Below are 56,779 nucleotides of genomic sequence, written 5' to 3'. Positions count from 1 at the left end.
CTGGGCGCGGCGCCAAGGACGGAGGCGAGCTCGGCGCGGGCCTGCGCGGCACGTTCCTCGTACTCGGACTGGGTCGGCTGGCTCTCCGCAAGCTCTTCGACGAGCTGGCGGATGGTGGTCTTGTTCTCGGCCGCGAGGACGGCCAGGCGATCGCGCGTGGCGGCGCTCACCTTGATGCTCGTTTCATCTGCCATATCCCGACTCTACTGCGAGTAGAGGTCTGGCGGGGGTGTCCGACGGTTTGCGGACTGAGCACTTCAGAGCGCATGGGTTGCGTTGGCACTGGTCACGGCAGGGTGATGGAAGGACTCTGGAGGGGTGTCCAGGAGGAACATCCGTCGGTGCGGCCAGTGCGGCATCGAGTTGCCCGAGGGCAGCAGGCGGTCGCGCCGCTACTGCTCGACGGCCTGCCCCACAAGGGCATGGAGGCTGATGAGGGCCCGGCGCGCGCAGATCGACGCCCGGGGCGAGGCGATGCGGGCCCTGCTGGAGGGCCGGCCGCACCCGTGGCCCCGATTCCGCTGCCCGGAGTGCGGCGCGCGCTGGTTCGCCAGTGACACTCCGTTCGGCATCCGGAAGCGATCGGACAGCCGCTACTGCTCGCCCAGGTGCCGTACGAGGGCGTGGCGCCGGAGGCGTTCGTGTTCAGAAGACGTCACCGTGTGACGCCTTCCTGTGACGCTATCGGCCGCAGCAGTCGGCCGCGATCACCATGCGCTGGGTGCTGTCCGGTCTCACGAGATCTTGCCGTTGTCTCATCTGATCTTGATGGATTCGCGGCTGGTCTCGGGTGACGCTGTCGGTGACGGGGCCTCATGCATCTGTTGTCTCAATTGTTGTTGCCGCTCAACTCGGTAAATCTCGGCTGATCTTGTTCCTGATCAGGTTGGGGCGCGTCATCAGGCAAGATGATGACCCGTGGAACCCGAGATATTGGCGGCGCTTATCGGTGCCCCAGCGGTCGTCGTCACCGCCATCGCCGCTTGGTCGGCGGGCCGGGCAAGCGGCCGAGGAGCCCATCGCGGGCCGGTCGACGCTGTCCGTCGCGCTGCGCAGCGCGACGCCTACTCTGCCCTGCTGGCAGCTGCCCGCCGCCTCGAACAGGCCGTCGACGCGTCCAATGCCGTCCTGCCGGACAGGCGCCCGGTCGTGGACGATGAGGAGGCCAGGGAGGCGGCGAGGGCTCTGCAGGATGCAGCCGACCTGGTCTTTCTCGAAGGCCCTGACACCCTGACCGGTCCCACCGAACTCCTACTCTCCGCCGGAAAGCATCTCTACGCGGCCAGCCTGGTATGGGGCAATCCTCTTGGGCCGCCGGCACAGGACGACGTAGAGCTCGTCGGGCAATACCGGGAGGCGGTTGCCGATTTCGTCACCGAAGCCCGACGTCATTTGAACGGCCACACTGCACCTGACGCGTGAGCCTCGATGAGGCCAGGGGCAGTCCCGGGCCTCCTCAGCGTGCCGGACCTGGATACACGCGCAACCGACAACCTGAGCTGAGACAACCCCGCCAGTTTGCTTCCCACCGACAACATCCAGTGAGACGAGGCCCCCTGCTCATCTCACTCCGTTATCGGCCTTGGACCAATAGAACCGTGGTTATCGGTGAGAACTATCATGGTGCCGGGATGCGCCCTGCTTGATGGGGGCTTCAAGAAACCATCGGTTCTTGGACGCAGGCGTCTAGGCCAACTGGCCGGGGCAGGAATCGATTGACAGCGTCCAACAAGGGTGTTCAACAACCGGCTCAAGCCGCGCTCCGCTGCAGTTCGCTACGAAGTCGGGCCATCACGCGAAGACCCGCGGTCTAGCGACGTCTGGCCAAGCGTCTCAGGACCGCGGTAATCACCCACGAGGCCAGCCAAAGGACGATGAGCCAACCGTTGACTTTCTGAAGTGCGTGCAGCCACGGTTCGTCTTGGGTCCGCGAAACAAACTTGCTTAGAACTGATCCGATGAGCACCAGCGAAAGGGCCACCACCCCTAGTTCTACGGTGATCTGTGGCCACAGTCCGATGGGTGGCTCAGGGCCGGTGAATCTCTTCACGACTACGTTGCTCAGGTTGGGTTGGGGGCAGGTCACGCGAGGTGCCTGCCCGTCAACCAATAGGGAAAGTGAGATCAGCTGACGGCCTCTGACCAGGCAACTATCAATGCGGAGAGTCTTGTCATCCCAAGAAACGTGGGGTGTCTGAGCGTTCGTTGGCTCCACGCGTACGGGTTCCAAGAGGGCGGAGACACGGGCGCCCACATCGAACTCCAAGGGCATATTGCGGTCGAAGTCGGAGGCGTCGATGTCCCGCCTTCCCCTTGTGACCAGCTGCACGTCGACGTGGTGCGGGTATTCGAGATCATCTACGGTTCCGTCCTCGCGGACGACGGACACAACTACGCGCTCGCGGACGGCGGGCGAGTTCAGCAGCGGGGTCACGGTCGGCATGCCAAAGAAGAGGCGTGTCTTCCTGGTGAGCCAGATGGCGAGTACGCCGAGGATTACGCCGATGGCAGTAAGGAGAAATGCCCATCCCGGCAGTTCATAGAAACGAGCACCTAGATCCATAACCTGATGAAAACATGCCATACCACGCAGACCTGGTAGGTCACTCGCTGCGTCTGGTCATGGGACGCTTACGTGTCTGGCCAGGCTGTTCGGGCGCTCCGGTGGGTGCCCTCGCGGCTTTTCCGCTACAGCACGCCGATCAGGGCGTTGTCCTCCCACTGGTCGACGATATCGAGGTATCCGGCGAGCACCTTGGAGTGCGGTGCCCATCCGCCCTGCTTGCTTGGCGATGACGATCTGGTCGTGTCCCTTCAGCGGGAGGAGGTGGCGTGTCCGCGGCGGGGCGAGTGTCCGGTGAAGCGGATGTCGATGCCGGCGCGGGCGCCGGCGCGGGTGATGACGTCGCCGACGGATTCCGGCTGCAGTCCGCCGACAGGGACCGCCGCCACCGCGTCGCGGTCACTCACCGGGCTCGGTCTCCGGCCGGAGGGGCTGGCGGTCGGTGCAACCGCGTCCGTCGGTCACGGGGGTGACCTTGAGGCCGACGGGCCGTCATCCCCACAGGTTGGTTGAGTCCCATTCCCGGTTCGCCTGGTTGATGAGGCGGGCCATTGACTCCGGGGCGGGTTGCCAGTCGCGGGAGAGGCCCGGGGCATCGGCAGCAAGCCGGGTCAGTGCCCGCTCCCACGACAGCACGTCGGGGTCGTTGAGGAGTTGTTCGGCGCGGCGGCTCGTGATGCGGCAGCGCAGGTGGTGGGCAAGGTCGGGACGCACGTCGGGGCAGTCGCCGCTGTCGTCGCCGGGCCACGGCAGCCAAGTCCGCCGGTAGACCCACCCTTCGCAGAACACGCAGTGGGCGAGCTGGATGGCGTGAAGAGGCGCCCTCACCGCGACGGGCAGGGGCAGCGGCCGGTATACGGCGAGGGTGCCGCGGTGCCGGCAGTCGGGGTTACGCCAGGTGCTCGGCCCGGCGCCCATGCGCCGGAACACTTCATCCAGGGGCAGAGCCGGCCGTTCGGTCACCGCCAGAGGATCCTCGTACCAGGGCAAGCTCGCCCGAAGCCACCAGACGATCCGGCTGTTCCACAGCCGCCGACGCAGTCGGTTCATCGCCTGTGAGGGGCGCAGGAGTTGATCTCGCCCATCTTTGCAGCCCCTTCCCCGTGGTTTGTGCGTCTACCGTACCGGCCGGGCCCACGTCCCCCTTCTGCCTGTGGAGGACCACGGCGGCGATGCCAGGCCGCCAGGCGTCACGGCCCCTGGGTGGCCTCCGAGTTCGCGGGCGCACCGGTTAGGGGTATTGGACCCAACAGGTCTGACCAGTGCAGACCAGCCCATGTCCCTGAAACCGCCACTTCGCGGCAGGTCGCCGGTCACGCGGCCCGAGTGGGGCGTACGGTCTGGACCGGCATCCCGACCCGCAGCCTCCGCTCGTCCTTCCCGGACGCCTCCGCCGGCTCTTCGCAGGGCGTCCACCCTCGCAGGGCGAGGAACTCGGCCGCTCCGGCGTCGAGGCGGGCCATCACCCACAGCTCGGCACCGGGCAGTTCCTCACGAGGCCGGCCGATGATGGCCTGGATGGTTGAGGTGTCCACCGGGGCCAGGAGCTGGCCGCCGAACCAGTCGGCGAGCGAGACCATCGTTGTGGTGCGCCCTGCGCGTACCACCGTGGCGCGCGTCTTGCGGTGCCTAGGGCCCATACCGCCCCCTTGATCGTGCTTTGCGTGTGGGGGGTGAACGGATCATCACTCACGAGGTCGGCTCCTGGCCATACCTGGGTGCAGGCGGTTCTACGACGCGGGACTGGGCTGGTGCTCCCCGTGGTCCTTCGTCCACGCCCGGATCACGCGCACGTGGCCGTCGGTGGTCTCCTCGGTCAGGCGGATCAGCACGCCGTCCAGGCTCCCGTGGCTGCCCACCCAGTCGCGGTACCGGCCAAGGGCGATCTCTCCGTCGACCCACGCCCCCTCGACGGCCGGGCCGTCCGCCTGGAACTGCATCGTGACGTGGAAGGTGCTCACGGGTCCCATCCTCGCCCACGCCTGAGAGGCGAACCGACTGCAGCCCTCGCCCGGACGCCATGCCGGTTAGGGGCGTTGGGTCTAACAGATCTAACCGGTGTCGACCAGGCCTCGGCACTCTGGACCCCGGACGCCAGTTGCGCTACCAGAGAATCGATCAGGACCGCGCGGCCTTCGCTGCTCGCACGCTCGCCTCCAGCGCAGTCATGAGGTCCACGGCCGGCAGTTCCTTCGCGGGAGGCTGGGCGAGCTCGGCACCGCTGACCTTCGCTGCGACCAGTTGCTCGAGGGCGTGTCCGTACTCGTCGTGCAGCTCGTGCTTGTCGATGCCGGTCAGCTCCCGGATCAGCACCTCGGCGAGCTCCAGCTCCCGCTCCGTGACGGGCGCCGACGGGGCGAGGTCCGCCGGTTCACGCAACTCGTCCGCCCAAAGCAAGGTCTGGACGATCAGAACGCCGTGGCGCGGGCGGAGTACGGCCAGCCGCTCCCGGCTTCGGATGGCGAGCTTGGCCACGCCGACCATGCCGGTTCGGGCGAGGGCTTCCACGAGCAGGGCGTAGGGCCGCTCGGCGCCTGGGCCATGAGGGCCGGCGAAGTACGGCTTGGCGTAGGTGATGGGGTCGACGTCCTCGGCGCAGACGAAGCCGAGGATCTCGATCACGCGCTTCGTCGGCAGCGGCAGACAGGCCAGGTCCTCCTCGGTGAGCGGCACCACGATGCCGTCGCCCGTCGCGGCGCCGCGGCCGACTTCCTCATACGAGATCTCGCGGCCCTCGGCGCGGCAGAAGCGGCGGTGCTCCACGCGACTGCCGTCTGCGGTGTGGATCTCATGGAGGCGTACGGGGTGCTCCTCGGTGGCCGCGTACAGCTGGACGGGCAGCGCGACGATCCCGACCTGGATCAGGCCTGACCAGATGGCCCTCATGCCTCCAGAGTCGGCCGCCGTCAGTCCAGACGCATCCCAGGACACGGACTTCCCGCGCCTCGCTTGTTCGATTTTCCGTTCGATATGGTCGAGCGGTGCGGAGGAGGCGGACATGAGCGAGGAGCCGCAGGCGTCCAGGGTGGCGAGCGTGATGCACGTGCGCTGTCCCATGGGGCTGCCGGAGCCGGTGTTCCGGCAGGTCATGGAGCTGCTGTGCGACGTGTCGCCGGTGGTGCAGGTGATCCCACCCCGGGCGGCCCTGGTCGAGCTGCGGGGGGCGCTGCGCTTCTTCGGCACGGGGCCGCGGCAGATCGCGGAGGTCGTACGGCTGCGGTCGATCGCGCTGCTCGGAGTGGATCTGCGGATCGGGACCGGGGCGTCATGGGCGGTCGCGGCGACCGCGTCGGGCCAGGTGCCCGAGCCGGGTGGCGTCCTGTCCGTCGCCACGGAGGAGACCGAGAGCTTCTTGGCGCCGCTGCCCATCGAAGCGCTGCACGGGATCGGGGCGCGGCAGGCGGCTGCGCTGCGCGGGTACGGCCTGTACACGGTGGGAGCGCTCGCGGCCGTGCCAGCGGCGACGGTGCAGCGGATCCTCGGCGGCCGCGCGGGCCGTGCGGCCTCGGACCGGGCCCGGGGCTGGGATCCGCGGCCGGTCACCCCGCGGGCGCTGCCGGCATCCGCCAGCGTGCGCCGGCGCTTCACACAGCAGGTCCTGGACGGCGCGCCGGTCCGGGCGAGCCTGCTGGAGCTCGTCGTCCGGCTCGGCGATCTGCTCCGTCGCCGGGACCAGGCGGCGCGCGCGGTGACGCTGCAGCTGACGTTCGCGAGCGGCGCGGCTCCGTGGGAGAAGACGCGCCGCCTGCGCGAGCCGTCCGCGCACGATGAGGACCTGCGGACCGCGGCCTACCAGCTGTTGGACGCCGCGGGTCTGCAGCGGGCCCGCCTGGTCGGGATGGCGCTGCGCGGCGAGGACCTTCTTGCCTCTGATCAGGTGGCGGAGCAGATCTCGCTCGACCGGGTCCGCGAGGCCCGGCTTCGGGCGGAAGTTGCCGTGGACCGGGCCAACATGCGGTTCGGGGCGGGGACCGTCGGCCCGGCCGCGCTGCTCGGCAAGGCCTCGTGAACGGGGGCGGAGGCCGCGATGCGCACACCCCGGGAGCAACTCCTGCCGCACTACCCGTACGTCGAGGCTGTAGAGCGCGCACTCACCGAGCACGGCATCGCGCCCACCCGGTGATGGGCGTACACGGCGGCCTATCCGGGCCCGAGCGAGATGCGAATGTGCGCGCTGCTGGACTGGGGGTCGAGCCGCAACCCACGTGCCACCGGGCTGTCGTGGCGCTGGGGCGATGACACCGGTTGGCGCTGCGCGTACACCGATGCCGGAGGGCGCCGTCTGCCCGGCACGGTCCGCGCCCTGGTGGGGTAGGTGTACGCACAGCCGATGGAGCTCGTCGACGCCGCCCACGCCCTGGTACATGGGTCCTTCCCGACGTCGGACGGGTCTCCGGAGTGGGGCGGGGCGGCGGTGAGGGAAGCCGGTGGAGGCCTTCCGCAGAGGTCCGGGAGTCAGTTCAGTTGGGTGCAGACCGCTGGCGTGAGGTACTTCTTCGCCACCCAGCCGCTCGTACCGGCCCGAAGGCCGCTACGGGCCTTCTCGGTGAGCGTTACCCGGTACCAGCCGTTCGTGGCCTTGTCGGCGTCCACCGCATCGGTCTTGTTCAGAAGCCCGAGTGAGGCGTAGTGGGCCCCGGGCCCCTTGCGCAGGTGGACCGTCGTGGTCGGGTAGTAGCCGCACGAGTTGAAGTCGCGCGCGGCCACCGTCACCGCGGCGGCTGTAGCGCCGACACCGGGCAGGGCAAGAGCCGCCACCGCCACAGTCAAGATCATCATTCGTCGCATGAACGGCCCACCGACGCCCGTACGGCGCCGCGTCGGTCAGCCCCCGCGATTCCCCCCGACGTGCGAATCGCGCGCCAGAAGCCCCGGACGGCGGCCACGCTCCCCTCACCTATTGGGCCCATTGGACCTATCGGATCTAATGCGGGTCGGCCTGCAGGATCCCTGAAGGAAGCGGCGCGGTGAACGCCTCGGTATCCATGGCGTCCGGGATCTGGTCGGCAGGGCAAGGGATCGGCAGGGCCAGCATGCCCTCGTGCTCCTGATCGTCGCCGAGGACGTCGTCGGTGGGCCAGACACCGAAGGGGCCGCGCTCGCCGGGGCCGGTTGCGCCGAGCAGCAGCGCGCCGCCCTTGAGCCGATGGTGATTGGGCAACACGCGCGGGGTCCTCCTGATCGACGTCGCTGTAGGCGGCCATGGTGGCGGTGGCGGTCGCTCCACCGGGCCGCAACCCGCGGTTCTGGCTCGAAGAAGGTCACGGCAAGACCAGTCTGTACACGCGCGCGTGGAGCGGTCTCACGAGTTCCACGAATGTTCCTCTTCGCAGGTCAGCGTGGCGCGGGAGCGTCTCACGACGGCCAGGCGAAGGCCCTGCTCACCCAGTGGCGACGGAGTCGGGTTGGGGGCGTTAGGTCCAATAGGTCTAAAGCGGCGTGAGGTGCACCGTGCGGTCCAGGGCGCGCAGCAGCTCGGGGTCCCATCCGGCGCGCGGGACGTCCAGGGCGGCCAGAGAGGCGGAGCCGAGCGCGGCGAGCTGTACTTGGTGCTCGACGCCCAGGCGCCATGCCTCGCGCAGCACGTTGCGAGCCTCGTCGCGGGCCCCGCGGCCGAGGGTGGCAAGGGACTCGTCGTTGGGCAGGGCGGCCAGTTGGCGCGCGGCCTTTCTCAGCCGTTCCAGGAGTTCGGCGGCGCGCTCGGCATCCGGGGCGGGGGGCACGAGCGTTGCCTCTGGCGCGGCGACACCGCGGCGCAGCTGCTCCATGCGCACCGGTAGCGGCTCCCAGCCCGGCTGGCCGGCGAGGTCGATGTTCACCTTGGTCACGGTGTTGGTGTAGCTGCGAGCGACGCCGCGCGGCTGCAGCGCGGTGCCGGCGGGCCGGTACACCGGCTCGGCACCCTCAGCGACGACGCCGCCATGGTTGCCGCGCACCGACACCCAGAGCCAGTCTGCACCGCCGGAGACCTCGGCCATCAGCAGGCGGCGGACCTGGAGCCAGCGCTGCAGCGCGGCCCGGGTGGCGCGGCGCAGCGGGTAGACCTCGATGACAGGCGGGGTGTCGGGGCGTCGGTTCTGCGGCCGCCTCGTGACGCGGACCTCCTGCAGGGACGGCGAGAGGTCCTCCAGGCGTAGCGCGCACAGCTCTCCAACGCGGGCGCCGGTGTCGAGCACCACCGAGGCCATCGCGAGCATCCGCACCCACAGCGGGTAGCCGCTGGTGAGCAGACCACCCTCGACGGTCCAGCCGGTGCGGCGGCCGATGTGGTCGGAGAGGGTCTGCAGGCTGTCGCGGAGCCGCTCGCGGCGGGCGACGTCGACGGGCTGCTTGCGGGGCAGCTCCTCCAACTGCCGCAGGTGGACGACCTCCAGGCCGAGCTCGCGCTGCAGCAACGCCATGACACCGGAGCGCACCATGGCCGTCGCCTCTGAAGTGGGCCGCTTCTCGCCGCGGTCGCGCAGTTCGCCGGCGAGCGCCAGGCCCTCGTACGCCTTGAGCGAGTCCCGGTCGAAGACGTCCGCCAGGTCGTCGGCGACACCTCGCGGGTGCTCGGGATGCTGGAGAGCGCGGACCAGCTCGCGGGCGTGGGCGCGGATCTGCCGCGCGCGGGCCTCGGAGGGCGCGGCCTCGCACACGGCCTCGACCGCCTCCTTCAGCTCGGGCAGTTCCTCCAGGACGTCGGGCTTCTTCATCACGTCTGGCACGGTAACCATCCCCGGCCAGCTGGACAGCCGGAACGAGGAATTAGACCCATTAGAACCAACAGGCCCAACTGTCGCTGACGTGGCACGACCGCGGACAGGTCAGACGAGGCGCAGTAGCGCAGTCACCATGGCGATCATCGTCTCGACCTCGGCCCGGGTGTAGGAGAAGTGCCTGGTGACGGCGTCCGCGTGCACGGCCCCGCTGGTCTGGTCTTCCAGCCCCGCCCGGATCCATGCCCAGCGCTCATCCTGCAAGCGCTGCTCCTTCGGCTTCTTGCCGGGCCAGGACCAGCCGCTGTGGTCCTTGATGTATTCCAGGGCGCGGCGGGCCTCGAGCAGAGAGCCGTCGATGTCATCGTCTCTGAGCCGTCGCTGCGCCTCCCGGAGGTGGCCGACGGCTTCCTGGTGGGGCTCGTTGTCGGCGGGGAAGGGGATCGAGAGCTCGAAGGCCAGGGAGCGTCCGAGCCCTTCGAGCTGTTGGCGCCAGCGGCTCTCGGCGACGTCGATGTTCAGCGTGGCCGGCGAGCAACCGGGATAGCCGGCTGCCTGGGGCAGGACGGCACGGACGTCGAGCGCCAGTTGCAGGTCGTCCCCGGTCCGATGGTCTTCCAGGGCCAGGAGTTGGGCGCTGGTGAGGAGGTACTGCAGGTGGGGGCGGACGATAGCGCCCGGGGTGAAGGCGAGGGCGCGCGTCGCGGTCCCCAGCCATGCCTTCTGCGCCGCGCCGAAGCGTGCGTACAGGTCCGCTTCAAGGATCACGGCGCGGCCTCCGGCCCCCGTGCTCGGGAGCTTGAGCTCCAGCTGCAGGCGCAGGCTGTGAGTGCCCATCGCCTTCTCGATCGAGAGGCTGTTCTCCCGTGCGGTGACAGCAATCGTTCCGATCTCGCTGTCGAAGCGCAGCTCGTCCATCATCTGCCGGCCCTCCCCTTCGGCGGTGCGCGTATGCGCCGATTGTCAGCCCACCGTCGCGGTCGGCTCGGCGATTTTCGGCCCCATCCGGACAGCGTCACCACCCGACTCAGGAATTAGACCCGTTGGAGCCAACAGGCCCAACCTTCTCTGACGTGTGTGAACGGGACCGGCAGGGGGCCGCCCTCTGTCAGTTGCCCCGAGCGTCCGGCTCCTGGGGAGGGAAGTGCCTTTCGAGGATCTCGGCCCACTTATCGAGGGTGAGAAAGCCTCCGCCGCATCCAGCCTGTGCCGCCACGAGGTCGGTGAGTGCGGCGACGAAGGGGGCGGCCGGGCTGTCGGCGGCGACGTCGGTAGCGGCGGCCGCGAGACGGTCATGGGCGGCGGGGAAAGCCTTCTCCGCCCAGGCGTCGCGCTCCTTCATGCGCCGGGCGGAGTCCTCTCCGAGGATCTGCTCCACCACGTACTGGGGGCAGTCCTGCGTATGCCACAGCTCGGTGAACACCCCGTCCTTTATCCACGACTGGCGGACCCAGCCAGTGTCGGGATCCGCCTGGCAGTCAGAGCATTCGATACGGCGGTGCTCTATCGGCTGGTCGTCGTCGTTCACGGTGCGGAAGTTCCTTCACTGAGCTGCGACAAGCCGCAGAGGAGCCGGTCCATGGGACGGCGCGAGCAAGCCGTCGCCGCGGGGATCACAGTCTCAACCCGGAACGGCTCGGCGAGAAGACCCCTGGCCACTCCTCTTCGCGGAGCGTGCCCGCTCGGCCCCGAGTAAGGGATAGACCTGTTAGAACCAACAGCCCCAACGGGCGCTGACGTGCCTCTCGCGTATCGCGCTTGCGCGCGTAGGGCGGTCCAGAGAGTCCAGAAACCCCGTCGCCGGTGCGTGGCTCGCGCACCTGTAACGCACGAACGGCCCCACCGCTGGTGGGACCGCTCGCGGGACTGCGCGGGTCAGCCGACGGGCGGGCCCGTCTTAAGCCGCTGGTTGGGGCGCGGCGGGTACCGCAGGCCGCCGTTGTGCTCCTCCTCTGCCGCTTCGACCGCGGCCTCGATGGCGGCCTCGACGAACGCGGAGAGCGAGACCGGCGGGGTGGAGACGTTCGGGTCGCGCTGCATCCCGACGACGGTGTCGCGCAGCCGCTCCAGCAGGTCGTTGCTGACGTACGCGGGGACCTTCTGCTTCCCGCCCGTCGTGCCCTGCTCGCCGAGCAGCTTGCCGAGGATGCTGCTGCCGCCGGTGGCGGGTCGGTCGCCTCCGTTCGCGCTGCCGCCTGCGATGTCTCCGAACGGCTTGCTCATGCTGCGGTGGCCCCCTTCGCGGGCAGGAGAGTGCGGGCGAGCTGGTCGTAGTCGCCGGTGGCCTTCGCGGCCGGGTGGAAGACACGGACAGGCACACCGTGGTCGGGTGCCTCGGCCGCTTTCACGCTGCGGCGTACGGGCGCGACGATCGCCTCCGGGTAGTCGGTGCGCAGCTGGGCTGCGACCTTGCCGGCGAACTTCGACTTGTCCCAGGCGGTCATCACGGCCGCCCGTACGAACAGGTCCGGGTTCGCGTCGTCCTGGACGGCCCGGATGGTGTCGTGCAGCTCCTTGAGCGCCTTCTTGTCCAGGGCACCGACCTTGAGCGGCACGATCACCTCGTCCGCGGCGATCAGCCCGTTGATCGAGAGCTTCCCGAGGGCAGGCGGGGCGTCGATGATGGTGATGTCGACCGGCGCCTTCGACTTGCGGATGGCGCCGCGCAGGCTGCCGTCCCGGCCGGCCTTCGGGTCGTACTCGACCTGGCCCAGGGTCTCGCCGCTCGGCACGATGTAGAGGCCCTGGATGTTTGTGTAGTACGTCGCCTCGTCCAGGGAGCGCCGGTTGAACATGACGTCGGTGAGGTCGAACCGTTCGCCCTCGGGAGTGTCCCCGTAGACCGGGGTGAGCCAGGCGGAGAGGGAGGCGTCCTGGGGGTCCGCGTCGATCAGGCGGACCGTGTAGCCCATGGCCACCCATGCGCAGGCGAGTTCGACAGACGTCGTCGTCTTGCCCGCGCCGCCCTTCTGGTTGACGCAGACGTACACGCGGTGCTCGCCGGCGAAAGCGGCCGGGAATTCACCGAGCGACGGAGGGACATAGATCTGCGCGCGGAGGTCGCGGTTGTAGTCGAGCTGCTCCAGTGCCGCGTCCAGGTCCGCGGCTCCCAGCAGCTCGTCGACCCGCCACTCTCTGACCACGTCCAGTGGGTCGGTCAACCCGCCCAGTGGCTCCAAGACGGTCATAGGCATGTGTCGCTCCTCATCGTCGATCCCTCTCTGCCTCCCCGAAAGTTCCAGCACAGACCGTATCGGACCTGTTGGGCCCAACAGGTCTGGCGGTTATGCAAGCCCCCGAACGAAGGGCGCGACAGACCAGGCCCCGGATGGACAGGCCGCCCCGAATGAATTGCCCCCGTTGGACCCAACAGGGGCAATGAGCCCGCAGTTCGGCGTCTCCCAGGGAACTCCGAGCGTTCCTGCCCGTCTCCGTTCGGGCGTCCTTGGCGCGTTCTCGGGACCGTTGTCGGTGGTGGTCGATATGGTGCTTGTGTACGGCCCGCGCACGGGCCCAAGCCAGCCTCAGCCCATGACTGGGAGCGATCTGAGGCGAAGGTGCCAGGACCCCCGAGGTCCCAGCGCATCAGTGCGGAGAGCAACACCGAGCTCGTCTTCGACGACGAACAGCCGTATGCCCGCGCCTGTCACCAGTTCTCGCGCGTGCATCGGGTCATGGGTAACCGCTGCACGCCAACGAGGAGAGCTCGTGGTCAAGAAGCACGGGAAGAAACAGCGCGCCCGCCAGAAGTCACGGCGCACCGGAGCCGCGTACGCCGCGGCGGCCGCCGGCACCACACACACGCACTCGCCGCTGCCGGACATGAGCGTCATCCGACTCGTTCCGCACGGGAGCTGGCGGGTCCTCGACCTCGATCTCGCCGCCCGGCTCGTCGCCGCCTGCCGGGTCGGCTGTCAGCCGTGCCAGAAGTCACTGGCCAAGAAGATGCTGCCGGATCGGGCGACGCTCGCCGCTCTCGCCGGGGCCGTCTACGGCACGCTCCCCACGTCGGGGATGTTCGCCTCCTCCCCGACTCGGGAGTGGGCGCCGCTGGCCCGCGCCGCAATGAAGGCTGCTTCCGGCGACGAGGCGTTCGCCGCCGTCGAGGCGATGGACGAGGAGGCCGCGGCCGCGCTCCTCGAGGACTCTCTCGACCACTGGGCAATGGGCGACCCGAACCTGGGCGACGCCGTTCAGATGCTCGCCGAGGCGCCGCCGCGACAGAGGCCGGCCGACCCGATGGACGCCTTCCGCGCGGCCGGCATCGAGGTGGTCACGCTGGACGACTTGGACCTGGGCGACGACGTCGACGCCTACCACCTGGCACCGAACTACGGCGTGTTCGTCGGCGAGACGACGACGCCCGAGGGCCAGCCGATGCCGATGCTGACGCTGTACCCGGAGACCGAGGACGCCGGGATCAAGGACCTGGAGCGCCGCACCGACTGGGAGCACTGGGGCCTGCACGGGATGCCGGACATGGACCCGCGCTGGAGGCTACGAGCGAACATCGCCGCTCGCTCCCTGACGGGCCTCGTGCACGTCGATGCCGAGGGGCAGGACGACATCGAGCTGTGGCGCGCATCCGAGTCCGTACGCCTGCCAGCCGAATGGTGGGCACTCCTCGACCGCGTCCAGCACGTCCTGGTCACCGGCCCGGTGAAGACCGCCGACCCGAAAACCCTCGCGGCCGCAGGAGACGCGGGCGAACTCCTCGCCGTCGTCGCCCGCGTCTCCTTCCACTGACCGGCGGCACGGACATGGACACGCTGCTTCTCACCGCGATCGCGCGGCGCGCAGGCGTTGGCCGCGCCGCAGTGGTCAACTGGCGCCGCCGCCACGACGACTTCCCCCAGCCAGTCGGCGGCACCGCCGACCATCCCGAGTTCCGCACCGACGAGGCCGAGGCGTGGCTGCGCAAGCACGGCAAGATCTTGGAGCCCGCGCCCCCAGCCCCGCCGGCCACGCTCACCTTCGCCGACGGCCACACGGCCACCCTGCACAGCCCACACCTACTGGAGCGGGACGACTTCACCGACCTCGGCGGGTACATCGAGCGCGGCCGCGACGTGCCGTGGCCCACCGTCGACATCGCACGGGCCGACGTGCCCGATCACAAGCCCTTCCGCGTGGAGCGCGCGAGCGTCGACATCAGCCACCTGGACTCCCCGCGGTGGCAGTTCCTACTTCTCACATGGCCGGCCGAACGGCGCCAGCCCCTGAACCCCACCACGACCAGCGACTCACCCCACAGCCGAGAGGAGCACCACCAGTGACGGACACCCTCCCGGAGACCACGACCCCGCAGAAGACCCTGTCCGAGGCCCTGGGCGCGACCCGGCTCGCCGGGCTGCTCGCCGAACACACCGGCGAGCCGATCACCCCGGCCGACGTCGAGCAGCTCGTCGCAGATGATCACCTGACCTCATGCGACTCGTACAAGGGCTGGCCGCTCTATGCGACGGCCGACGCGCTCGCCCTGGATGTGGAGCTGGTGCGCAAGATCGTCGCCGACCGCGTGGAGTGGGAGCAGGCGAGCCTGCCCCGCGACGCGGCCGCCGAGCGGATCGGCTGGCACTGGAGCGACATCGCCCGCATGGGCCGCGAGGGCCGTATCACCACCGGGCGCGGGGAGCGGTACCTCATCGCCGACCTGGACAAGCTGGCCGAAGAGGCGGACGGCGAGCAGTACATCACCGCCCAGGCCGCAGCCACCGACGTGCTGGAGATCCGGCCCACCGACTTCAAGTACGTCGAAGCCGCCGGCTGGATCGAGCCCGCTGACACCTACAAGCGCGCGGTCGGCCGCCACCGCACCGTCACCGTCGCCCTGTACCGGCTCGGCGATGTCCGCGCCCTCCTCGACATGCCCGGGGTCGACTGGGAGGCCGCCCGCGGCCTGGCCAAGGGAGCTCCTTCTCCCCTGCGGGAGTACGCCAAGCTCGCCCCGACCCGGGCCGCCGTCGTCCGCGGCTTCGCGCAGGCCCTGGCCGACCGCCACGGTGTGACCGTGTGGGCCTGGAACTCGCCGTACTCCGGCAGCTGGGAGCTGGATTGGGAGCGCATCGACGGCGGCCCCACCAAGGAGACCGTGCGCCAAGAGCTGACCGACAATCCGGCCGCCGGATCGTACGCCGCCGAGATCACGCTCTGCCCGACATGGGGCCGGATCACCCGCAAGGCTCGGACGCTGCTGCAACCGGACGCCGCGGTCATCCTCGACACGGAGACGACCGACCTGTACGGGCAGACCGTCGAGATCGCCGTCATCGACACCGCCACCGGCCGGAAACTGATGGACACCTTGGTGAAGCCCACCACGAAGATCACCCCGGGCGCCCACTGGGTACACGGCATCTCCGACGACGACGTCGCCGACGCACGACCGTGGGAGAAGATCCTCCCCAGGCTCCGGAAGGTCACCAAGGACCGGATCATCTGTGCGTACAACGCGGAGTTCGACAGGTCCGTCGTCCTCGGGGACACCCACCGGGCGGGGAAGAAGCCGCTGCACCTGGAGCCCTGGGACAACTGGTTCTGTCTGATGGACGCGTACGCGAAATGGGTCGGCTCCAACCGGTGGCTGCGTCTTGGCGGCGGACACCGCGCCGCCGGCGACTGCGAAACCGCCCGTGACGTGTTGATCAGGATGTCCAAGGGGCGGGGCAGCTCCTTCACCCCCCGGCCGCCCGCGCCCGGCGATCCGGTTCCCGGTCCCCCCGCCGGTACGGTCCTCGCCTCGCCCGCCGTACCGGACGCATGACATACCCGCCGAGCGACCCGTTCACAGAGTCCCAGACGGGCCTCTGTTGGATCCATTAGTACTAACAGGTCTAACAGGGGTCCGGTCCCTTGCCCTGCCGTCAGTGGGCCGTGCGGCCAGCACCAGCCCTGAGGCCCGCCCAGGAAGTCTCGGCGACGCCCATGCCTGGGCCAGCGCACAGAGACAGGACTCCCAGCCCAAGTCCGTTCGTCGAGGCTGACCGAAACTGGGATTCAAAAACCGATAGCTAGGCTAAGCGATTCGTTTAGCCTTGGGTGATGGCCCTTCCCTGGACGCGGACCAACCGCCCCCTTGCTGACGCTTACTCCGGCGCCGACATCGCCCGGCTGACCGGCCTCACCCGCGGTCGGGTGTCCCAACTGCGCAACGCCGGCGAGTCCGATGCCCTCCCTGAGCCCGATGCCCCAGACAGCACCGAGACACGGCCCTTGTGGCGTGGCGACACTGTGGCACGCTGGTGTGCCCGTACCGGCCGACGCCTTCCGCCTCGCACCGCGTCATGGCTGCTGCCGGGTCCAGACGGCCCGCATCTGCGCCGCGAAGAACAGCGGACGCTGCAACTGCGCCAGGAAGACGCGCTCCTGGACCCTGACCTGCGGCGCTCGCCGATCGACGTCCATGTGGCCCGCTACACCGCCCCCGGCGGGCACAGCTCCTCTGTGTGGGTGGCCACGGTGCTCGCCCCTGGCGAGATGCGCCGACTGCTCGGCTGGCCTCACAGCTGGCCCCATGGAAGCCCGCTTGACCACCTGGTGCACGAGATCCTCACCGGGATCGAACCCGACTTCCTGTCGGGCACCGACCTGCTGGGCACGCTGGTTCTGCTCCCCACTCGCTCTGAACCCGAGTACAGCTCTCTGTCCGGGGACGTGCGCATGCTCGAGCTGTATGAAGCCGACGCCAACAACCGCGCCGAGGATGCCCTACACGGCCGCCTCCGCCAGGTGCGGCCTTCCGACAACGAGCTCAAGGACCTGGCCCAGGCCCTGGGGCACCGGCTGCCGTGGTGGCCCCCCGGCTGCGCCACGCCGGCCCTCGTCTCCAGCTGGGCACCGGACGCCCCGCGGCTACCGGAGCACGTGCCGCCGCCCTTGGCAGAGGCGCAGGCCTTCCTCCGTCGTTGCGAAAGCACTGCCGACAAGCTGGAGGGCACCTTGCGCGACTCCGTGTTGGAGCTGGGCAAGTCCCGGTGGGACAGCGCCACCTCGGGATGGCGCCGGGGAGGCTTCCCTGACCATGGCGCGCTGCCCAAGGACTGCGATCCCGCCATCTGGCAGGTCGCCGTCGAGTTCAACCTGCCGCCCGTTCCCACGACGAACGGTGATTTCTGGGAGGGGCTGGAGTGGGTCATGGACCACGCTCCGTCCCAACGCCTGGCAGCCGACGCACTGCGCACCTTCGGAGACCCCGCCAGCGCCGGGACCGTACTCGTCGACACCAAGCGGCTGCCGCACCCGGTGCGTTCGCTGTTCACCGACCGCGTCATCCCCGCCGAGACGACGGGCAGCTACCGCGCGCAGCGCGTCCTGGATGCGCTTGACGCCCACCCGAATGCGACTGCCGGATCCGTCCTGGGCACCTGGCCGACGCTGACCGGTCCGGCTTGGTGCGCAACCTCGCCCGACACCGGGCTCGCCGCCGTGCATGTACCGCGCACCATGCCCGCACCCGCCCCCTCAGCCGGAGCACCGCTGGAGATCGTGCTGCTGCGCACCGAGTCCGTTGGCGACTACGGGCAACCAGCCCCGGCCGTCGGCTTCGTCATCACCGACCAGGACCGGGTGCTTCTCCTGCCATCCCAGGGCCCGGCGGAGAAACTGGCGGCAGCGATCGAGCACGCCGTGTGGCATCCCGGGGTGCCAACTCACGTCGTAGGTCTGGCGCCGAGCTCCAGCGAACCCCTCGTAGCCGCGGTGGAGGCGCTGCTCGAAACGGGTTCGCGCATCACACCGTGGGAGCAGCTGACGGCGCTGGTGGGCCCGCATCCAAGTGTCGGGGACTGCATGTACTGCCGCCGAGACGACGTCACAGCTGTCGACGACCAGCCGAACGAAGAGGCCCAGGGCAGCGTCTGAAGGGGCGGTCGTCGCGCGCCTCTGGCCACATCGGCTGTCCGGCGACGATGCCGTAGGCGGGCCCCGTGACCAGCGCGTTCGAGACATTCCACGGCGGCGCTGGCCGCCGACTACTTGTCTGCGGCGCCTTCTGGTGGCTGGCCAATCGCGCTCTGTTGCCGGTCCGCAAGGTGCGGCAGGCTGAGACCGCGTCAGAAGATCAACGGGAGGGAACGGCATGGCCTACGAGGACCGCACGTACCACGGTGTCCAGCACGGCCCGGAGAGCGACCGGGGCGACGGGGAAGAGTGGCAGCCCGCCCGACTGTTTGTCGAGAAGCCCGAGTTCGGCCCCACCGAGCGGCAGTACGGGGTGACGGTGCTGCGCGAGCTGAGCGAGCCGGAGGCCGGCGGCTTCGGCTGGGGCTACAACGGCGGCGGCACCAGCGCGGCGGCCGCGGCGATCCTCGCCGACGCGCTCGACCTCGGCGACCCGGACAAGTGCGGTATCGGCTACGCCAGCTACACCGAGGACCAGGTGCTCGCCGATCTGCGGGAGGACTTCTGCGACGACGTCCTTTCCCAGCTCTGTGACCAATGGCGTCTTCGCCGCGGCGTCGTCCTGCGCTGGTCGCTGGCCTGGTACCTGCAGCGCGGGATCGACGAGTTGCCCGCCGCCCTGCGGGCGCTCCCGCCGCTCCAGAGCCAGATCTGACCGATGGGCTCGCCGAACAAGGCGCGGCCGGGCGGATCCCTGTGGGCCCGCCTGGTCGACGCCTTCCACGGACGGGACACCGCGGCGAAGGCGCCGGACATCCGTCCGAACAGCCTGGAATGGCGGGTCGACCCCGACACCGAGACCTGGTGGCACATTCCGCCCGGCAGCCCGGCCGGAATGCAGGAGATCCAGGCGTGCGCACCGGACGGGTACGACTTCGCCCGCCTGGTCTGGCAAGCCTGCGAAGTCTGCCGCCTCGGGCTGATCGTGAAGATCAGGGTCACCGGACCGTGGCAGCGCCACGGGTACGGCACCCGTATGGTGCGCTTCGCCCTGCGCGACCGTGACGGGTACGACTGGACCACGACGCAGCAGTCGGAGGACGCTCGGGCGTTCTTCCCGGCTCTCACCGAGTCGACGGGCGTCGCGTTCCCCCGGCACGCCCATCTGTGCGAGCACATGCGAGCTCGAGGGCCTCGGCGCTCCCAGCCCGGGCTGCGGCTCACCCCGCCGCGCTGACCCACCGGACGCACGTCAGCCCCGGTCAGACCTGTTGGTTCCAATAGGTCTGACCGGGGCTGAACTGTGCTGGGTCAGATGCGACGGGTCACAGGCCGATCCCGACGAGCGGGCTGTTCTTCACGCGGTCGACGTCGTCCATGTACCGGGCCAGGACGCGGGAGCCGTCGACCCATCCGCCCGCGCGGGCGATCTCCAGCGGATCGTGCCCGGCGGCGCGGGCGGCGGTGGCGAAGCCGCGGCGCAGGGAGTGCCCGGACCAGTCGCCGGACAGGTCGGCGGCGTCGGCCAAGCGCTCGATGACCTCGGCGGCGGCCTCGGCGGTCATGCGTCCGGCCGGGTCGCCGATCGGGCGGCCGCCCCGGGTGAGCGGCGGGGCGAGGCGGTCCCAGCGGTCAACGCGGAGGAACAGCGGACCGTCGGCACGTCCGGCACCGGCGAGAGCGGCGAGGTGGGTGCGCAGGGCGCGGACCGGGCAGGTGGCCGGGTCGGTGCCGTACAGGATCGCGTTCGTGGTGTGCTTGCGGACCTTCTTGCGGTACACGGTCACGTCGTAGCCGTGCTCCGCCTCGGCGACGTCGGCGAAATCGAGGGCGACCAGCTCGGAGACGCGGGCGGCGGTGGCGAAGCCGATCAGCACCAGGGCGGCGTTGCGCTGCCCGGCGAGGGTGGTCCGGTCGGTGCCGGCGAGCATGGCGCGGATCTGCGGCGGCAGGGCCGCGGTCGCCTGCCGGGCCTGTGCGGCCTCCGCCTTCTCCTCCGCGAGCCGGTCGCGGTAGGCGTTGAGGACGGCGCGGGCGCCGCGCATGTTCGGCTTGGGGTGTCCCTGCTCCAGATGCCAGGTGGTCACGGCGGACATGGCGCGCTCGATGGTCGACGGCCCGGCGGGGCGGTTCGTGCGGGGCCGGGATGTGACGGTCAGGTGCCGCACCCACTCCGCCATCGTCTCGGCGGACGCGGGGACGGTCGCCCGGCCCTCCGTCGCGCACCAGGCGGTGAACGCCTCGCGGTCGGCGCCGTACGCGCGGCGGGTGGAGTCGGCGACGCTCGCCTCGATGGCGGCGACGGTCTCGGGGGAGAGATGCCGGTCCCGGTCCGTGTGGACGACCACCTCAGCGCCGGCCGTCTCGTCGTCCACCAGCTCCCCGTCGACGACGTCGGCAGCCGCCGGGACGGCCAACAGACGGGCTTCGCTCACGTGATCCCCCCTCATTTCTGGCTCTTGAGAAGAAACATTATCAAGAGCCAATAGTGCCCGAGGAACTGTTGTCCTCGAGTCGCGACAACGCCGCCGGAGCCCGATTCGCAGACTGCGAATCGGCGTGGACGCCGGTCGTCGGCCCGTCGGCGGTGGACGCCGCCGACGGGGCTCCGAGAGGCGGGGGTCGGACTCACCGATCCCGCGGGGCGTCCGGCAGGAGGTAGCTCAGGACCCCCATGCCGAGGCCGGCTATGCCCAGGAAGGCGACGCCTCCGGTGCCGACGGCCGCGAGCGGCGTAGTGCCGAGGGCGAAGACGACGATCCCGCTTCCGAGGGCCAGCACCGAGGCCAGCAGCAGGACGACGGTGACGCCCGTGATCTTGACGGTCAAGGAATTCCCTCCGTGTACGAAGGGGTGGCCAGTCCGATGCCCTCGCGGCAGCCGAGCCCGACCACCCCTGTTGGCAACGTGACAACAGATGTGATCAACACGAGCGCGGCCGACTCGCACTCGAAAGGCGCTGGCTGCCTGCTGTCTTCGCTCCGTACGAACCTGTACGGCTGCCCTCGGACCCACAGGGAAACTCCTGGCGCACTCCCCCTCATGTCGGCGGGGAATCACCGACAAGTCTACGCTCTGGCACTGCCGTTCAGCGGTCTCATATGCGCACCGCCGCAGAGGTGACCGACGTCAGCGTGCCCCGCCGGCGGTCACCTCTGCGGGCCATCGGGGCGCAATCCCCCGCGGCGGGCGGGTGGGCTGCGGCAGCATCGCGCACATGGCCAGGACCCGGAAGACGCGCGGGCCCGTCGCGGCCGCCGCGCCGTTGCGGAAGACGCCGACGGCCGGGAGGGGGACGGACTCGGCCGAACTGCTGCATGAGCTCGCCGCGGTCTACGCCGCGGTGGGCGCCCGAGGCATGCCGGACAATCTGCTCGGCGCGCTGCAGTACGCCGAGCGCCACCAGGCCCGGGTTGCCGACCCGAAGTCCGGCCTACCGGCAGAGGCGGCCCGGAATGCGGCGCTGACGCGGGTGCGGCTGTGGGAACACCTGCGCCAGCAGACTCTCGAACTGGTCGACCGGCACCAGGTGCGCGCCGTCAACGCGGCACGGACCGCCGGGGCGGAGTGGGCCGACCTGGCCGAGCCGCTGGCCGTGGGCGCCGCCTCCAGCGCGGTCACCAAGGCCAAGCGGATGCGCTCGGTCGACCTGCGCGACGAGGCCGGGCGTCGGTTGCGTCGCACTCCGGAGGCGGTCGACGCCGTGCTCGCGCGACAGGCGGAGCAGACGGCGTCCGCGCTGCGCCGGGAGGCGGCCGAGCAGCGCCGCCACGCCCTGGTGACCCGCGTCGCCACGAACCTGCTGGCGCACCGCACGGAGCTGTCCGCGGACGAAGAGGTGGCCTACTGGCTCGACCAGACGGCGACGGTGCTGGCCGACTGCCGCACTACCACCCAGGTGGTCTCCCTCGCCACGTATGTGGAGGCGGCCCTGCGCCATCTGCAGCGCCACGAGCAGCGCACGGGCGAGCCGGCCGCCGTGACCGCGGGCGCCGTGGCGGCGTACGAGGCTGCCCGCGTATTGGCTCAGGGCGGAGGGACCGTTCCGGACTGACCGGCAACTGCCGGAGCTCCCGGCGGCCGCCCCCTCCTTGAGAGGGGGCCGCGATCCGCCCCGTAGATCCGCGATCGGGTTGACGGGCCTTTCATGTCCGCAGGATGTCGAGGCCGAACTGGTGCAGCAGCCCCTCGGCAAGGTCGGTGGCACCCGCGATGAGCGCTTGATCGTCGGCGAAGGGCGCCAGGTCGCTGTGGGCCGGCTGCACGGTGCGCGGCTGCCGTGCCCACTCGGCTATCTCCGGGCGCCCGAGGCCGGGGTCGAGGATGACAGGGGCGAAGCGGGATCCGGGGTCGGGCTGGGTCTGTAGGACTGCCCGCAGCTCGACGGGAGTGTCTGCGCGCAGCGCAAGGCGGTGCTCGTGGACAAGGGCAATAGTCTCGAAGGCCGCGCTGATGAGCACCGGCGAGGACACAGGCAGCGGAACTGCTGGGTAGTCGGGCGGCAGGGCGTGGTGGGAGAGGTCGACAGCGGTGACGACAGTGCCGTCGTGATGCAGCTCCACCAGCACGCCACGCCAGCGGTTGGCCCGGGCCGGAACGAGCATGTTCGTGTCCACCCAGCGCCGCAGACCCTTGCGCGGGTTGTTGTCGAGGAGCTCGGGGAAGAGCTGCGGCCCCAGCAGCCTCCGCATCGGGATAGCGCTGACGAGCAAGCCCTCCGCGCGCCTCGCACTTCGGGACACGACGTCCCGCGCCTCAGACCGCGAGAGCGCGGGGACCATTCGGGGAATGGGACGCGTGGGCCGCGCGGCGACGACCAGCCACGCGGCCTGGGCTTCCGACTCGCCGAGGACGAGGTCGGTGGTGTGCTGGACGTGCTGTTCCAGGGCGGCTTCGGCAGCGTCCTGACGGGCGAAGCGGTCCCGGTAGGCGAGCGCGATCTGGTGCTCGGCCATGTAGTCGGTGTCGTCACGGTGCCGGAAGGGCGCGTTGAAGGTGGTCTTGTCCTTATCCTTCTGCTGCCATCCGTACAGGAAGTGCGGTGCCATCTCGCTGGCCGGGATGTCGACGACCAGGATGTCCTTGCCGCTGCCGTCGGTCGCCGGCAGCTTGACGTAGCTCACCCCGCTCACGGTGGGCTGCAGATGGACGCGCAACCACTGGCCCAGCTGCTTGTCGTTGACCTTGTCCAGGTCGATGCCGACCATGTCGAGGGTGTCGCTGACTCCGTAGACGAGCAGGCCGCCGCGGGTGTTGGCCATTGCGGCAACGTCCTTGGCGAACTCGTTCCACTGACCCGGAACCGGCGAGGCGGCCGGAAGGCCCTCCTTCCAGTCCAGGTCGTCGCTCTCGCCGAGCTTGCGCCGCACGGCCTCGGCGACCATCTCGTACGTCACCGGCCCCGGTGGGTGGCCGAGGTACTCGTGCAGCCGGGTCCATGAGCGTGCCATCTGAGCAGCCTAGATGCCGGACGGGCGGGCACGCCCCGGGATTCCGGCGCGCAGTCGCATCGTCGCCCTGACTTCGTGAACATCTCTGCACGCCTAGATCGCGCCGTGAGCTTCCACGCCCTGTCAGACACCGGTTGCCCCTGTTGGGTCCAACGGGGGCAACCGGTGTCGACGGTGGAAGTCAGCCCGGCATCAGCTGATGGTCTGCAGGTCGCTGCGGGCCTGCAGGTAGAGGCTGCTGGTGGGGGAGGCCGGGTCGTACAGGGCGGTCATGTAGCCCCAGGTGGCGCTGAGCGCGGTCCGTGCGGCGGGCGGCAGTTGCGGGTCGGTGGCGATGCGTTCGCGGGCCTGGGAGTGAAGGTCGGTGATGAGGCCCGTGCAATGGCGGGCGGCGCCGGAGGCCTCGATGATGCCGACGATGGCGACCAGGTCGTCGTCGGTGCCGTCGAGGTAGGCGAGCAGTCGGCGCCTCTTGACGCCGGACAGGCGGTCGAGGGCGGCACGGACGAGGACGGTGCGGCGGCGCCGGGCGAGGTCGGAGGTGTTGGCCAGAGTCAGCGTCTCGGTCGTGTCGGCATCGTCGGCCAGGACGCGCGCGAGCTCGGTGTATCCGGCGAGGTCGTTCTGCACCTGGAAGCCCTGGCACAGCGGGATGCCGGCCTGCGTGATGCGGTGGAGGGCGTCGTCGTCGAGGCCGGCCAGCGCGGCGGCGAGCTGGATGGAGCACAGCAGGTAGGGGGCGAACTGTCCGGCGTGGATGCGCAGGATATCCGCCTCGCTGACCGCCTCGGGGTCCTGGCGGACGTCGAGGTGGAGCTGTTCGGTCTGCCCGGCTGCGACGTGCGCGGTGGTGTGCTGGAACAGCTCGGCGAGCCGCGCGCGGAGCGGGGAGGGGAGGCTGGTCTGGAGGATCGGCAGGGGGGCGAGTCCGGCGAGGATGTCGCCGGCGAACAGCGCGGCGCTGGACGCTTCGGCCGTGCCGAAGGCAGCGGTAAGGGCGTGGTGGGCGGTCGGGTGTCCGCCGCGGGTGGTGTCGCCGTCGACGATGTCGTCGTGGAGGAGGATCGCGCCGTGCCGGATCTCCAGTGCTGCGGCGATCGTGGTGAGGTCGTCAGGGTGGATGTCGGTGTCGGCGGACAGAGTGTGGGCGGCGTGGAGGAACGCCATGCCGAGCAGCCGTTTGCTCGGCCGGATCAGGTAGGCGGCGGCCGCGTCGTGTACCTGCGGCGTGCTGGCTCGCGCGGTGGCCTGGCGCAGGTCGGTGTCGGCGAAGCGGGCGAGGGCTTCTTCGAGCTGCTGCTGCCAGTAGATGAGCTGCTCGTCAGTCGGTACGGGCATGGCGTTCCTCCATGGGATCAGGTGGTCGGGTCGGGCCAGGGGACGTCGGTCTCCACGGGCGCGGTGTAGTCGATGCCGGGCACGGCGAAGCCGTAGAGCCGCTGTACTTCGGCGTGGAACCAGTCGAGGTCGGCGAGTTGGCCGATGGTGTCGGTGGTGGCCTTCTTCCACCGCTCGGCAACGTGGGCCTGCACGGAGTCGGTGAGCTCCCAGGTGTCCAGGCGTACGCGGCCCTCGTCGTCGAGGGTCAGGGGGTGGGCGCCGGTGAGTTGGTCCCAGAGCTTGGCCAGCTGCGCGATCGGCGGGACCAGGGCCTGGCCGAGGACGCCGCGCAGCAGGCCGACGTAGAGGGCGATGCCGGGGATGGCGGTGGAGGACTGGGTGACGGCCGCGCCGTTGACCGAGGTCACCGCCCGGCCGCCGACCAGCTTGCCCAGGCGCTCGTCCAACGTCCGTGCGGTGGCTTCCAGGTGGGCCTTGGCGGCGCCGATGGTGCCCTGCCGGTAGATCGCGGCGGTGAGCGGCGAGCCGATGTACGAGAGCGCGGCGGTGGAGAAGCCGTCGGCAAGCAGGCCGCGGTCGGCGAGATGATCGATCCAGCGCTCCCAGTCCGTCCCGCCCATCACGGCCACGGTCTGGTCGATGTCGTCGCCCTCGGCCGGCTGCGTTTCGACCTCCTTGACCTCCGGCGCGCCCTGGTCGTCGAAGACGAGGGTCTTCGTCCGGTAGGGCTCGCCGATCGGCTTGAGCACGGAGGCGTACGTGGTGCCGGTGTCCGGGTCGGTGCGGCGCGGGGCGGCGACCGAGTAGATGAGGTAGTCCAGGCGGCCGCCGAACCGCTCGGCGAGGAGGTCGGCGACCTGGTCCTTCGTGGAGTTGCTGAAGGCGTCGCCGTTGAGGAAGACCATGTCCCGGCTGTGGGCGCGGGCGAGCCCGGCGGTAGCGGCGGTCCGGTACCAGCCGGCCGTGCCGGTGCGCCGCTCGGTGGGCGCCTTCTCGAAGCACACGCCGATGCCGCGGATCCCCGCGCGGGCGAGCCCGGCGATCGTGGCCGCGAGTCCGTACCCGGCGGAGGAGCCGATGACCAACGCCACCGGCCCGTCCCCGCCCGGGGCGGACGGCGGTGCCGGCACCGCCTGCCACATGTCTTCGACGAGCCGTTCACAGCCTGCCGGGTGGGAGTCGAGGAAGAGGAACCCGCGACTACGGGGGTTGATGACGCGTTCGCTCACGAGGGAGTCCTTCGGGTCGGCTCGGATGAGGACGCGGCCGCCACGAGAGGGGCCACCGCATCCTGCAAGTCTGCGACCGTTCGGATACGCGCAGTGACTTCATCCGGCACAGAGATCACGAGTCGACTTTGGAGGGTCACCACCAGCTCGAGCAGAGACAGGCTGTCTACGCCCAGGTCCCGCTCCAGCTCCGCCTCACGGCGCGCGCACTCCTCGCGGGGCCGGCCGGTTACCCACACCAGCGCCTCGACGGCGATCGCGGCCGTGTTGATCCCGCTCACGACCCGCTCCCCGACGTCGCACCGTTCGTACGGGCCAGCAGCGCGGCGGGCGGGATCACCCTCGGGGTGCGGTGACCAGTGGTGCTGCCGGACTTCTCGTCGAACTGGTCGATCAGCAGGGCGCACGAGTCGCAGAACGAGGTGCAGGTCGTGTTCTCGGTAAAGTCCCGCGGTACCACATCGTGCAGAGCCTTCAGGCCGCCGCCGGCGCGCACCCGCTGTACGTACGGGGAGGCGGCCGTGCGGGCGATCACATCGATGGCCCGCTCGCGCAGCAGATTCCCGAACGCCAGCTTCTCCGGCACGTTGAACGCGGCGCAGGTATACCAGTCGCCGTCGTTCTTCAGCAGCGAGGTGGGCAGCACGTACGCGCCGACGGTCGGGGCGAAGCAGTCGAAGCAGTGATCCATCCACTTCGCTACCGGCGTGTGCCCGGGCCGGTGGACCGGCGCCTGGCCCTCAAGGCGTTCGTTGGCGAGGTAGACCCTCATCGTGGAGTGCACCCGATCGTGCGGGAACTGACCGTACGCCGACTCGTAGATGGCGATCAGGTCGTCGACCTTGTGCCGGCGGGTGGCCGGGTCGGCGAGCGAGGAGACCGCGACGTTGAGTTCGCGCTCGCTGTAGTGGGTCACGGCGTGGTGCAGGATCCGGGTGACCGACTCCAGCGGGGTGGTCTGCTCGCCGATCGACAGCATCAGCAGCGGTACGAACAGCTTCCCGTCCAGGAAGCCGGCCTTCTCCAGCCGCTCGAACACCCGCGGGCACCGCGCCACGGTCCCCCAGGAACCGTTGGTGGTGAGCTTGGAGATGTCGATGTGCTGTTCGCGGGCGCCCTCGATCAGCTTCAGCAGGGCGCGCCAGGCGGTGAACGGCTCCCCGCCCGTGATCGCGATCGAGGGGAGGCCGATCGAGGCGAACTGCTGCAGCAGGAACCGGATCTGCCCGTCGCTCAGAGTGCGGCCCTCCACGAGCGGGAGCGCCCCCATCCCACACGATGGGCAGCTGTCGTCGCACTTCGTCGTCAGCTCCAGCTCGATCCGCATCGGCAGATACGCCGATGCGGGATCCAGTCCGGCCTGCGTCCACCGGGCCCGGACGCGCTCGAACACGTCCGCCGACTTCGCGGCGTACTTGCCGCGGAACGGCTCGACGGGGCCCGCGCCCTCGACGAACAGATAGGACCCTTCCTTGATCACGACACGCTCCTTCACCCCGGCTCACGGCCAGGTGGCGGGACAACGGAGAGGAACGACACCTGCATTGGCGCCGAGCCCAGCGTCTCTACGAGCCGGGGTGCGCGTCTGTATGCCCGGTGTATGCCCGCCGCCGGTGCACGGCGGGCGGGCTTGCCGTGCACCGCGGCGGAGCGGGAACGTTGGGCACAAGGCGGTCGGCGGACGAGAACTCGGGAGTCGGGGATGGGTGTGGACGGGGCGCAGCGGCACCCGCTCACGCACGTCCGCGAGCAGCGGGGCTGGAGCATGGAGGGCCTGGCCCGTCTCCTCGCCCTGGCGGCCGCCCGCCGGGGCATGCTGAAGCAACCCGGCCGGGATCGCGTCTACAAGTGGGAGCACCAGCTGGCGACTCCAGGGGACGACTATCAGATGCTCCTGGCCGACGTCCTCGACATCGGCCAGGACGAGGTCGCCCGGCTCGGCTGGCCTTGGTGGCTGCCCGCCTTCGACGCCCCGCACCCCTTCACCGCCAGCGGCACCCATGCCGCCCTCACGGAGGTTCTCGTGGCCCTGGACCACCCCGACCGCCGCGGCTTCCTCGCCCTGACCACCGGCGCACTGGCCGGGCTCGCCGCCGACTGGGCCACCATCGAACCCGAGCGCCTCACCGGAGCCCTCGCCGGCCGCCGCGTCGACAAGACCTTGCTCGCCTGGCTGGAGATCCAGACCATCGAGTTACGCGCGCTCACCAACACCTCAGCGCCGGAATGCACCACGCTCGTCCACGCCCTTTTGAGGACCAGCATTCAGCTGATCCGCACCGGCGTGTACGACGAACCGACCGGCCGCCGCCTGCTGCAGGTCGCCGCATCCGCCGCTCAGTGCGCCGGATGGTTGCACTTCGACCAGGGCGAGCACGGAGCCTGCCAGCGCCACTGGAGGACCGCTCTCCACGCCGCCCACACCGCGGACGATCGCGACCAGGGCGCCGGGGTACTGTCCGATCTGGCGTACGCCGCCACCTGGCTGAACGAGCCGCGCATCGCTGTCGAGATCCTCGAACACGCCGCCACGCGTACACACGCTCCGGCCGCTCGCTCCCTCCTTGACCTGCGCCGAGGCCGAGCGCTGGCCGCCCTCGGCGACCACCACGCCACCAGTCGCGCCCTCGCCTCAGCCGAGCACCATCTGGACCGTGCCCGTCCCGGATCCACCCCGGCCTGGGTGTCCTGGATGTCGCCCGCGGACCTCGCCGTCGACGCCGGCCGCTGCTGGCTCGACCTCAACAAGCCGCAGCGCGCCGACACCACGCTCGCCGAGGGCCTCAGCCTCCTTGACCCGGCTCGTGAGCGGACCCGCTCCGTCGTTCTCGCCTACCGGGCGGAAGGAGCACTCGCCCGCCGCGACCTCGATGCAGCTGCAGCCGATGCCCGAGAAGCCTTCGACACCGCCCAAGCCACCCAGGCCACCCGCTGCATCAACCTCGTCGGCACGACCCTCGACGGCTTCTCCCGACACCGCTCCCACCCAACTGTTGCCAGCCTCTACGCCCACGCCGGTCGCTGACCGAAGGACGGTCGTGTCGGCCCCTACGCTGCCGCCCGACGGCCGAGATTAACGGTGCCCCGAGCGAGGATCTCGGCGGGTCCGGTGAGTTCCATCGCGCCGTCGGCAAGCACCGCTATGCGCAGTCGTCCGCCGGGGAGGTCCACGGTGTAGTGGGCGGCGGCTGATTGCCTGCCCCAGCTCAGGGCGGCGGCGACCGCGGCGCAGGCTCCGGTACCGCAGGCTCGGGTTTCTCCGACGCCGCGTTCGTACACGCGCAGGGCAAGGTGGGCCGGTCCGCAGGGGATGACGAATTCCACGGTGACGCCGTGGGGGTAGGCCCCGGCCGGATCCACGATGGGGGCGATCCGGAGGTCTCCGGCATGGGCGAGGTCGTCGACGAAGACGACAGCGTGTGGGTTACCCATATCGACGTGCAGAGCTGGCCACCGGCGCTCGGCGACGGTGACGTCGATGCCATCGGGGCCGGGTAGTCGGGGACGGCCCATGCCCACGGTCACCTCGCCCTGGAAGTCGGGGCTGCGGTGGGGGACGCGGACCTGGCGGGTGCCGGCGCGGGTTGCGATGGTCAGAGTGCCGGGCGGGGTGAGGCCAGTGTCAACGAGATAGCGGGCCATCACGCGAAGACCGTTGCCGCACATCGCACCGAGGGAGCCGTCGGCGTTGCGGTAGTCCATGAACCACTCGGCCTCCTCCGCGGAGGCTTCCGGGGTGGCGGTGCAGCGCACCGCCCGCAGGACGCCGTCGGCGCCGATGCCCGCACGCCGATCGCACAGGCGCACCACCTCGGCGGCAGGCAGGTCGAGACGCCCGTCGGGGTCGGGCAGGACGAGGAAGTCGTTCTCGGCGCCGTGCCCCTTGGCGAAGGGAACCTCGGTGCGGTGCATGGATCGGGCGGTCATGGGCGGGAGCTCTCTCCAAACTCGAAGCGCAGCCAGGCGACCTGGCCGGTGTGGGTGTCGGTCAGGCCGAAGGTGGTGCCCAGGTCGAGGACGGCGAGCAGTTGTTGCCAGTGGCGCAGGAGCCTCGCGGTCACGTCGGTCTCGATGCGGACCGCGCCGGATTCCTCGACGACGCGGGGCCTGGTGCCGCTCAGGGCGGTGAGCTGCGAGGTGGCGTAGCCGATCGCGGCCCTCTGGCGGTCGTAGCCCACGGCACCCACATTCGATCAACCGACTGTCACGCAGCGCGTTGTTAGTTAACTAGCTTCTGGCTAGTGAACTAGCTTGTCAATGCGTACAGGTCAGCGGCAACGCGGGCGAGGAGAGGCATGGCTGACGGCAGCTCAGAGCGCAGTGCCCCGTACCTGCGGGTGGCGGCAGCACTCCGCGGCCGTATCGCCGACGGCACCCTGACCCCCGGCGACCGACTGCCCTCGCGCGGGGAACTCGGGCGCGAGTTCGGCGTGGGGGAGAACGTCATCCGGCGCGCCCAGGAGCTCCTCATTGATGAGGGCGCCCTGGAGGGCCGGGCCGGCTCAGGCACCTACGTCCGCGCGCCCATCGAACGCCGCACCCTGCTGCGCACCCCCCGGGGCCAGGGCGGCCGCTCCCCGGCTCCGGCGGGCTTCACCGGCACGTGGGAATCCGACAGCACGGCCAAGGTCGCGGCTCCGCCGGCGATCGCGGCCCGCCTGGCGCTAGAGCCGGGCGCGCTATGTGTCCGTACCGTCTACGAGTTCCTGGCCGACCGCCAGCCGGCGCTGTTGGCCACCAGCTGGGAGCCGATGGCCATCACCGGCGGAACCGTGGTCGTGCTGCCCGAAGGTGGTCCGCTCGCCGGGCACGGAGTCGTGGCGCGGATGGCCCACCTCGGGGTCACCGTCGCCCGCGTGGTGGAGAAGCCCCGGCCGGTCCACGTCGACCGCGAGCAGGCCCAGATGCTGGGGATCGCGGCTGGAGCACAGGCCACGCTGATCGAACGCACGCACTACGACGCCAGCGGAAGACCGGTGGAGACCGCCGACATCCTGATCCCGGCCGACCGCTGGGACATCGCTTACGACATCACCCTGCCCGTAGCCGACATCTGACGCCCCGGGCTCGCCCCGGGGCTCATGAAACCGAACGGCCCGGCCGTTCGAGGGGGAGGACCTCATGCCTGACCAGCGCCGCGACACGGTCGCCAGGATCACGGATGCACTGGGGTCGCCCGCGCTCGGCGCGTTAGTCGGCATCGCCGGTCTCGTCGTCCCCGTGATCGGGTGGGTGGGCCAGCACGTCAACCTCAAGCTGCTCCTGCTCGTGCAGAGCGCGCTGATACTCCTGCTCGTCGCCGGCCACGTGTGGGTGCGCAAGGCGTACATCCATCTGCGCAGGGCCAATAGCCTCAAGACCATGGACGACGCCCAGTACTACGACCTGGTCCGCTCCCACCTCGAACGCGAGCTCATCTCCGACTACGGCGAGATCGCCGACGGCCACCTGCGTGTCTACGCGAGCGAAGTCCCCCGCCTGTCGGCCCTGCTGGTCAAGACCATCCTCGAGGCGCAGTCGGAGCCGCAGCGCATTCTCGCGGCCGACCTGACCACCAACCCCTCCCTGCTGACCCAGCGCCGCGAGTACCTGGCCGCGAACAGGCGCTTCACCGAGAACGGCGGCCGTATCGACCGGCTGTTCATCGCGTACCACGACGACCTGGTCAAGGAAGACTTCGCCCGATCCCTGCTGGAGCTCATCGGGCAGCACCGCGACATCGGCGTTACCTGTGGGCTCGCCGTCCGGGACCGGCTGCGCGCCGACCAGGCCGTAGACGTCGTCATCTTCGCAGGCGCCGCGGTCCTGGTCGAGGAAGAGCAGGGTGATGCCGACTACAACCGGGGTCGAAGCAGCGTGTACTTCAAGGGCACCGAGCGCTGGACCGGCCGCTTCGAATCGGTCTGGGGCCACGGCGCCGACTCGGCGCCCCGCATCCTGCAGGCCTACGAAGCCGCCGCTCGGCCCATGCTCGACGCCGGCACCTGGGACGACACCCGCGCCGCCCGCGCCGTCGACACCCTGTAGACCACAGCGCCCAATCCCGCCCACGCGGCCCTCGTCTTCGGACGGGGGCCGCTCGCATGTGCGCAAACACCCCGTAAGGTTAGTTAACTAGATGTACGGTGCGTGATTACTGGTGGGGATCTGCCTGCCTCTTTCTGCCTGTTTCGGGACCGCACATGCTGCTCGCCTTAGCCGTCATCACCGCTGGCGCCGCGCTGCGCCAGCTCGACCGTGCGCACTTCACCCGCCATCGCCCCCGGGCCGCCGACGCCGCCCAGCTCATAGCCCTCCAGCGCGCCCGCGCCAACAACTGGGCTCCGTCACTGCTGCTGGCTGGGCAGTGGCTGCAGATCACCGGGTGGTGGATGCTCGCCGCCCATGGCCCGCTCGCCGCCGCGGCGGCCGCGCTCGCCGTCGCCGTCCACTTCCGCCACCTGCAGGAGATCAGCCACTTCGCCGTCCACGGCGTTCTCGCCCGCACCGCCCGCGTCAACCTGCTGCTCGCCGAGGCCTTCGCGCACCACCCGCTCGCCCTCGGGCCTGTGCGCCTACGCCGCCAGCGGCACGTGCGCGACCACCACCCCAACGCAGCCCAGGCCGGGATCGACCCCAACCTCGACGATCTCCACCAGGCCGGCCTCCACCCCGGGACCAGCCGGGCCACGTTCGCCCTCGCGCTCGTCCACCCGCTCACGCCGCGCGGCATCCGCTCCACCGCCCTCGGCATCGCCAACGGCGTCCAGCACGGCGGGACCTGGCACCGCGCGGCTGCCATCGGCGCCGTGCTCGCTACCGCGTACCTGGCGGGCGGCTGGGTGGCCGTGGTCGCCGGTGTCCTGGTGCCAAGGCTGCTGCTCTACCCGCAGATGGCCTGGCTCAGCCTGATCAACGAGCACACCTGGTTCGACCCCGAGCACCGCACCGGCACCCCCGCCTGGGTCGAAGCCGGCCGCTGCCTGCGCCTGTACCCCCGCAACCGCGTCCTCGCCGCGCTGGCCGCCACGACCTGGCTCCCCTATGGCGACCTCCACCACTACGCCCACTCCGCCCACCCCGGCCTGCGGTGGAACTACCTCTCCGCGCTCGAACGCCACCTTGACCGGCCGCACTTCACACCCGACCGCCTCCTGTTCGGCCCCGGATCAGTCGCCCTCCGCCATCTGAACGCCCTGCACGGACTGACCAGCCCGAAGCAAGAAGAGAAAGCCGCCGCCACATGAGCACCCACACCGTTCTCTACGACCCCGAAGGCCTCCTCGGAACGGAAGTGCCACTCGACCGCGAGCCCCATACGTCACTCGTCAAGGCGGTGCTCGCGTGGACGGACGCGGCCGACGTGCCGACGAGCGATTGCGCGCAGATCGCACTGCAGCTGACCGGCCACGCCCGGGCCGTCGCCTCCGACGTCCAACGCCATGTCGACCGGCTCGCCAAGGACTGCGGCCATCGAGCCCACGCCGAGATCGTCCTCGCTGAGGCGGAACGACGCCTGTCCACACCCTCGGAGGGCACCGTGCGGTGCGTGAAGAACCGTGCCCGCCTGGTGCGCGCCCTGTACGAACGGCTCGACCGACTCAGCGACGCGATCGGCGCCGCCTCTCCAGCCTCCCCCTGATCATCACCCGGGACCGTCCCCCGTCGGCTCCGGGCGACCCACGAAGCCCCCGGCTACCGCTCCGCGTCAGCGCCCGCCGGGGGCTTCTCAATGCCTGATCAGGTGTGGTTGCCCCCGTTGGGCCCAACATGGGCAACCGGACATGACCAGCGCTTCTTCGGGTGCTACAGCGCGAGTCCTCCCTGCATAGGGCCTTGCCTGGTCCAGCCCCGCAGCGTGGGCAGCGCGACGGGCGCGCGCCGGATGCAGGGCCCCGGCGTACCCGGGGGCCGTTTCATTGCTGCTCAGCGGACATTGGCCCTATTGGGTCCAACAGGTCTACGAGGTCCCGGGCGGTCGTCCTCCAGGTCAGCGGCTGAAGAGTGTGCTCAGGGAGTCGAGGAAGGCGGTCCAGTCGTCTGCAGCGATCTGAATGCTGGGCAGGTCGGTGTCCTTGGAGTCGCGTACCTGTACGCCGCGTACGCCGCGTGCGACCTGAAGGCAGCGGTCGTTCACGTTGTCGCAGTAGGAACTCTGGTACCAGCCAGCGCTTGGCAGACCGTGTGTCATGTTGATCCCGCCGTTTCCTGATCGTCATGGGAGGAACCATGGTCAACGCATCGGAAGTCTAGGAGCTGGGCGATCGGCAGGGGCGCCCTGCCAACAGAAGGGGGAGCACGGGTGAGCGACCCGGGACCGGCCAGACAGGGGTGGACCCTTGAGGAGCAGCACAACTTTGAGCGGGCCCACTCACTGCTGGGTTCCGTCATCGCAGCGTACAGCTCGCTGATCGGGGTGGCCGATGCGGAGCGGGCTGAGGAGCTTCGCCGGGAGCGTCGGCAGTACGTGTTGGAGCGAAATCGTCTCGCGGTGCACGACCACGCCGCTGTTCAGCGCGTCCTTGAGGAGTGTCCCGGGGTGCTCCGGCGGTTCGAGGCGGCGGGCCAGTGAGCACGCCGCCGGCGCCGGGCGCGGGGGGATCTCCGCCGCACCGGCTGACGCCCGAGCAGATTCGCGATCTTTTTGAGCGGGACGTACGCCCTGATCTGACGGCCTCCCCGCAGGAGCAGCCCACGGTGCTGTTCCTTGGTGGCGAGATGGGTTCGGGCAAGACCACGGCTCGCGGGCTGGTGGCCCAGCAGTTAGGCCTCCAGGATGCGGTGCTCATCGAGGGTGACGAGTACTTTGACTTCCACCCCGACTACCACGGCCTGGTGCGGGAGTTTGGCGAGATCAGCGCAGCGATGAGGCTGTGTCGCCCTGATGTGGAGGCGCTGCGCGAGCTGACCCGGCAGTATGCCCGCGAGAACCGTCTGAATGTGGTGATCATCGGCCCGCTGGGCCTGCCCGCATACGTGGAGCCGTACATCACCGCCTTCCGTGAGGCCGACTACCGGGTGGAGCTTGCGTACATGGCGACCCATCCTGCGCTATGTGAGCTCTCCGTCGTAGGACGTCATTTCGATGGACTGCGGGACTTTGGTGTCCTGGAGATCCTCCCGGACCGTCACATCGTCGAGAACGTGAGATCGGGTGTGGTGGAGATGCTGCACATAGCGGAGGAGAGAGGACTGGCGGATGCCCTGCACGTGATCACCCGTCAGGGCGTTGCGTTCAGCAAGGAGCGGGACGCCAGGGACGGCTGGCAGCCCCAGACACCGATCCGCGAGGCCTTCGAGGCGAGGCGCTCGCAGCCCTGGGACCAGGAGACGAAGGCGTTCTACGTCGAGCGGCGGGTACAGCTGGAGTCCTCGCCACGTACGGAGTGGGGGGACCGGCTGGCGCGTACAGATCAGGCGGCGGCGCCGATGCTGTGGCCACTGCAACTGGACGCTCCGGGGCAACTAAGGCTGTTGACGGATCAGGAGTTGCGAGGGCGGGCGGAGTGGTTGCTGCGCGCGGAGCAGACGGCGCCACCGCAGTCTGCGCAGAACGTCGCCCAGCGCCTGGCCGAGGAAGGAGCCCCCCAGCACCTGGTGGAGCGGGCCCTGACCTCAGCCCGTGAAGATCAGGAACGCTCCCGGCAGCAGGCGGTACGGATGCGTCAGCAGCATGCCCAAGCCGTCCAGGAGATCGAGCGTCGGAGCCAGCTTTCGCCCGCGCAGCGGCAGGCGGAGGACGCGGTGCGTCGACGTCTGCAGGCTGCCTTGGCCACGGCTCGTGCGGCCACGCCACCCCCGAAGAGCATGCAGCCCCGGATCGAAGGGTCGCGCCACCCGGGGCAGGGCACATCTCTGTGACGGTGCCCTGTTGAGGCACCTGGTTGACCCTGTTGGATCTAACAGGGTCAACCAGGGTTGTTCAGGCCCGGCGGGCATTGCCGGGCCTGCTGCTGTGCCTGGTGAGCCCGCGTAACTCGGCTTGCACAGCCTCCCATTACCCCCGTTAGCTCTAATAGGTCTAACTGATAACGCGACCGAGATCAGCGGGACTGGCCCTGCTGTCGAACCGGGGCAGTGTGCTGAGGAGCGAGCGCCGATGGGCCGACCGCCGAGCGACTGAGCGGTGCTGCGGAAGGTCGAGCCGCCTGTGGTGTCGCGGTCCGTGCGGTCACGGTCGCGGACCAGCCTTGATGCGCGGCGATCATTCTGTGGGCTGTGGCATCGAGGGCCGCCCGGGGCACAGGCGTGCCGATCTGCTGAGCGACGCCCAGAAGCGTCACTGCGGCCGCCTGCTCGGCGCCCGTCACGTTCCTGTACGCCTCCGCCATGGCTGCCAGCTGACGATCGTGAACAGGGTAGAAGCGCATCCGCGCGTCCAAGCGGTCCGGACGGTGCTCGATGGAATCGGTGACCAGCCCACCCTGGATGCGGCGGATGGCGACCGGTGCCGCCACGGCCACCTGCCACCCCGTTGCGGGCAGTCGGTACAACGTGCTCGCGAGAGCTCCCGCTCCCTGGGCGTCAGCAAGGACGGCTTCAACGGGCCGGGCTTCACCAGGCTTGCCCCCCTCGGGACGCCATTGCGCCCCGTACAGCAACTGGCCAACGCGGATGACTGAGGTGTGAGCGATGACTGTGGCCGGGTGCGGGACGACCTGCGGAAGCCGTACCACCTCACCGCGGCGCACGATCTCGTAACTAGGCGGAGGAAGACTTGGATGTGCGCGCGGGTCGGCGACATCCACGATTCGATGCCAGGCGGCGGCAGCCTGCTGCCACGTTTGTGCCGCCTTCCTCAGGTCGCCTGCGGCCTCCCGCATCAGGCTTCTGGTGGCGGGCTCGCTGGTTTGGTGATCGGCGACGTGCAACAGCACGCGGCCCGCCAGAAGCCGGTTCATGGCCGTCCAGCGTGACAACTGCTGTAGATCTGAGCCGCTCAGTGTGTGATCAGTGCGCCCGTTCATGGTCTCGAAGGCCGCGCGGGACAGCCGCTCGCAGTCGTCTGCGAGGCGTGCGGTGATCAGATGCGTGGGATCAGCCGGCGTCGCCTGGACCGGTTCGACCGGCAGCACCAGCGGCAGCGCGGCGAGCGACATGTCGGCGGCCCAGGTGTCAGCGCGCCCCAGCACTGATGCCTGGTCGAGGAAGCGGCGTGCGTCTTCGTACCCCGCGAGGACTCCAGGGTCGTCGATGCCCAGCGACAACCGCAGCGTGATCCGACCGGCTTGCCAGGCCAGTTCCGCGGTGCGGTGGGCCATGTAGTCCAGCGCTGGCTGAGTGCTGAACGCGAGAGCGTAGGGGGTCAGCGGGGTCCTGTCCGGTCCGCGGTGGCTCTCGATGGTGTCGCGGATGGCGGCGAGCGTTCGTACGGCCGCGGTGATTCCGCCGCCAACTCTCAGGCCCTCCTGCTCGGGGGTGGGGAGAAGGCGCTGCGCCACCTGCAGCGCGCCTTGTGCCCGGCCAAGGTGGAAGAGCAGGTCCCCGGTCACCGGTGAGGGCGGTCCGCCTTCTCCTCCGGCCCCCAGGCCTCCTCGGAGTCGGCCGATGAGATCGTCAAGGTGCTCGGTAAGCGCTGCCCGCTGCGCAGGGGTGACCTCCACGGGAAGAGGCGTGTCAGCCGCCTGCCGCAGGTGGCTGCCGGCGGCGTCGAAGAGTTCTCCCAAAGTGACCATTACTGGCTCCGCACAATGGCGAGGGCGTCGGCGCCGGCGGCCGCATGGCGGGCAGCCTCCTCAAGTACCGTGCGGTCCTCGGCGCTTTGCTCGGTGCTGAGGCGTGTGAGTGCCTCGTGCACCCGGCGCAGGAGGGTCACCCAGGGCTCGAGTCCTGCCGGGCCGGCATCTGGTGTTGATACGCCGGTCGGCCGGCTGGACTCGGGCAACGGCAGCAGTGCCCGACCTGCGGCACAGGACTGCGCGGCAAAGAGTGCCTGCAGTTCGTCACTGCCGGGTTCCCAGGCAACGGCGTCGGCCACTTGGCCAGCTGCGTCAAAGGCATCCCAGGCCGCAGCGAGGACGTGCGCCGGGTCGGGCGAGAAGAGCGCGCTCGTGGTGTCGGACAACATGGGGTCCCCCTCATTCCTTGGTCTGTGCGGATCGTCCCACCGGACACGCCCCGTCATGGTCGGCCTGTGGACAGGGCCGTCTCTGTGGATAACCAGGCCAACGACCGTTGCCCCCGTTAGCCCCAATAGGTCTAATGCTGGGTCTGTCGTGGTCAGCGGGACTGGCCCTTGCGGTGTGCTGGGTCTGCTGGTTGAGGAGCGAGCGCTGTCGGGCGGGTGATCGAGTTGGACGTGGCTGAGTGAACCGACCGGTGCTTCATCCGCTCCGCCGCCTCGGCTTGCTGCTGGGCGGGGGTGAGTTGCTGACGCCGGTGGAGCTCAGCCCCGGTCTGCTCGGTCTGCTTGTGCAGGCGCTCTGCCCGGGCATGGGCGCGGGCGCTCTGCTCGCGGGCGTACAGCCGGTCTTCGCGAGCGGTATTGCGCGCCCGGTCTACCAACTCGGGCGCGGCGCCCTGGTCAGCGAGGCGCTGAGCTACGCGCTGCGCCCCTTCGGGAGGTTCCGCGTGTGCGAGACGACGGGCAGCCTCCTGTGCGCGGACCAGCTGGGCCTGCTGTTCCCTGATCTCCCAGTCCATGAGCAGCCGCAGCGGAACGGGCGAGTCGAGCTTCAGTGCTTCCGCTGCCGCAAGCGGCCGCGCAGGCGTGGCGGGAACGGGTTCTTCCGGGGTGCTCACCTGGGACTTCTTCCTGTTGTCGATATGACCATGGCCGTTATGCCGACCTGCTTGGCCCGGCCGCGGTGGAGGTCGGGACAACGGGAGCCGCGACCGTGGGGCGCGACACCACGGCGGCTGGCGTGGCCGTGCCGGGAACCGCTCGTCCGGCGAGGCCGGGCGGTAGCGTGACCGCAAGCCGACCGCCGTGGTGTTCGGCGAGCGTGGCGACGGTCCGCAGGGCGCTGACGTCGGCATCGGCGAAGCGGGGCGGCTGCCCCTTCTGGGCACGTTCGGCGTTCGCGGCCTCGGCCCGTTCGACCAGGGCCTGGGCGTTGCGGCCGACGTCGCCGTAGGGGCCGGCCGCCGTGCCGGGGCCCTCGGGCAGGTCTGTTCCGGGCAGCCGCTGCCAGGCCTGCCTGAATTCGAGCACCCTGGGGTGCTTGGAGGCGGTGGTCAGCTCCTGCCCCATGGGGGTCTCCCGCCACGCCTGGAATGCTTCAGCGACCTTCCGGGAGGCCTGCACGGCATCCTCACGCGTGCCGTAGGGGACCGGGGCGCCGGTCCGCATAGTGGTGCGCAGCTGCCGCACTTCGGCGGGGACGTTGTCACGGGCAGCGGTGTCCGGGGCCGGCCGGTCGGGGCGCGGGATGCCGGGGGTGCTGTAGGTGAGGGCGGCGTCGCTGAGCTTGAGGAGCGCCTCGCCGGTAGGCAGGTCGCCGCCGCGGCGCACCCTGCCGGCAGCTGCCTGCGCCCATTCAGCGATCTTCGAGGTGGTCCGGATGGACACCGTGCGCCAAAAGCCCTGCACGCGGACGTCGCTGCGCAGCTGTTCGAAGTACTCGCCCGCCCGCTCTCGGAGTACGTTCCACAGGTGGGTGGCGGCTCCCCGGACGGTCTGCAGCCGCTGCCACTCCGGGAGGTCCTGCAGCGCGGCGGCGTGGGCGTCCGCCTGCTGCAGGGCCGCGTTGACAGGCTCCGCGTCACGTCGGAGGGACGCGGGTGCGTCGCTGTTCGCCCGGGCGGGCGCCGCCTGCTGTTCGCCGTCCGCGCGGGGGACGGGCACGGCGCGCTGCCACTGCTCCTCGAGCTCGCGCAACGGCGCGTCGACGGCTTCGAGCAGATCCTCGACCGTGCCGTGCTCGGGCGGAACGATGTCGGCCCAGGCCTCCGCGACGGTGGAGGTGAAAGCGTGTTTGAGATCGACGGGGTCGTACGCGTCGGCTTCCGGCGTGGCCGTGCGGTTCTCGGCGGGCGTCTGGGTGGACGGCTGGTCGTCGGGTGCCGTCTTGAGCCGCCACTGCGGGGCGCCGTAGGCGTCGTAGAGGACGCCGTCCTCCTCCCGCCAGGCCCCGGTCGGCCTGTCGTTTCCGGTCCACAGCGGCAGATCCTGTTGATCCCGGGAGGGCGCCGCTGCGGCCCGGGCCAGCGCGCGGGCTGGCAGCGAGTCGCCCTGTGCTTCCGTCGGCGGTTCCAGCCGGGCGCCCGGCTGGTTCTCTTGCTGCGCCCGGGTCACGGCGGTCTCGGCGGCGGCCTGCAGACGCTCGCCGTCGGTGGCGGGATCGGCGGCCCTCTCCTCGCGCGGTGGCTCCGATGCCACGGCGGGCGCGGCGAGCTGCTGGGCTTCCTCTTCCGCACGCACCCTGGCCCGCTCGGCGCCCACCTCCTCGACGGTGGCCGCGATTTGCTGCTGCAGGTGTACGGACTCACTGGCCAGTCGGGCCAGCGGAAACGCCATGTGTTGCCGTTCGTCCGAGCCGGGGACAAGGCTGGCGCGCCAGGCATCTGCGGCCTGCTGGAGCGCCTCCAGCTGCTCGACGATCTGGAGCGCGCCGTTCGCGGTCCCGGCCGGGGACTCCGGGCGTTGCCAGGGTTGCAGAGCGTCGAACAGATCGCCTAGATGCTGGAGTTCGGGGAGCTGGCCGTAGGTGGACGGCCAGGCCCGGGCGGCGGCGTTCTGGACAATCTGTTGGGTGCCGTCGAGGAATCCGCCCAGCTCGGTGCGCAGTGCGTCGGAGCGGGAGACGGGGCCTTGGCGCTGGAAGGCGGCGGGCTCGTCCCCGTAGGGCTGGCCCATCGCGTACGACCACATCTGTGCGCCCTGGCGGGCGGCCTCTCGCGGGGTCGGAGCCAGCGGCGTGACGTCGCCCGGGACGCTCTCGTCGCCGGTGGCCAGGCGGGCGAACCAGCGGTTCGTGGCGGACCGGTGCAGGGTCGCGACCGGCACGCTGTCTCCCACGGGAGTGCCGTACCGGACCTCGCCAGAGTCGGGTTCTTGTCCAGCCAGGCCCGACAGGTGCAGGTGATAGCGCCGGTCCCAGTCCTGTACCTGGGCCGGCGTCTCGTAGCGGGCCGGGGCCGGTGGTGCCTCAGCCGGTTCGGTGGCAGGCGTAGCCATAGGGGGCTCCTCCGTTCGCTCTGGTGCAGCGGTTTGTGGCTGGGTGGTCGGCGCGTTCGGCTGAGGTGGGGCATCGTCCGCACTGGCCATGGGAATAGCGAGGTCCTCGGCGTTCCAGTCGGGCGGGGAGGGGTCCTCGATCAGTGGCGTCTCTTCGGCGCCCGTCGCGGCCGCCACCGACTCGAGGATCGTGCCGGGCTCGTCCGGGGGCTGAACGGTCGTCGTGGTGTCGGCCTCCGCAGCGGCCTCGGGGACGGCGACCGCGTCCTCTGACTCACCCTTCGGTGCTCGCTTGTCGCCAGCCGGGGCGGATGCCTCCGCCTCCACGATGCCCTCGCCCGGGGCGGCCTCGCCGCCCTCCTCGGACGGACCGTCCGGGGAGGCGTCCGCCGGCGTCCCGAGCAGGTCGAGCTGCTCGTCGGGCTCGCCGACCGTATCTGCCGTGGCTCCGACCGCTTCGGGCGCGGGCTTGGGCGTGAGGTCAGCGTCGGAGGCCCTGGCGGCTGGCACGGCGGATTCAGTCTGTTCCGGCCCGGACGGTACCGGGGCCGTCTCTGGCGCGGCCTCGGTGGTCTCTTCGGCGTCCTGTGGGTTCTCCGGGGCCGAGGTGTCCGTGGCTGGCTGTTCGGGGCCAGGCTGTTCCTGTTCGGCCGGTGGAGCGGGCTCCGTATCGTCGTCGCTCGGGTTGCTCGAAGCGGTGTCCGCCTCTGTGCCGAACAGGTCGAGCTGCTCGTCGGGCTCGCCGTCCGTATCTGCCGTGGCTCCAACTGGTTTGGGGCCGGTGGCCGAGTCGGATGGCTGCTGGTCTGGGGTGCCGTCCTGCTCATCGGCTGCAAGCGCCTCGGCCTCTTCACGCGGCGCTGATGCCTCCTCGGCGGGCGCGGCCGACGCCAGAGCGGCGAAAGCCGCGTTCGTGGCCTGTGACCGGGTGGCGAGGCCGTGGGCTGCCGCGTACAGGTCCTGGAGAGGGGCGAGGAGGTTCGCCTCTACGACAGGCTCCAGGGCCTGGCACCAGGCGGCCACCCCGTAGATCCGACGCAGGATCTCGTCCGGCCCTCCGGACACGGAATGCCGCAGTGCCGTCATGGCTCGCACGTAGGCGACGCGCAGTTCGGCGATGGGGTTGTCCGGGGTGCCGAATCCGTCAGGCCGTGCGTCGCTGTCCTGGTTGTTGTAGGCCACGACGGTGGGGTGCTGGCTCCACCGCTCGTAGGTGCTCTCCAGCCGCTCGACGTCCTGCGCCATGTCCGCCTCGTCGGCGAACGGATCGGCACGGAACAGCTGCGGCACCTCGTCCAGGTTCGGCGCCGCGACTGCCAGCTCCGGCAGCCGTGCGGGCCGTTCCGTGCGCTGGCGCTCCTCTCGGTCGACGTGCACCGTGACCGTGCGTCCGGCGGCCGCGAGGACCCGTACAGCGGTGTCGACGCGCTGCTTGCGGGTTGGTTCCTTCCAAGTGCGGGGCAGGTACCAGCCGCCGACCTTGCGGGACTCCTTGAAGCCGCCGCCGGTCCACATCGCCGCCCGGGCGGTGTCGTCCTCCGGCCGCACGCCGAAGACGAGGGTGTCGGAGCCGTTGTGAAGGATCCAGACCGGGTCACGGCCCTGGTCATCGAGCGGCGGCCGGTGGACGCCTGCGCCGTAGACCGCGGCATGGTGGTTGGCCATGCGCTTGGCGACGGTGGCGGCCTCCTCGGTGCCGCGGACCGTATCTCCCCGGACGTCGCCCTCGTACCGGTACTTGGTGTAGCTCCACTTCGCGGTGCCGACCTCTTCGCCCGGCTCGGTGTAGAGCCGGACGGTACGGCCCACTTCCGTGTAGTGGTAGCCCTCGGCGTTCGGGACGGGCTTGGCGTCCTCGGGGAGCCGGGTCTCCTCGGCCTCCGGCGCGGTGTCGGCGGCTGGGACTTTCGGCTCGGTGTCCGCTGCGGGCCTCGGCCCGTACCGGTCTCGGGACGCGGCGAGCTGTTCGTCGCTCGGCGGGGCCGTCTCGCGCAGGGCGGTGGCCAGAGCGTCCATCGCGTTGCGGATGGCCTGGTTGCGTTCGTCCCGGCGGAAGTGGATCTCCGCGTGCAGGCTCCCGTAGCGCCATTGGTCGTCGTACGGGGACCTGCTGGCGGTGTCGTGGGCAACGGCGGCGTCAATCCACGCGGGGAGCTCCTCCCACAGGATCGTGGTGGAGACGTCGCCCTGCTCGACGGTCAGGCCCTCGGCATTGGTCGACAGGCGGACGTCGCCGTCGCCGCGTACGGGGGGCGGCAGTTCGTCGCTGATGGAGGCGTAGAAGGCCGCCGTCGGGGCCTGCTGCTGGTCGGCGATCCACTCGCGTACGCGGTCGGTGGGTATGACGCCGGGCTCCGGGGAGGGCGGCTGCCCGTCGACCGCGACCGCGCTGACCAGTCCGCGCACCTGGTTGTCGTTGAGCACGGCGGTGATGGCCCACCCGGCGGACTGGTGGGTGCGTGCGGGCTGCGGGCCGATGTGGCCGACCACGGCCCGGTCCCCCAGCCCGTCGATCGGCTCTCGCAGCGGCGACGACTCTGGCGCCGGAGTTCTCGTGTCGGCCGTCCGGCTCACCGCGGCCGCCGGGGATGGCACCGCCGGAGTTGCGTCGTCCGCGGCACGTAGTTGCTCGATGACAGCGGCGGCGGCCTCGGTGTGCAGCTGCTCGCGGTTCTCGTACGCCTCGTCCCCGCCCCCGAAGTAGAGGCGGGCCCACTGCGGCCACCCGGCGGTGGGTCCGGTGAACCGGTCCATCATCCAGTCCTCGGCCCAGTCGGCGAAGACGATGCGGAAGTTGGCGTCGTCGTTGACCCGTGCGGCCTGCTCCAGCCGCTCGACTCCAGCGGCCCCGTCAACGAGCGTACGGAGACCTTCCTCCCACAGTTGCGGGTCGGTCAGGCTCCGGGGACCGGAGGCGGGCGCCTCCGGCTCGGGCGCCGGGGTCGGAGGTGCGAGAGCCGCATCGACCTCGGCGGCCGCGGCGGGCTCTACCTGTGTCGGGGCTTCGGTCACGGTCTGCTGCGCCGGGGCCGCGCCGGGCTCCGCAGTGACCGCCCGGGCCTGGCGCCAGACGGCTTCCGCAGCCTGTTTGTGCAGCTCGTCCCGCGCGGCGTACGCCTGGTCGTCGAGGTAGGCGTTCACCCACTGTGGCCGGTCCTCGGGCCGGTTCGCGTACTCCAGGACCCACTCCTGGGCCCAGTCGGCGAAGGCCCCCCGGAACCGTGCGCCCTCGTTGCCGTCGACCTGCGCCCATGCGGTCACGTCGCTGTCGGCGGCCCCTGCCTCGGTGATGGCGCGCAGCGCTTCGTCCCACCGGCGTGGGTCGGGGAGGTGGGACAGCGGCGGTTCTTCGGCGGGCGCGGGGGTGTCGACCCGGCGGGCAGCGCCCACGATCTGGCCTTCGCTGAAGACGACGGCGGTACCGCCCATCGTCCCGGCCATGACGGCGGCGTCATGCATCGCCATGTCCGCCTCGGTCATCTCAGTGCCGGCGGCGCCGGGCTCGAACTGCGGGCCAGCCGAGGCCTCGCGGCCGGAGTCGGCGGCACCGGCCGCGATGGCGGCCTCCAGGGCTGCCCGGCGCTCGCGCACAGCCTCCAGTTCGGCATGCTTGCCGAAGGGGCGGCCGATGTGGGACTGGGCGTCCTCCAGCTGCGCCTGCCACTTGGTGATCTGTCGGCGGAGCTCGTCGGGGGCGGTCATCGCTTCGTCGGCGGCCTCCCCCAGGGCCTTGGTGATGCGCCAGGTCTGGCCTTTGCCGAACCAGGACAGGTTCAGCCGGACGTCGACTTCGTGGTCACCGGCGACCAGGTGCGCATACGACTCATAGGCCACTCCGCCGAACTGCTGGCGGCGATGGAAGGTGAAGCCGACCTCGATGCCGCGCCAGGTGAAGCCGTCGGACAGGTCGAGCCGGGGCTTGGCGCCCTGCGCTGCCTGAGCGAGTGCGGCGGGGACGTCGTCGGCGTCGACCAGGCGCCCATCCGCGGTGCGCCACATGTCGTCGGCGGCTCCGGCCACGGCATCGGCCATGGCTTGTATGGGGGCAAGTGAGCGCTCTGCTTGGCTGATCTGATCGGCGAGGACTTCGACCTTCCGCCGCATGCGGCTCTGGGCCTGGCGGTGGCCGTCGGCAGCGTTGAGGAGCACCTGGAGCTCGCCGTTGACGTCGGCCAGCTCCAGCAGCAGCGGGTTGCCCGCGACGATGGCCTTGGCCTGACCGAAGCCCGCGCCGACGGGGTCGATCTCCTGGATGACGCGGCCGACCTTGCGGCCGGACATGATCTGCACGATGGGCCGTTGCTTGCGCTCCAGCTGCTGGAACATGAAGCTGTCGAAACTGTTCTTGGCGAGGTAGCGGTAGAACTCGACTTCCATGCCGAGGTCGATGAGCCCGTTGCCGGGTCGGTCGAGGCGGCCCTCGCGCTGCTCCCACTCGGCGGGCTTGTGCGGCGGGTCGGCGTGGTGGAGCGCGACGCCGCGGGTCTGGACGTTGGTGCCGACGCCCGCCTTCTCGGTGGATGCGAACAGGACGCTGACCTTGCCCGCGCGGCAGTCGGTGAACAGTTGCTCCTTGGCGAGGTCGCTGTTGTAGTCGTGGATGAAGCGGATGCGCTCGCGGGGGATGCCGCCGTCGATCAGTTGGCGGCGGATCTTGCCGTAGACCTGGCTGCCCTTCTCCTTGCTCGGGGTTCCGAGGTCGCAGAAGACAATCTGGAAACCGCCGGCGACGTCTTCGGGGTCGTCGGGCAGCTTGAGGTCTTTGGTGCGGTGGTAGACGTTCAGGACGTTCTCGGCGATGGCCCCGGCCTTGCCCGGGCCGTCAGGTTCTAGGCCGACCAGCTCCAGGTCCAGGGCGGCTTTGCGACCGTCCGTGATGACGTTGAGCATGTTGTCTTCCCAGGGCTTGACCTTGCCGCCCTGGATCCGGTCGATGCGGTCGGAGATCGTGCCGACGTAGTTGACCAGTTGCGGGGTGGCTTCGATCTCCACGAAGCGGTCGACCCGCTGCGGGCGCTTGATCTTGAAGTCCTCGCGGGGCCGCAGTTCGGCGACTTCCTGGAACATGGCCAGGGCCTCGTCGGCGTTGGTGTACTCCACCGGGCGGCGCTTGAGCCGGAAGGACACTCCGTCGACCCCGACTTCGGGGCGGGACTCGAAGTGGATGAAGTTGGCGGCCCAGGCGTCCGGGCTGCCCAGCCCGAGCTTCTCCAGGCGCTTGGGCATCGTGTAGTGCTTGAAGACGAACATCTCGCGCACGGAGTTAGAGATGAACGTGCCGCTGTAGAGGGCGACGACGTTGTCGCGGCCGGTGCGCTCGCGGGTGATCAGGATCTTCAGGTCCAGGTCGGTGGCCCGCTTGGACGGCTTGCCGAGCGCCATGCCCTCCGTCGTGGCCGGCAGGGCGAGGTTCTTGAAGAGGTGGGCTTCGTCGATCTGAAGGAAGTCGATGCCGAGGTTCTCGTAGGTGACACCGGCGTCGGTGGCCTTGGAGCGCAGGTCGGTGGCGCGGGCGTCGAACCGGTCGACCATTTTGGCGATCTCTTTGATCCGCCGCTGGTTCGCGTCGTCGCCGTCGACCGCGCTGAGCGCTTCGCGGTAGGCGTTGGCCAGTTCCTCGAGGTAGGTGGCTTCGGTGACGGGGTGGACCCCGAGGCGCCCGAAGGAATTGTGCGTCATGACGATCGCGTCCCAGTCGCCGGTGGCGCACCGGGCCGCGAACAGCATGCGTGAGCGGGCGTCGGCGAGGTCCTTCTTGCCCGCCATGAGGATCCTGGCGTTCTGGAACAGCTTCTTGCCGTCGCGGGAAATCTGCTCCAGCAGGTGGTTGGGGACGACGATCATCGGCTTGTTGACCAAGCCGAGCTGTTTCAGCTTGAGCGCCGTCATGAACATCGTCGCCGTCTTGCCAGCGCCGACCGGGTACGGGCACAGCGAGCCCTCTTCCGCGGTCAGGACGCGCTGGACGAAGTCCCACTGGTGCTCGTACGGCGTGAACTCCGGGTCGAGACCGTCGACAGTCAGGTGGGAGCCGTCGTTGCGGCGTAGGACGGTGGAGTTGAAGGTGCGGTTGTAGTCCGCGGCCAGGCGCTCGGCGCGGTCGGCGTCCTCCCATACCCAGCTCGCGAAGCGGCGGGCCAGATCAGCCTGCTTGGTCTCCGCGAGCAGCGTCTCCTTGTCGTTGCGGACGCGCTTCGATCCGCCGTCCGGGGTGCGGAAGGTGTCGTAGACCTTCGGGGCCTGCCCGTTGAGCGCGAGGTCCAGCAGCTCGAAGGCGTTGACGCGGCTGGTGCCCCACTCGCTGGTGGCGGCCTCCGGGACCGTCATCGGCTGGTCGACGTTCCACGTCGCCGTCTTGGCGACGTGGACGATGTCGACCTGCGTACCGAGGAGCTCCTCGGCGAAGGCGGCGACGTCCTCCACGGGGATCCACGGGGCGCCGAGCTTGGCCTTGATGTCCTCCGGCGGCAGCGGCTCGGGCTGCACCTCCCGCAGGGCATCGACGTGCCGCTGGAGCTCTTCGCGTCCCTGGGACAGCAGGAACTCCGCCCGCTCCAGCTTGTCCACGACCGGCCCGGACAGGTACTCGCCGGAGGTCAGGAGCTCCCCGGTGTCCGGGTCGGGGAAGACCAGTTCCCCGAGCGCGGCGGCGACCTGGTCCTCGTCGATGCTGAGCAGCTGCGCGATGACGGGGACGTCGACCTTGTTCTTGAAGTTCAGGCACAGCGAGAGCGCTTCCTCGGGCGAGGCTGCCGAGGTGGGCCGCTCGATGCGCTTGTTGACCCGGCGGGTCAGCAGCGGGGCCTTGGCCGCCGTCTGCGTCTCGTCGTCGAAGTCCTCGAGGGCGAGGACCGCGACGAAGTCCGGGTCGCGGCGGAACCCGCCCAATCGCGGGTACCGGCGGGAGACGGCCCGCTCGCCGGTCTCCTCGTCGACCTCACCCTGAGCCAGGGTGTAGCGGTTGATCGGGCCGTGGACGCGGGCGTAGGCGTCGTAGAGCCGGTTCACCTCGGCGCGCAGCGGGTTCAGCTGCTCGTCGGGGGTGTCGTGGTTGGTCTCCGCCTCGATCAGTTTGAGGGTGGCGTCGCGCAGTCGGATGAGCTTGGGCAGTTCCTTGCCCGCGCGCTCCACACGGACGAGCTCGCCGTCGATGACCTCGTGCGGCTTGCCGTCGACGAGGTGGAAGGAGCCTTCCTTGCGTCCGTCCTCCCGGACGGGGAAGGGCAGGTTGTCCACCGTCCACTGCTGGGCCGCGGCGGCGACCTTCCATTCGCGGCCCGCGGCCCGGGCCGCCGTGGTGATGCTGTCGAAGGCCTCGCCGAGCGCGGACGTGAGGTCCTGGTCCTCGGGTGCCTTCACCGCCAGGGTGTGCCCGTAGCGGGGCGCCCGGCCCTCGGCCCACTCGCCGAGCACGTGCTCGGGGTGGTTGATGAAGTAGTCGTTGCACTCCTGGCTGGGCACGCCGGGGACGCCGCTGGTGCCCATCCAGCTCTCGTCGATCGGCCCTTCGCCGTCGCGTCGGCGGACGATGAGGATGTCGGCGAGCACGCCGGTGCCGCCCTCGGCGAGGGCACCGTTGGGCAGCCGGATCGCGCCCAGCAGGTCGGCGTGCTTGGCGATGGCCCGGCGGGCGTCTTCGTCCTGGCTGTCCATCGTGTAGCGGGAGGTCAGCAGGATCGCGACGCCGCCCGGCCGCAGAGCCTGCACCGAGCGCCAGATGAAGTAGTTGTGGATCGAGTCCGTGACCGCCTTCGGTGCGGTCTTGTCGTGCACGGCGAAGTTGCCGTACGGGACGTTGCCCAGCACCGCGTCCACAGAGTTGGACTGGAGGGCCGCGTCCTGGAGCCGTGCGTTGATGATCTCGGCGTCCGGGTGCAGCAGTGCGGCGATCCCCGCGGTGGTCGGGTCTCGCTCGACGCCGTACCAGTCGACATCGAGCCCGGCCGGGGTGTGGTTGATGAAGGTGCCCGCGCCGCAGCCGGGTTCGAGGACGCGGCCGCCGTTGAAGCCCAGGCCCTGGAGAGCCGACCAGCAGGCGTCCGCGATCCGGTCGGGGGTGTAGTAGGCGGTCGATGTGCCCTGTTCGGCCTGCCGGTACTCCCGCGGGGACAGCAGTCGTTGTAGCTGCTCGCCGAGCTCCGCCCAGGTCCCCTCGCGGTCTGGCGCCAGCGCCGGGGCGAGGGGGCCCCAGCCGGGCCAGCGTCGCAGTACGGCAAGGTCTTCCTTGGTCGGCGCAGCCTGGTCTTCGCGCAGCCGGAGCAGGACCTCGATTGCCGCCAAGCTCGCACGGGCGCGGCCGATCGGCCCGAGGCGGCTTTCCGGCTCGGGATCGGGGGCTGCGGCGACACGGATTTCGACAGGGCTGGACACGTCGTTCTCCAAGCGGCGGGGGCCCGGCGCAGCCTCAGCGCCGACGACCCGGCGAGCGGTCCGGAAGGGCAGGTAGCGTCAGGCCGACGCGGCGTAGGCCGACAGGCGCGCCTCGAAGGCCTCGTCGTCGCTCTCGGGCAGGCGCTGCGGCCCGTCCTCCCGACTCGGCGTCAGACCCGGGTTCGACAGCACCATGTCGACCCAGCGCGCTACCCGGCCGGGCGCGGGCACCAGGTCCTCACCCATGAACCAGTCGCTCGTACCGGCGTCGGCGGGCAGGCGGAGCATCCAGCCGAAGGCTTCGTCCCAGACGAGTTCGAGTTCTTCTTCCTCGTCGGCGTACGGGCCGCTGTCCGGCGGCTCCAGCGTGACCACAGCGGTGCGCACCGCCGGCGGGCGGCCGGTCACGGCGTGTCCCAGCACGGTCAGGCCGGTGTCCTCGATCTCCGCGACCGCGGCTTGAACGTAGGGCTGGTGATCGGCGCGGATCGTCATGCGCGCTGCTCCCCTTCCTGAGTCAGCTTCCCGTTCCTGATGAGCTGCGTCACCGCGGCCTTCCTCTCTGGACGACATGCGGTCCTGGTCTCTCCCAATGCTCAACGTGTTCGCCCCGTGTTCTCCAAGGTCTCGTCAAGCGGCAGGCGTGCACTCCTACAGCGGCGGGTCCAGCTCGGCGGCCATCCGCCGAACTTCGGCCTCGGCAGGATGCTTCGCTGGTGCGGTGGTTTCGGCGGAGGTGGCCAGGTAGAGCTCCCACTCCTGGTCAGCCTCCTCCTTCGGCGGGGGAGGCGGGGGCGGTTCCTGGTGGCCGCTGACGCAGGCGGGGAGCTTCATATACGGCTTGAACGCGTGCAGGGTGTTGATCCACTCGGCTTCGGCGAGCTCGCGGCCCGGAGTCTTGTCGCCCTCGTAGGTGCGCAGCCAGCCCAGGTACAGGGCGGTGAGCATTTCCCGCACCCATCGGTGCCGGTACCAGCACGGCGGGATGTCGTTGTGGAGCTCGGCGGTGTGGCGCAGCCATTCCACCCAGGTGCGCAGCTCGCGCAGGCGGGCGCGGCGTTCGGGCGGGGACATCGCCGACCACACCCAGCGGCGCGGCGGTGGCTTCTGTGCGGGCGGGGCGGCGGGCCAAAGGGCGGCGGGGTTGTCGAGGGAGTCAGCCACGGCCCGCCCTCTCGACCGCGATTCCCGCGGCCTTGTCCAGGCTTACCGCCCTGTCTCCGGCGGTCGGCTCAGGGGCCGCCAGCAACTTCTTGAGGTCGCGGTCGCGGAAGGTCAGCCGCATCTTGACCTTGATCGGTGCCTGGTTGGAGTACTGGGCGATCGCGGTGAACTCCTTGAGTTGCTGCAGCGAGTGGACGGGGGCGAGGTCGGTATCGGTGGGGGAGGTGTTGGAGGAGAACTCGCCGCGGGAGCGGCCGTGCGAGGTGCGCATGATCTCCGTGCGGCCGTACAGGCCGGAGAAGTAGCGCAGCGTCTCCAGGTCGCCGCAGCCCGGTAGCAGCATGCGCAGTCCGCTCGCGGACAGCACCGTGTTGGCCTTCTGTACGCCGAGCCGGTCGCGCAGCTGGGAGAGGTCGTGCCACACGGTCAGCACGATGATGCCCATGCCGCGGCCGGTGGTGAGGATGTTGGGCAGGCGGGGGTAGCGGAGCATGTTGCCCGCCTCGTCGACCAGCACCCCGAGCCCTGGGTCGAGGGGCTTGCCGGTGGCGTTGTAGGCGACCTCGGCGCCGTGGATGATCGAGGCGATGATCGACGTGAGCAGCGGCGCGAACCGTTCTGCATCTGCCTCGGAGGCGATCAGGCACACGGTGCCGTTCTTGGTCAGCAGGTCCTCGACGGTGAAGTCGGTGCCGGCGCAGGTCTCGCGGACTTCCTCGTCGGCGTAGACGCGGGCGAGGACGTTCAGGCTGAACTGGATCGATCCGATGCCGTCCTCGTGGAGCCGCAGCCAGGGTGAGGCGTAGTCGTCGGCGACCTCGGTGTAGCCATGCTGCTGCAGTACGGAGCGGACGTGGTCGACGGCGTCCTTGCCGAGGGAGAGCCAGCGGCGCATGGCGTTGATGCCGCCGCCGGAGAGGTTCGCTGCCAGCAGCACGCCCTTCAGCACGCTCTTGGCCTGGTCGATCCAGGGGGCGGCGCGCTTGTCGTCGCTGGAGGCGGAGGCCTCGGCCATCCACGCGGCCATCCGGTCGGCGGCCTTGGCGTCGGTGCAGTACTCCACCGGGGACCACTTGTTCGTCTCCCGGCCGGGGATTCCGGCCGGGGCGATCACCCAGACCGGGCCGAGGACGCGGCGGCGTGCGTAGATGACGTCGAGGTCAGCGGCTTTGGTGGTGGTGACGACGAGCGGGCCCTGCCATTCGGCGGCGTTCGGCAGCACCAGTCCCGTGGTTTTCGACGAGCCGGGCACTCCGAAGACGGTGGCGGAGATGTTGGGCTGTGCGGCCACGATCTTCTTGGTGTGCATCCCGCGTCCGGCGGTGATGCGGTTGGCTCGCCTGCTGGCGTCCTGCGGTGCGGCGAGTTTGCGCTCCACCTTCGCTCCGCCCCACTGGGCGCCGCCGGTGCGCGTGCCGAAGTTGAGGGCGGCGATGGCCTTGAGCACCAGCAGCAGGAAAGTGAGCACCAGAGCCACTGTGAGTAGGTAGAACAGCCAGCCGGGTGGGGCAGGGTGGAAGGCGCTCTCGGGACCGTGGACCAGGGCGCCGAGGACGGTTTCGGGGACGCTGGCACTGCGCTGCGCCCACCCGTGGCCGGAGAGCAGGGCGGCGAGCGGGCCGGCGAGCAGAACCGCCGATCCGATGGCCAGGGCGAGTGCCGCCGCGTACGCGGCGAGCAGTGTGTTGTCGTCCAGTCCTCCGGCGGGCCCGTGCCCGGGCTTCCCGGCCATCAGATCACCATCCGCTCGTCGGTCTCGAAGAGCTTCTCCTCGGTGTGGGACAGGACGAGCTGGACGGCGTGGCTGCCACCGCCGCGGCCTACCTTCCACAGCGCGCGGCCGCGCTGGCCGGCGCCCCAGGAGCCGATCAGGTCGCATTCAGCGTCGGTGAGGCCGATGACCTCGCGGGTCAGGCGCAGCGGGCGGGTGTCCTGGGCGAGCTGGATGCGGGTTTCGCAGGAGGAGATGAGGTCTTTGGCGATGTTGACCGCCTCGGACCCGGCCGCGCCGACGCTCTCGAAGTCCGACAGCCGGTGGGTGGCCAGGACCTGGATGGTGCCGGTGGCCCGGGACAGGCGCAGGTCGGCGTCGATCTTCTTCACCATGGCTGCTCCGCCGGAGCGCATCTGGCGCCACAGCTCGTCGCGGACGACGATCCAGGGGCGGTTGCCGGGCCGGTCGATCGCGGACTGGGCCCAGGAGGATACGCAGCTGAGCACCATGGCGACGGTCTCGTCGCCGTACTGCTGCAGGGCGCTGATGTCGACCGACTGGATGGGTGCGTCCCAGTCCAGGCCGATGGAGGTCTCCTCGTCGAACAGGCCGCCGAGATGGCCGGTGACCATGGCGCCGAGGGCGGAGCGGATGGAGGCCATCTGCTCGCGGGCGCGCTGGACTTCGCCGTCGCGCACACGCAGTTCGCGGGCCATCTCGTCGGTGGGGTCTCGGAGCTTGTCGTAGACGAGCGGCAGGGTGGGCACGGCCAGTCGGCTCTGCCCGTACAGCTCGCCGGTGACTTCGCGGACCGCGACGTCGAGAGCTTCTTCCTCCTGGGGCTGCAGGGTCCGCTTGAGCTGCAGCTCAAGCAGCGCCTTGAGCAGGGTCAGCCGTCGGCGGTGGATCTCCTGCAGGCGGGACCTGAGTTCGACGGGGTCTGTGACCTGATCGAGGCCAGATCCGAGGGGCCCGGCATCCAGTGGGTTGAGGCGGCCGGGCAGGCCGGGGCCGAGGCGGACCGGGTCGACGCCGAGGTGGCGGCAGAGCGCGGCGTACTCGCCCTTGACGTCACCGGCCACCAGGGTGCGGTGGCCGAAAGCCATAAGACGGAAGCACAGGGCCTTGACGTGCGCACTCTTCCCAGACCCGGGGATCCCGGTGATCATCACGTTGGGGTTGGTGGCGAGGCCTTCCTTGACCCAGACCGACGGGTGCGCCGAGAAGGCCTCCGTGGTCAGCGTGTTCTGCCCGATGTACGCGCCGATCGGGGGCAGCGATGCGCCGTGCAGGAATGGGTAGGCGCCGGCGGCGTTGGAGGTGTCGGCGCGCACGACCTCGACCCGGGGCAGTGATGCGGCCCGGCCGCCGTAGGGCTGCAGCCAGCCCTTCTTCGGGGCTACCCGCATCACCGTCTCGGGGTCCTCCAGCAGCCGGGCTCGACGGAGCTCTCGGGCGCTGGGGGCAGCTTTGGCGGGGGTGGTTTTGGTGCGAAGTCCGGTGGCCTCGGCGAGGCCTGCTGCTTCGAGCAGGTTGTCGCCGTCGATGCGGCGTCGGGTGCGCAGGCGCATCAGAATCCCATCCTCCGCTCCGGCAGGCCCTGGCCGAGCGGCAGGGCGGCGGTGGCGAAGCCGACGTCCTGGGTGCCCCACATGCGGCGAAGTTCCAGTCCGGCGGCCGAGGCGTCGGCAGTGACCTCGGCGCAGGCGGTCTCCAGCTCGGCACGATCGGTAACGGTGACCGCGAGGACCGCGGTCATCCGCAGCACTCCCTGCCCAGCGGCTCGGGCCGCGTCCTGCCGGCGGGCGACCTCCGCCTCGCGTCGCTCGTCCTCGCTCTCGTCCCGGCCGGTCTTGGTCCGGAAGTAGCGGGCGCTGCTGCGCTTGGCCTTCTCCTTGGACAGCTCCTGGCGGGCCCGGCGGGGGCCCATCGGCTCGTAGATAAGGCTCATGGAACGGCGGGCGTTCTGGCGTGGCCGAAGGACCGGCTGCAGGAAGGTGGCGTACACCGTGGACTGGGGCCAGTTGCGCACCTGGTAGGAGACGGTCCAGGCGCCGTCATGCTCGTAGGTGCCCATGTTGGTCACGGCGTACGCGGGCCCGGCCAGTTCGGGTGTGACGCCTGCGGGGGTGCCGGTCCAGTCGGGGTTCTGGGCGGCGGCGTTGCGGGTGGCGAGCTCCAGTTGTGCGGTGGGTTCATACGCCGTGCGCACGGCTTGGGCGACGCCGCGCGGGGTGAGCCATTCGACGACCTGGAGGCTCGCGGTGCTCAGTGCGGCGTGCATGGTGCCGACTTCGCGGACGAGGACGGCTGCGGCTCCGACCTGTCCGCCGCCTGCGCCCTTGATGGCCAGGCGGGCGCGGCTGGAGGAGAGGGTGACCGAGAGGTAGGTCTCGCGGGTGGTGGCCGCCGGCCCGGCGCCCTCCATCAGCTCGGACAGTGCGGTGACTGCTGCGGCGGGTGCCTCGGGAGCGAGGTGGCGGGTTGTCCAGGAGCGCAGAGCGGCGCCGTCGTCGGGCAGGCAGCGCTGGTGCACCGCGATGCGCACGATCGGCGAGTCCTCGGTGCAGTAGGAGCGCAGGAACTGGGCCCAGGCGGCGACGCGGGAGGCCTGCTTGTCGGTGTCGACCAGGGCCAGGCCGGGGAAGGTGATGCGGGCGATGGCGGTGTAGGTGCCGGCCACGGGGTCGTGGGCGACGCCGAGGCGGCCGCCGAGGCCGTCCGGGGCCTCGAGGATCCGCTGTCGGGCAAGGACGCCGGGCAGGTCCATGGGTTGTTCTCCGGTCTTTGCGGAGCGCGGGGCGAAGGCGCCGCTGAGGAAGATGTTGTGTTTGCGGGCCACGGCGATCTGATGCCTCACTGCCAGGAGGATCCATTCGTCGGCGCTCAGTCCCATCACTCGTCCGAAGGCGAGGAGCAGCAGGAGCAGGGAGATCGGTACGCAGACGAGTGCGGCTCGCCAACTGCCCAGGTTGAACGGGATGAGCGCGGCCACGGACGCGACGGCGACCATGGCGAAGCCCGGGCCGGAGAGTCGGCCGATGAAGCCCGACTTCTCGCTCTGCCAGCCGCCGTATGTGGCGGGTTGCGACATCGGTTACGCCTCCTTCGAGGGTTCGGCCGGCTGGGAGGGGGCAACCGGGCGGGGCGGGATCTCGGCCGGAGCCCCGGACTGCGGTGGGGGTGCCTCGTCTGTGGGGCTGCCGCCGGTGGCGGGTGCCGAGCGGGGCGGGATGACGACGTGGCGGCCGCCGGGGCTGCCGTGGTCCAGGCCGGCGTGTGCCGCGGTGTTGGCCATGCCTGATTCCAGAGCGTCCTTGCCTGCGGCCAGCACCTGCAGGGGAAGGCCGATCGAGCCGGCCACCTTGGAGCTGAACGGGCCGCTACCGCCCTTCATGCGGGCCTTGAGGGACTCGTCGCTCCAGAAGCCGCCGCCCGTGCTGGCCTTCGCGACCTGGGCGTTGTCCTGTTCCAGGGCGCGGGTGTAGCCGCTGCCGCCGCCGACCGCGCCCGCGCCGCCCATCTCGGGGCGGTAGCCGCCCTGCATCGAGCCGGCCGAGGAGCCGATGGAGCTGAGCAGCCCGGAGGCGATGGAGCTGCCGCCGCCGGCCGTGGAGAAGGTCATGAACTTGGCGAGGACAGGCCAGGCGAAGCACGCGAGTACAAAGATGACCAGGCCCACGAACATGTTCTGGGCGCCCTGGCCTTCCGCCATCGCGAAGAACCCGATGCTGAAACAGGTCACGATGGCCGGCTTCATCAGGATCAGGGCAATCAGCGCGTTGCGGGCCTTGGGCCACCATTCGCTGGTGGCGTCCGACATCTGCCCGGCCAGGGTGATGGGCATGGTGGCCACCAGGATCATGATTCCGGCCTGGCGGAGCAGAACCTCCAGCCACAGGGCGGCGATGGCCAGGATGCACACGATGCCGACGACGATGATGACGCCGACCCGCGGCGGCTGCCACACCCTCGCCGGTGATCAGCGCGCCGCCGACGGTGGCGGCGCCTCCGCCGCCGGTGATCAGGCCGCCGAACAGCTTGCCGAGCTGCTGCTGCATGGCCTTGGTAGCGTCGGTCTCGCCGGAGCCTCCGCCTTCGAAGCTGTAGTTGATGATCCAGGTGCTGACGGCGTCCGACCAGCCGAGGGCGGCCTGGGTGGCCGTGAAGTACACGGAGGTGATCACCGCCCACTTGACCAGGCCGATGATGGCTGTGGCGGCCGGTTCCCCTTGGTGACTGAGGCTGACCTTGCCGAACTGCAGCAGCGTCAGAACGTCGCGATCACGATCGACAGGGCGGTCATGATGCTGGT

Annotated in this window: 51 protein-coding genes (1 of these 51 cut by a window edge); 17 read left to right on the top strand and 34 right to left on the bottom strand. The window is 70.3% G+C overall.

Translation table 11 applies throughout. The features are described from left to right. On the bottom strand, positions 1-194 hold the 5' portion of the coding sequence (locus FEF34_RS39855) for a hypothetical protein (protein WP_138058345.1). 73 nt of this gene lie to the left of the window's left edge; the window shows 194 of its 267 coding nt (coding positions 1-194); it begins with the start codon at positions 192-194; the stop codon falls past the left edge of the window. A gap of 724 nt (positions 195-918) precedes the next feature. Between FEF34_RS39855 and FEF34_RS39850 the strand changes: the two genes are divergently transcribed. Further along, a complete protein-coding gene (locus FEF34_RS39850) occupies positions 919-1,422 on the top strand; it encodes a hypothetical protein (RefSeq protein WP_138058344.1) in 504 nt (167 codons plus the stop codon). A 388-nt stretch (positions 1,423-1,810) separates the two neighbouring features. On the opposite strand, the gene FEF34_RS39845 is transcribed toward FEF34_RS39850, so the two are convergent. From FEF34_RS39845 to ku, 6 genes are all read right to left on the bottom strand, one after another. Next, positions 1,811-2,563, bottom strand: coding sequence for a hypothetical protein (locus tag FEF34_RS39845; protein WP_138058343.1), 753 nt, complete (start codon positions 2,561-2,563; stop codon positions 1,811-1,813). Between the two features lie 251 nt (positions 2,564-2,814). Continuing rightward, on the bottom strand, positions 2,815-2,970 hold the full coding sequence (locus FEF34_RS43540; protein WP_234043355.1) for a site-specific integrase: 156 nt from the start codon (positions 2,968-2,970) through the stop codon (positions 2,815-2,817). Between the two features lie 85 nt (positions 2,971-3,055). Next, positions 3,056-3,613, bottom strand: coding sequence for a hypothetical protein (locus FEF34_RS39835; protein ID WP_138058342.1), 558 nt, complete (start codon positions 3,611-3,613; stop codon positions 3,056-3,058). 263 nt (positions 3,614-3,876) lie between these two features. Next, complete coding sequence (locus FEF34_RS39830; protein ID WP_138058341.1) at positions 3,877-4,203, bottom strand: hypothetical protein; 327 nt, start codon at positions 4,201-4,203, stop codon at positions 3,877-3,879. 90 nt (positions 4,204-4,293) lie between these two features. After that, entirely contained in the window at positions 4,294-4,524 is a 231-nt protein-coding gene (locus tag FEF34_RS39825; protein WP_234043354.1) for a hypothetical protein, read from the bottom strand. Positions 4,525-4,681: 157 nt separating this feature from the next. After that, a complete protein-coding gene (gene ku, locus FEF34_RS39820) occupies positions 4,682-5,449 on the bottom strand; it encodes a non-homologous end joining protein Ku (RefSeq protein ID WP_171053401.1) in 768 nt (255 codons plus the stop codon). 112 nt (positions 5,450-5,561) lie between these two features. Here ku and FEF34_RS39815 point away from each other — a divergent pair, with 112 nt between their 5' ends. After that, a complete protein-coding gene (locus FEF34_RS39815) occupies positions 5,562-6,572 on the top strand; it encodes a DNA polymerase Y family protein (RefSeq protein ID WP_138058338.1) in 1,011 nt (336 codons plus the stop codon). A 446-nt stretch (positions 6,573-7,018) separates the two neighbouring features. Here the strand turns inward: FEF34_RS39815 and FEF34_RS39810 are convergent, their stop codons facing one another. The 7 genes from FEF34_RS39810 to FEF34_RS39780 form a co-directional block, all read right to left on the bottom strand. Next, entirely contained in the window at positions 7,019-7,342 is a 324-nt protein-coding gene (locus FEF34_RS39810) for an SH3 domain-containing protein (RefSeq protein ID WP_171053400.1), read from the bottom strand. A 145-nt stretch (positions 7,343-7,487) separates the two neighbouring features. Beyond that, entirely contained in the window at positions 7,488-7,724 is a 237-nt protein-coding gene (locus FEF34_RS39805) for a hypothetical protein (RefSeq protein WP_171053396.1), read from the bottom strand. Between the two features lie 268 nt (positions 7,725-7,992). Further along, positions 7,993-9,258, bottom strand: a complete 1,266-nt coding sequence (locus tag FEF34_RS39800) for a tyrosine-type recombinase/integrase (RefSeq protein ID WP_138058385.1) — start codon at positions 9,256-9,258, stop codon at positions 7,993-7,995. A gap of 111 nt (positions 9,259-9,369) precedes the next feature. After that, a complete protein-coding gene (locus FEF34_RS39795) occupies positions 9,370-10,182 on the bottom strand; it encodes a hypothetical protein (protein WP_138058335.1) in 813 nt (270 codons plus the stop codon). Between the two features lie 187 nt (positions 10,183-10,369). Further along, complete coding sequence (locus FEF34_RS39790; protein ID WP_138058334.1) at positions 10,370-10,789, bottom strand: hypothetical protein; 420 nt, start codon at positions 10,787-10,789, stop codon at positions 10,370-10,372. A 347-nt stretch (positions 10,790-11,136) separates the two neighbouring features. After that, on the bottom strand, positions 11,137-11,484 hold the full coding sequence (locus FEF34_RS39785) for a hypothetical protein (RefSeq protein WP_138058333.1): 348 nt from the start codon (positions 11,482-11,484) through the stop codon (positions 11,137-11,139). Continuing rightward, positions 11,481-12,455, bottom strand: coding sequence for a ParA family protein (locus FEF34_RS39780; RefSeq protein WP_138058332.1), 975 nt, complete (start codon positions 12,453-12,455; stop codon positions 11,481-11,483). Before FEF34_RS39780 ends, FEF34_RS39785 begins: the two co-directional genes overlap by 4 nt. Before the next feature lie 514 nt (positions 12,456-12,969). Between FEF34_RS39780 and FEF34_RS39775 the strand changes: the two genes are divergently transcribed. The 6 genes from FEF34_RS39775 to FEF34_RS39750 all read left to right on the top strand — a co-directional run bounded on the left by FEF34_RS39775 (position 12,970) and on the right by FEF34_RS39750 (position 19,336). Then, positions 12,970-14,007, top strand: coding sequence for a hypothetical protein (locus FEF34_RS39775; protein WP_138058331.1), 1,038 nt, complete (start codon positions 12,970-12,972; stop codon positions 14,005-14,007). A gap of 14 nt (positions 14,008-14,021) precedes the next feature. Then, a complete protein-coding gene (locus tag FEF34_RS44430; RefSeq protein ID WP_407698378.1) occupies positions 14,022-14,537 on the top strand; it encodes a hypothetical protein in 516 nt (171 codons plus the stop codon). After that, positions 14,534-16,024, top strand: coding sequence for a 3'-5' exonuclease (locus FEF34_RS39765; protein WP_171053399.1), 1,491 nt, complete (start codon positions 14,534-14,536; stop codon positions 16,022-16,024). The genes FEF34_RS44430 and FEF34_RS39765 overlap by 4 nt, the downstream gene beginning before the upstream one ends. Before the next feature lie 278 nt (positions 16,025-16,302). Next, positions 16,303-18,120, top strand: a complete 1,818-nt coding sequence (locus tag FEF34_RS39760) for a hypothetical protein (protein WP_138058329.1) — start codon at positions 16,303-16,305, stop codon at positions 18,118-18,120. A gap of 217 nt (positions 18,121-18,337) precedes the next feature. Continuing rightward, positions 18,338-18,814 carry a hypothetical protein gene (locus FEF34_RS42230; RefSeq protein ID WP_199800785.1) on the top strand — a complete coding sequence of 159 codons (477 nt, stop codon included), beginning with the start codon at positions 18,338-18,340 and terminating at the stop codon, positions 18,812-18,814. A gap of 3 nt (positions 18,815-18,817) precedes the next feature. Further along, complete coding sequence (locus FEF34_RS39750) at positions 18,818-19,336, top strand: hypothetical protein (RefSeq protein WP_138058328.1); 519 nt, start codon at positions 18,818-18,820, stop codon at positions 19,334-19,336. 88 nt (positions 19,337-19,424) lie between these two features. Here the strand turns inward: FEF34_RS39750 and FEF34_RS39745 are convergent, their stop codons facing one another. After that, a complete protein-coding gene (locus tag FEF34_RS39745; protein ID WP_234043353.1) occupies positions 19,425-20,534 on the bottom strand; it encodes a tyrosine-type recombinase/integrase in 1,110 nt (369 codons plus the stop codon). 193 nt (positions 20,535-20,727) lie between these two features. Next, positions 20,728-20,928, bottom strand: a complete 201-nt coding sequence (locus FEF34_RS39740; protein ID WP_138058326.1) for a hypothetical protein — start codon at positions 20,926-20,928, stop codon at positions 20,728-20,730. A gap of 388 nt (positions 20,929-21,316) precedes the next feature. Between FEF34_RS39740 and FEF34_RS39735 the strand changes: the two genes are divergently transcribed. Beyond that, positions 21,317-22,153 carry a hypothetical protein gene (locus tag FEF34_RS39735; protein ID WP_138058325.1) on the top strand — a complete coding sequence of 279 codons (837 nt, stop codon included), beginning with the start codon at positions 21,317-21,319 and terminating at the stop codon, positions 22,151-22,153. A gap of 91 nt (positions 22,154-22,244) precedes the next feature. Here FEF34_RS39735 and FEF34_RS39730 read toward each other — a convergent pair whose 3' ends face one another. From FEF34_RS39730 to FEF34_RS39710, 5 genes are all read right to left on the bottom strand, one after another. Then, the gene (locus FEF34_RS39730) at positions 22,245-23,549 is read right to left on the bottom strand and encodes an AlbA family DNA-binding domain-containing protein (RefSeq protein WP_138058324.1); all 1,305 of its coding nucleotides are present in this window, start codon (positions 23,547-23,549) and stop codon (positions 22,245-22,247) included. A gap of 192 nt (positions 23,550-23,741) precedes the next feature. Beyond that, positions 23,742-24,887 carry a polyprenyl synthetase family protein gene (locus FEF34_RS39725; protein WP_138058323.1) on the bottom strand — a complete coding sequence of 382 codons (1,146 nt, stop codon included), beginning with the start codon at positions 24,885-24,887 and terminating at the stop codon, positions 23,742-23,744. Between the two features lie 17 nt (positions 24,888-24,904). Next, entirely contained in the window at positions 24,905-26,119 is a 1,215-nt protein-coding gene (fabV, locus tag FEF34_RS39720; RefSeq protein ID WP_138058322.1) for an enoyl-[acyl-carrier-protein] reductase FabV, read from the bottom strand. Continuing rightward, entirely contained in the window at positions 26,116-26,400 is a 285-nt protein-coding gene (locus FEF34_RS41810; RefSeq protein ID WP_171053398.1) for an acyl carrier protein, read from the bottom strand. Before FEF34_RS41810 ends, fabV begins: the two co-directional genes overlap by 4 nt. Beyond that, on the bottom strand, positions 26,397-27,599 hold the full coding sequence (locus FEF34_RS39710) for a radical SAM/SPASM domain-containing protein (RefSeq protein WP_138058321.1): 1,203 nt from the start codon (positions 27,597-27,599) through the stop codon (positions 26,397-26,399). Before FEF34_RS39710 ends, FEF34_RS41810 begins: the two co-directional genes overlap by 4 nt. 222 nt (positions 27,600-27,821) lie before the next feature. On the opposite strand from FEF34_RS39710, the gene FEF34_RS39705 reads away from it, so the two are divergent. Continuing rightward, the gene (locus tag FEF34_RS39705) at positions 27,822-29,144 is read left to right on the top strand and encodes an XRE family transcriptional regulator (RefSeq protein WP_138058320.1); all 1,323 of its coding nucleotides are present in this window, start codon (positions 27,822-27,824) and stop codon (positions 29,142-29,144) included. Between the two features lie 23 nt (positions 29,145-29,167). Here the strand turns inward: FEF34_RS39705 and dapF are convergent, their stop codons facing one another. Beyond that, positions 29,168-30,046, bottom strand: a complete 879-nt coding sequence (dapF, locus tag FEF34_RS39700) for a diaminopimelate epimerase (RefSeq protein WP_234043352.1) — start codon at positions 30,044-30,046, stop codon at positions 29,168-29,170. Further along, positions 30,043-30,297: a hypothetical protein gene (locus FEF34_RS39695; RefSeq protein ID WP_138058319.1), complete on the bottom strand. Its 255-nt coding sequence runs from the start codon at positions 30,295-30,297 to the stop codon at positions 30,043-30,045. Before FEF34_RS39695 ends, dapF begins: the two co-directional genes overlap by 4 nt. Before the next feature lie 117 nt (positions 30,298-30,414). Here FEF34_RS39695 and FEF34_RS39690 point away from each other — a divergent pair, with 117 nt between their 5' ends. The 4 genes from FEF34_RS39690 (at position 30,415) to FEF34_RS39675 (ending at position 33,740) form a co-directional block, all read left to right on the top strand. Then, complete coding sequence (locus tag FEF34_RS39690) at positions 30,415-31,176, top strand: GntR family transcriptional regulator (RefSeq protein WP_138058318.1); 762 nt, start codon at positions 30,415-30,417, stop codon at positions 31,174-31,176. A 64-nt stretch (positions 31,177-31,240) separates the two neighbouring features. Then, entirely contained in the window at positions 31,241-32,146 is a 906-nt protein-coding gene (locus tag FEF34_RS39685; RefSeq protein WP_138058317.1) for a hypothetical protein, read from the top strand. Positions 32,147-32,301: 155 nt separating this feature from the next. Further along, positions 32,302-33,345 (top strand): dihydrouridine synthase, encoded by a 1,044-nt coding sequence (locus FEF34_RS39680; RefSeq protein WP_138058316.1) that lies wholly within the window; start codon positions 32,302-32,304, stop codon positions 33,343-33,345. Then, positions 33,342-33,740, top strand: coding sequence for a DUF6415 family natural product biosynthesis protein (locus FEF34_RS39675; RefSeq protein ID WP_138058315.1), 399 nt, complete (start codon positions 33,342-33,344; stop codon positions 33,738-33,740). Before FEF34_RS39680 ends, FEF34_RS39675 begins: the two co-directional genes overlap by 4 nt. 348 nt (positions 33,741-34,088) lie before the next feature. On the opposite strand, the gene FEF34_RS39670 is transcribed toward FEF34_RS39675, so the two are convergent. Beyond that, positions 34,089-34,289 (bottom strand): DUF397 domain-containing protein, encoded by a 201-nt coding sequence (locus FEF34_RS39670; protein ID WP_138058314.1) that lies wholly within the window; start codon positions 34,287-34,289, stop codon positions 34,089-34,091. Between the two features lie 111 nt (positions 34,290-34,400). Here FEF34_RS39670 and FEF34_RS39665 point away from each other — a divergent pair, with 111 nt between their 5' ends. Further along, positions 34,401-34,670: a hypothetical protein gene (locus FEF34_RS39665; RefSeq protein ID WP_138058313.1), complete on the top strand. Its 270-nt coding sequence runs from the start codon at positions 34,401-34,403 to the stop codon at positions 34,668-34,670. Next, positions 34,667-35,959, top strand: coding sequence for a zeta toxin family protein (locus FEF34_RS39660; RefSeq protein ID WP_138058312.1), 1,293 nt, complete (start codon positions 34,667-34,669; stop codon positions 35,957-35,959). The genes FEF34_RS39665 and FEF34_RS39660 overlap by 4 nt, the downstream gene beginning before the upstream one ends. Before the next feature lie 182 nt (positions 35,960-36,141). On the opposite strand, the gene FEF34_RS39655 is transcribed toward FEF34_RS39660, so the two are convergent. The 10 genes from FEF34_RS39655 to FEF34_RS39610 form a co-directional block, all read right to left on the bottom strand. After that, entirely contained in the window at positions 36,142-37,590 is a 1,449-nt protein-coding gene (locus FEF34_RS39655; protein ID WP_138058311.1) for a hypothetical protein, read from the bottom strand. 182 nt (positions 37,591-37,772) lie between these two features. After that, entirely contained in the window at positions 37,773-38,165 is a 393-nt protein-coding gene (locus tag FEF34_RS39650; protein WP_138058310.1) for a hypothetical protein, read from the bottom strand. A gap of 152 nt (positions 38,166-38,317) precedes the next feature. Beyond that, a complete protein-coding gene (locus tag FEF34_RS39645; protein WP_138058309.1) occupies positions 38,318-38,839 on the bottom strand; it encodes a hypothetical protein in 522 nt (173 codons plus the stop codon). A 37-nt stretch (positions 38,840-38,876) separates the two neighbouring features. Further along, the gene (locus tag FEF34_RS39640; RefSeq protein WP_138058308.1) at positions 38,877-49,586 is read right to left on the bottom strand and encodes a hypothetical protein; all 10,710 of its coding nucleotides are present in this window, start codon (positions 49,584-49,586) and stop codon (positions 38,877-38,879) included. Between the two features lie 78 nt (positions 49,587-49,664). Further along, positions 49,665-50,081, bottom strand: coding sequence for a DUF6292 family protein (locus FEF34_RS39635; RefSeq protein ID WP_138058307.1), 417 nt, complete (start codon positions 50,079-50,081; stop codon positions 49,665-49,667). Positions 50,082-50,237: 156 nt separating this feature from the next. Beyond that, on the bottom strand, positions 50,238-50,750 hold the full coding sequence (locus FEF34_RS39630) for a hypothetical protein (RefSeq protein WP_171053397.1): 513 nt from the start codon (positions 50,748-50,750) through the stop codon (positions 50,238-50,240). Beyond that, positions 50,743-52,482, bottom strand: coding sequence for a type IV secretory system conjugative DNA transfer family protein (locus tag FEF34_RS39625; RefSeq protein WP_138058306.1), 1,740 nt, complete (start codon positions 52,480-52,482; stop codon positions 50,743-50,745). Before FEF34_RS39625 ends, FEF34_RS39630 begins: the two co-directional genes overlap by 8 nt. Next, on the bottom strand, positions 52,482-54,035 hold the full coding sequence (locus FEF34_RS39620) for a type VI secretion protein (RefSeq protein WP_138058305.1): 1,554 nt from the start codon (positions 54,033-54,035) through the stop codon (positions 52,482-52,484). The genes FEF34_RS39625 and FEF34_RS39620 overlap by 1 nt, the downstream gene beginning before the upstream one ends. Then, positions 54,035-55,558: an SCO6880 family protein gene (locus FEF34_RS39615; protein WP_138058304.1), complete on the bottom strand. Its 1,524-nt coding sequence runs from the start codon at positions 55,556-55,558 to the stop codon at positions 54,035-54,037. The genes FEF34_RS39620 and FEF34_RS39615 overlap by 1 nt, the downstream gene beginning before the upstream one ends. Before the next feature lie 3 nt (positions 55,559-55,561). Then, entirely contained in the window at positions 55,562-56,389 is an 828-nt protein-coding gene (locus FEF34_RS39610; protein WP_234043351.1) for a hypothetical protein, read from the bottom strand. Position 56,390: 1 nt separating this feature from the next. Between FEF34_RS39610 and FEF34_RS43535 the strand changes: the two genes are divergently transcribed. Continuing rightward, positions 56,391-56,779: hypothetical protein (locus tag FEF34_RS43535; protein ID WP_234043350.1), on the top strand; the 389-nt coding region annotated here is incomplete at its 3' end.

It is taken from the genome of Streptomyces marianii (genome assembly GCF_005795905.1).
Taxonomy (GTDB): domain Bacteria; phylum Actinomycetota; class Actinomycetes; order Streptomycetales; family Streptomycetaceae; genus Streptomyces; species Streptomyces marianii.
Note: the sequence above shows the minus strand (reverse complement) of the source record. Positions and strands in the feature narration are given on the sequence as shown.

What these genes read in the sequence shown, in the direction of transcription:
- FEF34_RS39705 (WP_138058320.1), top strand. Translation starts at nt 27,822, where the DNA reads ATGGGTGTGGACGGGGCGCAGCGGCACCCGCTCACGCACGTCCGCGAG.
- FEF34_RS39650 (WP_138058310.1), bottom strand. Translation starts at nt 38,165, where the DNA reads ATGTTGTCCGACACCACGAGCGCGCTCTTCTCGCCCGACCCGGCGCAC.
- FEF34_RS39780 (WP_138058332.1), bottom strand. Translation starts at nt 12,455, where the DNA reads ATGCCTATGACCGTCTTGGAGCCACTGGGCGGGTTGACCGACCCACTG.
- FEF34_RS39625 (WP_138058306.1), bottom strand. Translation starts at nt 52,482, where the DNA reads ATGGCCGGGAAGCCCGGGCACGGGCCCGCCGGAGGACTGGACGACAAC.
- ku (WP_171053401.1), bottom strand. Translation starts at nt 5,449, where the DNA reads ATGAGGGCCATCTGGTCAGGCCTGATCCAGGTCGGGATCGTCGCGCTG.
- FEF34_RS44430 (WP_407698378.1), top strand. Translation starts at nt 14,022, where the DNA reads ATGGACACGCTGCTTCTCACCGCGATCGCGCGGCGCGCAGGCGTTGGC.
- FEF34_RS39810 (WP_171053400.1), bottom strand. Translation starts at nt 7,342, where the DNA reads ATGATGATCTTGACTGTGGCGGTGGCGGCTCTTGCCCTGCCCGGTGTC.
- FEF34_RS39815 (WP_138058338.1), top strand. Translation starts at nt 5,562, where the DNA reads ATGAGCGAGGAGCCGCAGGCGTCCAGGGTGGCGAGCGTGATGCACGTG.
- FEF34_RS39735 (WP_138058325.1), top strand. Translation starts at nt 21,317, where the DNA reads ATGGCCAGGACCCGGAAGACGCGCGGGCCCGTCGCGGCCGCCGCGCCG.
- dapF (WP_234043352.1), bottom strand. Translation starts at nt 30,046, where the DNA reads ATGACCGCCCGATCCATGCACCGCACCGAGGTTCCCTTCGCCAAGGGG.
- FEF34_RS39635 (WP_138058307.1), bottom strand. Translation starts at nt 50,081, where the DNA reads ATGACGATCCGCGCCGATCACCAGCCCTACGTTCAAGCCGCGGTCGCG.
- FEF34_RS39830 (WP_138058341.1), bottom strand. Translation starts at nt 4,203, where the DNA reads ATGGGCCCTAGGCACCGCAAGACGCGCGCCACGGTGGTACGCGCAGGG.
- FEF34_RS39760 (WP_138058329.1), top strand. Translation starts at nt 16,303, where the DNA reads ATGGCCCTTCCCTGGACGCGGACCAACCGCCCCCTTGCTGACGCTTAC.
- FEF34_RS39620 (WP_138058305.1), bottom strand. Translation starts at nt 54,035, where the DNA reads ATGCGCCTGCGCACCCGACGCCGCATCGACGGCGACAACCTGCTCGAA.
- FEF34_RS39785 (WP_138058333.1), bottom strand. Translation starts at nt 11,484, where the DNA reads ATGAGCAAGCCGTTCGGAGACATCGCAGGCGGCAGCGCGAACGGAGGC.
- FEF34_RS39680 (WP_138058316.1), top strand. Translation starts at nt 32,302, where the DNA reads ATGCTGCTCGCCTTAGCCGTCATCACCGCTGGCGCCGCGCTGCGCCAG.
- FEF34_RS39675 (WP_138058315.1), top strand. Translation starts at nt 33,342, where the DNA reads ATGAGCACCCACACCGTTCTCTACGACCCCGAAGGCCTCCTCGGAACG.
- FEF34_RS39690 (WP_138058318.1), top strand. Translation starts at nt 30,415, where the DNA reads ATGGCTGACGGCAGCTCAGAGCGCAGTGCCCCGTACCTGCGGGTGGCG.
- FEF34_RS39835 (WP_138058342.1), bottom strand. Translation starts at nt 3,613, where the DNA reads ATGAACCGACTGCGTCGGCGGCTGTGGAACAGCCGGATCGTCTGGTGG.
- FEF34_RS39725 (WP_138058323.1), bottom strand. Translation starts at nt 24,887, where the DNA reads ATGCCCGTACCGACTGACGAGCAGCTCATCTACTGGCAGCAGCAGCTC.
- FEF34_RS42230 (WP_199800785.1), top strand. Translation starts at nt 18,338, where the DNA reads ATGGCCTACGAGGACCGCACGTACCACGGTGTCCAGCACGGCCCGGAG.
- FEF34_RS39750 (WP_138058328.1), top strand. Translation starts at nt 18,818, where the DNA reads ATGGGCTCGCCGAACAAGGCGCGGCCGGGCGGATCCCTGTGGGCCCGC.
- FEF34_RS39615 (WP_138058304.1), bottom strand. Translation starts at nt 55,558, where the DNA reads ATGTCGCAACCCGCCACATACGGCGGCTGGCAGAGCGAGAAGTCGGGC.
- FEF34_RS39795 (WP_138058335.1), bottom strand. Translation starts at nt 10,182, where the DNA reads ATGATGGACGAGCTGCGCTTCGACAGCGAGATCGGAACGATTGCTGTC.
- FEF34_RS39845 (WP_138058343.1), bottom strand. Translation starts at nt 2,563, where the DNA reads ATGGATCTAGGTGCTCGTTTCTATGAACTGCCGGGATGGGCATTTCTC.
- FEF34_RS39730 (WP_138058324.1), bottom strand. Translation starts at nt 23,549, where the DNA reads ATGGCACGCTCATGGACCCGGCTGCACGAGTACCTCGGCCACCCACCG.
- FEF34_RS39800 (WP_138058385.1), bottom strand. Translation starts at nt 9,258, where the DNA reads ATGAAGAAGCCCGACGTCCTGGAGGAACTGCCCGAGCTGAAGGAGGCG.
- FEF34_RS39670 (WP_138058314.1), bottom strand. Translation starts at nt 34,289, where the DNA reads ATGACACACGGTCTGCCAAGCGCTGGCTGGTACCAGAGTTCCTACTGC.
- FEF34_RS39685 (WP_138058317.1), top strand. Translation starts at nt 31,241, where the DNA reads ATGCCTGACCAGCGCCGCGACACGGTCGCCAGGATCACGGATGCACTG.